The organism is Streptomyces sp. JL2001 (assembly GCF_050917515.1).
GTDB lineage: Bacteria > Actinomycetota > Actinomycetes > Streptomycetales > Streptomycetaceae > Streptomyces.
The window spans coordinates 503,941-558,651 of record NZ_CP169421.1; the positions used below are offsets into that span (position 1 = coordinate 503,941).

The following is a 54,711-nucleotide window of genomic DNA, read 5'->3' on the forward strand; positions in this document are numbered from 1 at the left end:
CCGACCGACGACCCGGCGGCGGCCGGCCTTCCCCGGGGCATCGGCGCGCCCGCCACGCGAGCGCTGACCGCCGCCGGCTACACCCGCCTCGACCAGTTCGCGGGCGTACCGACCGCCGAGCTGCTGCGGCTGCACGGCGTGGGCCCCAAGGCCGTGCGGGTGCTGCGGGAGGCACTCGGAGAGCAGGGGCTCTCCTTCCAGGACTGAGGCCGGCCGCCTTCCGCCGTGGCGGGTTGCCGCGGGCACCTCGATCCTGGAAGGGAACAGGCCCTCGCGCACGACCGGCCCGCACGAGACGTACGGGACGCCACGCCGGTGCTCGCGGGCACACGACGCGGGGTGTCCGCCGGACGGTGCGTGTGGTGGCCGGGACCGGCACGGGTGAACGGTGGACGTGATGGCGCGAGTCGTGGTGGACGGAGCGGATCTCGTCGTCCGGCTGTCCCTGCGCGAGAAGCTGGCGGCACGAAGGCGCCGGGTCCGGGTGCCGCTGACGGCGCTGCGCGCGGTCTACGTGGAACCGGACTGGTGGCGGGCGCTGCGCGGCCGGCGCGGACCGGGGCTCTGGATCCCCGGACGGGTCTGTCTGGGCACACGGATCTTGCCGGACGGCCGCGACTTCGCGGCGGTCCGCGCGGGCACACCGGTGCTGTGCGTCGATCTGCGCCGCGACGCGCCCTACGGTCGTCTGGCCGTCTCCGACCCCGATCCGGAACAGGCGCTGGACGACCTGCGGCCGTACGTTCCCACGGACCGGCTCGGATGAGCCCCCCGTCCGCACGGCGGACGGGGCCGCACGAGCGGGGGCGTCGGGTCGCGGGGGCGGGCGGGGCGAACAGGCCGTGACCGTCCCGCGCACGACGGGCGCGGTCGGCGCCCGCGTGCTCCTGACGTTCGGGCGGACGGGTAGACGAGGCTGCGCGACGGGCGGACGGACGGGCCACGAAGCCCTCGTCCGCCGGGTCGGGTCAGACCGGGCTGACGTTCTCCGCCTGGGGTCCCTTGGGGCCCTGGACGACGTCGAACTCGACCTGCTGGCCTTCGTTGAGCTCGCGGTACCCGGTGCTGGCGATGGCCGAGTAGTGGACGAACACGTCCGGGCCTCCGCCGTCCTGGGCGATGAAACCGAAGCCCTTCTCCGCGTTGAACCACTTCACTGTGCCGGTTGCCATGATGATCTCCTTCATGCGGCGGGAGCGACTCCCGCTGCGCGGGCGTCCGGCCTGACGGTCGCGGTCCGCGGCCTCCGGCGGCACCCGCACCCTTCCATGGTCCCTCGCCGCGGCGGGGAAGTCCCGGCGGCGGGCACGGCGGCCTCGCCCACGGGGTGCCGGGTGCCAGGTGTACGGCGCGGGTCCGGCGGAACTAGCGTGGCCCCATGGAACTCATCGGAAAGATCACGGCCGACCGGCCCCTGCTCGTCCTCGCCGTCAAGGAGGAGGCGCAGTTCCTCGACACGGACCTGCCGGTCCTGCTGACCGGCATGGGCAAGGTGAACGCGGCGATCGCGCTCACGTCCGTGCTCGCCGGTGTGTCGCGACCGTCCGGCGTGGTCAACCTGGGCACGGCCGGGGCGCTGCGGACGGGCTGGGCGGGGACGCACGTCGTCGGCACCGTGCTGCAGCACGACCTCGACGGCGAGCTGCTGGCCACGCTGACCGGTGAGACGGTGGGGCAGCCGCTGACGCTTCCCGACGGTGGCGACGTCATCCTGGCCACCGGTGACGCCTTCATCGCGGACGAGGCCTCCCGCGCCCGGCTGGCCACCCACGCCGCGCTGGTCGACATGGAGGGCTACGCGCTGGCGACCGCGGCCGCCTCGGCGGGGGTGCCGCTGCGGATCGTGAAGCACGTCAGCGACGAGGCGGGGGACGGCGCGGCCAAGACGTGGCGCGACGCGGTGGCCGAGTGCGCGCGGTCCCTGGCCGACTGGGCCGCGCAGAACACGCCGTACCGCTCCTGAGGCGACCGGCCCCACGTCGGCCACGCGCGGCGTGCCGCCCTGAGCCGACCGGCACCACGTCGGGCACGCGCGGCGTGCCGCCCTTCCGCCGTGTCGGGTGCGTCCACGCGGCGTCGCGGCGCGGCAGCGGGCTCGCCGGCGGTCCCGTCCCCCGGTGCCGCCGAAGGCCCGGGCGGCTGCGGCCCTGCCCGGGGCTCGCTCGGCGGCGTCAGCCGGCGGACGGCCCGAAGCGACGGCGGTAGTCGGACGGGGCGAGCCCGGTCTCCCGGCGCATCAGCGCGCGAAGATGGGCGGCCGTCCCCAGGCCGCTGGCGCGGGCCACGACGTCGAAGCGGGACTCCCCGCGCTCGATGAGCCGGCAGGCCAGGGCCACCCGCTCACCGGTGAGCCAGGCCAGCGGGGTGGTGCCGAGCTGGGCCCGGAAGCGGCGGTGGAGGGTCGCGGGACTCACGGCCGCCTGAGCGGCGAGGTCCGCGACGGCGAGCGGCGCGTCGAGCCGCTCCTGGGCCCAGGCGAGCAGCGGGGCCAACGACTCGTCGGGCTGGTCGGGGACGGGCCGTTCGACGAACTGCCGTTGTCCGCCGTCCCGGTGGGCCGCGAAGACCAGTCGCCGGCTGACCGCGTTGGCCACTTCGGCGCCGTGGTCGCGGCGGACGACGTGGAGCCCGAGGTCGAGCGCGGCGGCGCTGCCCGCGGCGGTGAGGATGTCGCCGTCGTCCACGAACAGGACGTCCGGTTCGAGCCGTACGGAGGGAAAACGGGCCCGGAAGTCGTCGGCCCACTGCCAGTGCGCGGTGGCGCGCCGGCCGTCGAGCACGCCGGCCTCGGCCAGGGTGAAGGCACCGCTGCAGAAGCCGATCAGTCGTGCGCCGCGGGCGTGGGCGCGGCGGATCGCGTCGAGGACGGCGGGGCGGCGCGGCACCTCCACATCAGGGCGATTGGGGACGATCAAGGTGTCCGCGGCGTCGGCCGCGCCGAGCGCGGCGACGCCCGTCAGCGTGAAGAACCCGTCCCGCATGAGGGTGCGGGGCTCGGGCGAGCAGAGCCGGAAGTCGTACAGATCGCCGCCGAGTTCGGGCCTGCGGAGGCCGAAGACCTCGGTGGCGCAGCCGAGTTCGAAGGGGTTGGAGTTCCGGTCGACGATCACGACGACCCGGTGCGGGGCGGGACCGTTCCCGTCCGGGAGCTTCCCCGTCTGGCTCTGCGTCTGCGTCTGCGTCTGCGTCTGCGAGGATCGTTGCGCCATGTGCTCTTTCTAGCACTCACGGCGGACCCTCGTCCGGCCCCACCATGGGCTCATGAGCAGCCTGAACGCACCGAACGGCGGCCCCGTCGACCTGGCCGCGGCCCTCTCCACCTTCGACGCCCTGTGGAGCCCGCGCATCGTGACGCGGGTGAACGACTACGACGTGCGGATCGCCAAGGTGGCCGGCGATCACGTGTGGCACGTGCACGACGACACGGACGAGTTCTTCCTCGTCCTCGACGGCGAACTGCACATCGCCCTGCGGGAACTCCCGGCGGCCGGGGCGGACGCGGCCGCCGGCGAGGTGCGGACGGAACGCACCGTGACGCTGCCCCGCGGTTCGGTCTTCACCGTCCCCAAGGGCGTACGGCACCGGCCCTCCGCCCCGTCCGGCGCCACCCTCCTCATGTTCGAGCCGACCGGGACGCCGACGGTCGGCGACGACCACGAGGAGATCCCGGACCACGTCGACGCCACGACCGGCCACGTCCTGGACCTCTGAGGCGGTACCCGGGGGCGTCACCGACTGCGGACGGCGGGCCCCCGGGGCGGGCGTCCGGGCGGTCAGGGGGTGTGGAAGGCCATCTCCGGATGCGCGGCGCTCGGGCCGTCCAGGAGGGGCTGCGGCAGCCCGCGCAGGTGCCGGTCGAAGAAGGCGGTCACGTAGGTTCGGGTGAGGGCGACCGCCCGCTCGGAGGGCAGCGCGGGACCCGGCAGGCCGAAGTGGCCGAGGATCACCGGGCTGTCCGAGAAGGTGAAGTGGTTCGCGCCCGCCACGGTCAGCCAGCGCTTCCAGCCTCCGAGCCTCGGCCAGGTGGCGTCCCAGGTCGTGTCGGTGCCCCCGGGCCGGTGCACCTCGTCGTCCGTGCCCAGCATCATGAAGGGACGTCCGCCCAGTCCGTCCGGCGGCAGCGGACCCCAGAAGGCACCGTCCATGTCGATCCCGGCGTCGATGCGCCGGTCGGCGGCCATCGCCGTGGCCGCGCTCGCGCCGCCGATCGAGTGCCCGGCCATCCCGACCCGGGCGGTGTCGATCATCCGGGCGTGACGCCAGGCCGCCCGGGGGCCGGTGAGCCGGTCCAGGACGAAGGCCGCGTCCGCGGCCCGCGCCGACGTCACCCGGGCCGGATCCGCGCCCGCGTCGACCACCTCGCAGGCCACGCACGTGAGCATCCGCCCGCCGGGGACCGCGGTGCCGAAGGACTCGTAGGCGTGGTCGACGGAGGCCACCACGTAGCCGCGGGAGGCGAGATCCTCGGCGAGGTGGGTCAGGGTGTAGCGGGACGCCCCGAAGCCCGGCGAGAGGAGGACCAGCGGGTGGCGACCGTCCGCCGCGGGGCGGGCGTCGACCCTGCTGTGGGTGCGCATGGCCGCCAACTCCCGTGCGGGGACGGAGGATTCGATCCCCAGCCCACGCACGAGCAGCCGGGCCTCCTCCGTGGTGGCGTACCGTGCCGGCCGGCCGGCGCCGTGCCGCGCCGCCGGGTAGTGGACGGTGACCATCAGTTCCCGTCCGTCCGCCGTCGGGACCCAGGGGTCGGGACGGGAGCGGTCCACAAGGTGCAGGACCGAGCTCCCCACGGCGTACGGGCCCGTGGGCTCGGGCAGTCGGGCCCGGGAGGCGACGGGCCCGGCCGCCGCATGACCGGGCGAGGAGGGCGCGATGACGGTGGCGGACGCGGCCGGCGCTGCCGCGCCGAGCGGGACGGAAAGGGCCAGCGCGCAGGCGAGTAAGACGGCCGAAGCCGTCCGGGTGAGTTCAACCATGCCCCGGACGCTACGTCCGGACGTCGTCGGGCGCGTCAGCCCACGGGCGCACTTCCCCGGCACCCCGTCAGACCGCAGTCGCAGTCGCAGTCGCAGTCGCAGTCGCAGTCGCAGTCGAGTCTGGGTCGGACGCGGAATCGGACGACGTGCGCACGGTCGCCCCGCTGCCGCACCCGGGCGTCACGACCGCCGGTTCGATGCCCGGCGAACCTCGTTCGTGAACAGGGGATTTCGTCGGCGCGGCACGTCTCCCGGCGGGTGTTCCAGGGGCCGGGACGACCTTGACAGCGCGAAAGGCCACCTGCCTAAGCTGAGACGTTCCCCTCGGACCAGTGGAGGCCCTCGTGCGTGCACCGATCGCGTCGCCGCGTGCCGGCGTCCGCGTGGGGGGCACGAGGCTCATCTGCCGTCGGCATGTCGACTTCTGCCGCACCGCCTCCGCCATCTGTCCTTCCGCACACAGCTGAATCCTCTCCCCACCCGCCGGTGCGCCGCGTCGCGCCAGCGCGGTCCCCGTGTGCCCGTGGAAGGACCCCACCCCCATGCCTCAGCCACCCCTGTACCTCGCCGTCGAGATCGACGGCGACGGTGACCATCCCGCCGCCTGGCGCCGGGCCGCGCACGCGCCCGGCGAGCTGCTGACCCCGCGGCGCGTCGCGCGGGTCGCCGCCGCCGCCGAGAACGCCGGCTTCACGCTCGTCACCCTGGACGACAGCCTGCTGCCGCCCGCCGGCGACGCAACGGCGAACATCGTGGGCCGGATCGGCGCCGTCGAGCGCGCCGCCTTCGTGGCCGCGTCCACGAGCGTGCTCGGCATCGCCCCGATCGCGTCCACGACCTATGCCGAACCGTTCCATCTCTCCTCCCAACTGGCCACGCTCGACCACATCTCGGCGGGCCGCGCCGCCTGGGTGGCGACGGCCGACGAGTCGGGGCAGGCGAGCACCGACGCGGCCCGGGCCTGGGGCCGCCCCCCGGTCGAGGGCGCCGAGGCAGTCGGCCGCGAAGCCCGTGACGCCATACGGGTCGTCCGGGACCTCTGGGACTCCTGGGAGGACGATGCGGTCATCCGGTCCGTCGCCACCAGCCGCTACCTCGACCGGGACCGTCTGCACTACATCGACTTCACGGGTGACACCTACACGGTCAAGGGCCCGGGGATCGTCCCGCGCCCGCCGCAGGGCAGGCCGGTCGTCCTCGCGCGGGAGGGTCTCGTACCTCCCGAGCTGATCGACGTCGCCCTGGTCGACGGCGCCTCCCCCGCACGACTCGGCGAGGCGGCGGCCCGCTCCGGCGCGCCGCTGGCGTTCGCCGAGGTCGAGGTCGCCCTCGACACACCCGGCGAGTCCGCCGAAGAACGTGTCGCCGACCTGGAACGGCACGCCCCATGGCACAACGCCCCGCACCGTCTGCGGCATGTCGGATCGGCCGCCGGACTCGTCGCACTGCTCACCGAGTTGAGCCATCACGTCGACGGCGTACGGCTGCGCCCCCTCGTCCTCGACGAGGACCTCTCCGTCCTGTCCCGCCTGGTGCTGCCCGAGCTCTTCGCCCGCCGCGTCGCCGGCCGCCCGCTCCCCGGCGCCACGCTGCGGACCACCCTGGGCCTGCCCCGGCCCGCGAGCCGCTTCGCCGCACCGCGCGCGGACGTCGGCGCTGACGTCGCCGACGCCACCGCCGTCACCGCAGCCGCCACCACCGTCCGGGAGGAGACCCGATGACCCGCACCGATCTCACGGACGTGCCCCGCCCCGACGCCGAGCTGCACTTCGGCGTCTTCTTCCAGGGCGTCAACCACTGGACGATCTGGTCCGACCCCGCGAGCGGCTCACAGATCGACCCCGCCTCCTTCCGGCGGGTCGCGCAGACCGCCGAACGCGGCCTCTTCGACGCCTTCTTCCTCGGCGACGGCCTGCGGCTGCGCGAAGTGGACGGGAAGATCCACGAGCTGGACGTCGCCGGACGCCCCGACTCGATCGCCCAGCTCGCCGCGCTCGCCGCCGTCACCGACCGGATCGGCCTGGTCAGCACCTCCAACACGACGTTCAACGAGCCCGCCGACCTCGCGCGCCGCTTCGCCGGCCTCGACCTGCTCTCGGAGGGACGCGCCGGCTGGAACGTCGTCACCACCGACAACGCCTGGACCGGCGCCAACTTCCGGCGCGGCGGCTTCCTCGACCACGCCGACCGCTACCGGCGCGCCGAGGAGTTCCTGGCCGTCGCCCGCGACATCTGGGACGGCTGGGCGAGCGGAGCCGTCACCGACACCGCCGACGCACGGTCCTGGTCGGTACCCGGTGGAGTGCGCCCCGTACGGGCCCGGAGCAGCCAGTTCGACATCGACCTGACACCCACCCTGCCCCGCAGCGCCCAGGGGCATCCGGTGATCTTCCAAGCCGGCGACTCCCCGGCCGGCCGGGACTTCGGCGCCCGCAACGCGGACGTCATCTTCTCGGCCCACGGCACGGAGTTCGACGACGCGCTCGCCTTCGCCGAGGACATCCGCCGCCGGCTGCGCGCAGCGGGACGCCCCGAGGACGACGTGCGGATCCTGCCGGGTACGGAGATCATCATCGGCGCCACCGAGAAGGAGGCGGAGGAGAAGGCCCGCTGGGTCCGGCTCCAGCAGGTCACCCCCGCCACGGCGTTGGGCATCGCGGGACTGCTGTGGGGCATCGACCTGTCCGGCCGGGACGCCGACGGCCCGCTGCCGGCGGAGGATCCGGTGGTCGAGGAGGACACGGGTACGTTCGGCGCCGGCCGGGTCTCCGATCCGCGCCCGGTCGTGGCGGAGTGGCGGGCGAAGGCCGAGGCCAACGGCTGGTCCCTGCGGGAGACGGTGATCGAGCTCGGCCCGCAGCGCGGCCATGTGGGGACGCCCGCCGGGCTCGCCGAGAAGTTCGTCCACTTCGCGCGGCACGGCGCGATCGACGGCTTCAACATCTCGCCGTACCTCGTCCCGGACGGCCTCGACGACATCGTGGACCTCCTCGTGCCGGAGCTCCAGGAGCGCGGCGCCTACCGCACGGCCTACACGGGCACGACGCTCCGTGACCACCTCGGCCTCCGCCCTGCCGGCCTGGCGACGGTGTAGGGGGGCGGGGGGCGGGGGCGGCCCGAGGGGCGGGCGCTTGCGGGTGCGGGTCTGGGGTCTTGGGGTGGGCCGGTCTCCGTTTGTTTCTGGTGGTTGGCCGCCCTCTCTCCGAGTGTGGCGGGTTACGGCGCCGCCTCAAGGGCGCTCCTTCGTCGCGTCGCTGCGCGATGGGCTGCGCCCACCCTTGACCCGTCACCTCCACCCGCCTTTTCACACTCGGAGGGCGGCCCGGGGAGGGGGCATCCGCCCCGGGGCCCGGTGGGCCTCGGGCGCCGTCGGCGGCCATCGGCCTTGGGGTGGCTTCCCGCACCCATTGAATGGGGCGGTCGGGCATGGCTTAGCGGATGCCGCTCGATTCCCGGCTGGGATTCATGCCCCGCTGGTCACTCTCCGGTGGGGGTGAAGCCGGATCCGAGAGTCCTTGGAAGGGGTGACGTCTCAAGCCGGCCGCCATCGAGGCCGGTGTCGATCCTTCGCCGGCAGTGGGACTCCCGAATGACGCTAGCGCGTACATTACTTGCGGTAACCGGGACGGGATAGGGACTTCACGGGCATATCGGACTCCCGGGAGGCTTAATGTACGCCGTAGCGTCATTGAGCAGTCCATCCCGGGTCGGCGATGGGATGTGTGGGACGGATGGGATCCGCGCGACCGCCGCCCCACGCGCCCCGCGCCCCCCTGACCCGAGCCGGCGATGACGGCTGCGGATTCGGCTTCACCCCCACCGGGAATGACCAGCGGGGCATGAATCTCCGCCAAGACACGACGGATCGACGCTAAGCGCCGCCGCGTCACCCCATTCAATGGGTGCGGGAAGCCACCCCGAAAGCCGATGGCCGCCTACGGCGCCCGAGGCACCCCGAACCCCCCGCCTGGCCCCTCCCCGGGCCGCCCTCCGAGTGTGAAAAGGCAGCCGGGACCGGGCGGTCAAGGGTGGAGCGAAGCGAAATCGGCGAAGCCGACGCGACGAAGGAGCGCCCTTGAGGGCACGGACCCGGCTGCCACACTCGGAGAGAGGGCGGCCAACCACCAGAAGCAACCGAACAGGGCTGCCCCCAAGGGCCATAGGCCGGTGCCCTCGCCAAGCGCCTCGGAACGTGTCCCACCCCACCCCACCGCCACCCCCCACCCCACCACCTCAAGGCCGAGGCGCCGGGGCCGCCGCCGGGCGGGGCAGGCGTTCCACCAGGAGGGCGGCGACGTCGTCGTCGAGGTGGCCCGTGCCGTAGGCGGCGAGGTCGGTGTGCAGGAGGTCCGGAATGCGGCTGCCGGGCTCCGTCAGCCAGCCGCGCATCCGCTCCTCCAGTGGGTAGAAGGTGCCGGACGCGTCGCGGGTCTCACTCACCCCGTCGGTGAACATCAGCAGGCGGTCCCCCGGCTCGAAGGGCACCTCCTCGATGTGGTGCCGCGCCGGGAGCAGCCCCGACAGGTTGACCGGCAGGGACGGGTCCGCGAAGGCGACGGGCGCGACCTCTCTGCCGTGCTGGAGCAGCGGGGCGGGGTGGCCGCAGCTCAGCAGCCGTACGACGTCACCGTGGTCCGGGATCTCCACCAGGACGACCGTGGCGAACCGTTCGGCGGCGTCCGAGTCGGGGGCCCAGGCTCCGTACCGGCCGAGTCCCTCCTCCAGGCGGTCGGCCAGCGCGGCGAGGTCCGGCGCCTGGTCGACGGCTGCGCGGAAGGAGCCGAGCAGCACGGAGGCGGTCTCCACCGCGCCGAGCCCCTTGCCCTGGACGTCGCCGAGCATGAGCCGTACGGCTCCGGGGACGCGGACCGCCTCGTAGAAGTCGCCGCCGATCCTGGCCTTGGCGGCGGCCGCGACGTACAGCAGGTCGAGGCCCACCGGTCCGAGGCGGGCCGGGAGGGGGCGGAGCACCACGCGCTGGACGACGTCGGCGATGGCGGTCACCTCGCGCAGGTCCCGTTCGTAGCGCTCCCGGAGTCGGCTTGCCCAGGCGGCGACGGCGGTCACCGCGGCCAGCACGGCCTCGTTGAGGAGGAGGTCCGGGACGAGGGGTTCGCCCCGGCTCACCGACAGCACGGCGCGCATGGCCATGGCGATCAGGCCGATGACGACCGTCCCGCGGGCGCTCCAGCTGACGGCGGCGAGTGCGGGAACGGCGGCCAGGAACCGGTCGAAGCGCTCTCGTTGGGGAGTGAGCAGGTCGACGGTGACGGTGAGCGCCATGACCAGGAAGGGCAGCATGCGGCCGAGGGAGCGGTGCCGGCGCGTCCTGGACCCGGGGGGCGGGCGGTCACCATCTGAGGACATTTCATGATCGTACGCAGCGGGGGCGCTCGCCCTGGGGCGGTGGCGCGGTCCTGGCGTGTCCGCCCGGGCCTTCACGGGACGGACGCCACTGCCGCGGGTTCCGTGTCCCGTGCCGTGCGGCCCGGCAGGCCCAGCGCGGCGATCGCGCCCAGGGCGCCCAGGGCTGCGAGGGCCAGGAGCGCTCGGCGCATGGCCGGCACGAAGGCATCGCCGGGTTCGAGCGTGAGCAGCAGGGTGGCCATGGCGACGCCGAGAGCGGGGCCGATGTTGAGGGCCGTCTGCTGGAGGCCGCCGGCGACTCCGGCGGTGGCCTCGGCGGCCCGGTGCACGACGACCGCGGTCGCGGTGACCATGACCGTGCTGAATCCGGCGCCGAGCAGGACGAAGCAGACGCCGGCCGCCGGTGCGGTCGCGCCCGCGTCGAGCCGGGAGAACGACAGGACGCCGAGGGTGAGCAGGACGGCGCCCGACACGGCGGTCCGGCGGGGGCCGAACCTGCGTTGGAGTACGGCGGCCGTCGGCGCTCCGAGCACCATCAGGACGGCGAGCGGCAGCGACCACAGGGCGCTGTGGAGCGCGTCGAGGCCGAGGACGTCCTGCAGGAAGTACGTCCCCGCGAACAGCGTGCCGAAGAGGGCGGCGGAGACGGCCAGCAGCGCCCCGAGTCCGGCCATGACGGGGCGGGAGCGCACGATCTCGGCCGGCAGGAGGGGGTGGTCGGTGCGGCGCTCGTGCCGGGCGAAGGCCGCCCCGGCCAGGACGGCGGCACCCAGGACGAGCAGGGTCGGGGCCGTCGCGCCGTCCCGTGGCAGCGCGACGAGCACGTGCACGAGCCCGGCCAGCGTCACCGCGAGCAGGGCGGCGCCGGGCAGGTCCAGGGAGGTCGGGGCGGCGGCCGGGGGCGTGGCGGGGCGCGGTGTGCGCTCGACGAGGGCGAGCAGCCCGATGGCGAGGGCGGGTATCACCGTGAGGACGAAGACGGTGCGCCAGCCGTACGCGGTGACCAGTGAGCCGCCGACGACGGGGCCGGCGGCGGCCGCGAGGCCGATGGCGCTGGTGCGCAGGGCGATGGGCATGGCGAGGTGCTCGGGCGGGTAGGCGGCGCGCAGCATGCCGAGGGTGGCCGGCTGGAGCAGCGCTCCGAAGACGCCTTGGACGACCCGCAGGCCGATCACCCAGCCGATGTGCGGCGCGAGCGCGATACCGGCCGAGGCCGCGGCGAATCCGAGGGTGCCGACGGCGAAGACGCGGCGATGGCCGTAGCGGTCCCCGAGTCGCCCGGCGAAGACGAGGAGGCTCGCCACGGCGACGAGGTATCCGGTGCTCGCCCACTGCACCTGGGCGAGTCCGGCGTCGAGGTCGCGCCGCAGGGCGGGCTGGGCGACGGTGAGGACGGTGCCGTCGAGGGCGACGACCGCGGCTCCGACGACGCTGCAGGCCAGGGTGAGGTGCCGGGCGCGTATCACCGTTCACCCCCGGTGGGGCCGAGATGGGCGTCGAGGGCAGCCCGGAGCAGGGTGTCGAGGTCCTCGGGGTTCTCGGTGCGCGTGGCGAGTGCGAGGCTTCCCCAGCTCCACAGCTGGGCGATGCCGTGCAGGTTGGCCCAGAGCGCGCCGGCGACGACGGCGGAGTCCGGCCGGGACGTGGTGCCGCTCCCGGCGAGCGCGTGGTCGACGAGTCCGGTGAGCAGCGCGAAGAGGGGCAGGCTGGTGTCGCGCAGGCCGAGCCGTCCGCTCTCCAGCAGGTCGTGACGGAACATCAGTTCGTACATGCCCCGGCGGGTCAGCGCGAAGTCGAGGTAGGCGCGGGCGAGGGCGTCGAGTCGGGCACGGGCGGCCTGCGGTCCGTCCGATGCGGGTGCGTCGAACGCCACGTCCTCGCCGCCTGTCGTCGCGTCGAACGCCACGTCCTCGCCGCCTGTCGTCGCGGCGAGCGCCACGTCGTCGTCGCCCGCCGTCGCGGCGACGCGGGCGCCCAGTTGGGTGAAGCCCTCCCGGGCGATGGCGGACAGCAGGTCCAGGTGGGTCGGGAAGTAGCGGCGGGGCGCGCCGTGGGAGACGCCGGCGCGGCGGGCGATCTCGCGCAGGGTGAGGGCCTGGGCTCCTTCCGCGTGCACCAGCTCGACGCCGGCGGCGATCAGCCGGCCGCGCAGGCCGGGGTCGGCGTCTCGTCCTCCGTCGGATGCGGACGGCGTGGTGCCCAGGTCGGGGCCGGGTACGGGCGGGGGCTCTGAGGTCATGGACAGTGTCTACCAGCCATGCGTAGACACTGTCTACCAAGATCGAGACCCGGGGTGCCGGCGGGGCCTTCCATCCACTCGGTTACACTGGGCGACAGCGAAGGGGAGTAGCCCTGCGAACCGGTCGTCGACACACTGGAGCCCTCGGGTTCCCGGTGACCGGGTCCGTGCGAAGCGCGGACGGGCGAGACCTTCGGCCAGGCATTCGCCGTGCCCGCCTCCCGCGGGTGTGGTCCGTCATGCCGGGCCGAGTGGTTCTTCCCGTCGCCCACCGTGGTGCCGTGCGGATCCCGGGCCCGGACCGAGCAGAGAGCCCCGGTATGCACCTCGACCCCTTGGCGATCCTCACCGCCTTCGGGCTGATCTTCCTCGCCGAACTCCCCGACAAGACGATGTTCGCGTCGCTCGCCATGGGCACGCGCATGCGCCCGCTGTACGTCTGGTTCGGCACCTCGACCGCGTTCCTCGTGCACGTCGCGATCGCCGTCGGCGCGGGCAGCCTCATCGGGCTGCTCCCCGACTGGATCGTCAAACTGATCTCGGCCCTGCTCTTCGCCTTCGGCGCCTTCATGCTGCTGCGGGGCGGGGGCGGCGACGAGGAGGACGAGGCCGGCAGCCGCACGGTGACCGGCTTCTGGCCGGTGTACTCGACGGCGTTCATGGCCGTCTTCATCAGCGAGTGGGGCGACCTGACACAGATCACCACGGCGAACCTGGCCGCCACCAACGGGACCTGGTCCACAGCGATCGGTTCGGCCGCCGCCCTGATGAGCGTCTCGGCCCTCGCTCTGCTCGCGGGCCGTTTCATCGCCAAGCGCGTCCCGTTGAAGACCGTCCAGCGGATCGGCGGGCTGTGCATGGCCGGGCTGGCGATCTGGTCGCTGACCGAGATCTTCGTCTGACGGAGCCGTACGACTGAGGTGTGCCCGGGCCCGGCGGCCCGGGCACACTCGCGTCAGGCGTTCCGCAGGACTCCCTCGGGGTCCTCGGCCGCCCACCCGGCGTACTCCTCGAATCCCATGTCGCCCAGGGCCAGGCTGACGTGCACGCCGTGGACACCCGCCGGCACGATGCGGAACCGGTCTCCGAACTCGGTGAGCCGGGCGTAGTCCTCGTCGTCCTCGCAGTCCGCGCGGTCGAGGAGGGTCACGGCGAGCAGTGCCCGGTGAGCTGCCGTCATCGTCGTGGCGTCGGCGAGGAACACGACGCCCAGGTCCTCGTCGCCGGCCGCCGCCGTCCGTACCTCGTCCGGGCCGGCGCCCGACCAGGCCGGGTCGTCGACGACGTGCACGGTGAGTTCAGGGTCTTCGGCGAGCGCTGCCCTCACCTGGCGCCAGCCCTCGTCGTCCGCGTAGTCCGTGCGGACGACGAGCGCGTCGAACGCGCCGCGCCCGGTGAGGGCCGGCCGCCGCCTCGGCGCGAGACGGAAGGGGGCGGCGAAGTCCGTGTTGTCGACGACCGCGTCCATCCTGGGGAGCGGGTCGACCTCGTCGAGGTAGATGCGTTCCGCCACGAGGTAGCGGTCGCGGTGGATCGACTCCGCGTCGGAGCCCGCCCAGTTCCGGTCGCGTGCGGCGCCCCGGCGGACCGAGAGTTCGGCGTCGACGTCGAGCCAGATGCGGTAGTCCCAGTACCGGTCCGTCTCGGGACGGAAGGCGAACACCCCGTCGACGACGAGCACGGCGTCCGGGGCGAGCGGTGTCCGTTCGGCCGAGTGGTCCCGTTGGGTCAGCGGGTCGATGCCGCACAGCGCGCAGGAGTCGGCCGCGGGCGAGCGGGCCGGGTCGAGCAGGAGGCGTCGGGCGCTCTCGTAGTCGTAGGCGTTGCGGTAGTAGCCCTCTCCCGACTCCCGGTCGTAGAGGTGGCGGTCCTTCCAGGGCTTCTTGAAGTCGTCGAGCGTCGCCCGCAGGACGGGGCGCCCGGCGGCGCTCAGCCGCTCCGCCAGTTCGTGCCCGAAGCTCGTCTTGCCGGCCGCGGTGAACCCGTCGATCCCCACCAGGAGCCGGCCGGTGCCGCGCGCCAGGATCTCCTGCGCGATCTCGCCGACCAGCGCGTCGCGCCGGGAGGAGGCGGTCGGGGGCAGCGGCTGCCGCCAGGTCGAGACGGAGTGGTGGACGTCGGCCCGTTGTGCGGTCATACGACGAACCTATCGGCGGGCCTCTCTCCGGGGGCGGTCGGGTGCGAGCACGGCGGCCCGGGGACATCCGCCGATCCGGCGGCCGAGCCTCGCGGCGTTCGGCAACCGGTTCGCCGACGTGGACATCCGCCTCCGGGAGGAGCGCGGCCGGCTCCGCGAGGAGGCGGCGCACCAGGTGACGGCCGACGGTGAGCGGCCGCCCGAACCACGCACGCGCCGCCACGCGTTCCGCCCGGCCTCACCCGGCACCACACGGCCGAGGACAAGGGGGTCTCCCCCGGGCCAGGCCGGGGCGCTCACCACTCCCGTACGGCGATCAGCTCCTCCGTGTCGGCGTGCGGGAATCCGTAAGCCGACGCCACGAAGGAGAAGTCCTCGGCGATCTCCTCGCGGGCCACGGTCTCGATCTCGCTCCCGGCCGCCTCGAACTCCGCCTCCAGCGCGTTGAACTCCTGGGTCGCCGCGTCCGTGAGCGCGTAGAGCGCCGGCAGGTCCGCCGGGCGCTCCGCCTCGACCCGCTCGCAGAGTCGCAGCAGGATCGCCCTCCCCCGGTCGACGACATGGTCCGGGTAGTACCCGTCCTCGTACAGCGCACGCAGGAAGGCGTGTCCCGCCACCTGCTGGTTCGTGATCGACATGCGCCTCTCTCCCCTCGTCGGCACGGTCGGGACCATCCTCCACCCCGCCACTGACAACGCCCCTCGGGTTTGCTTTCCGCACGCACCGGTCTAGGGTGAATCCAGATTTCAAACTTACTTCTGTTCGCCGCGCGGGCTCCCCCGCGCCCGCATCCCTCCGGAGCACCCGTGGACCTCACCGGCAGCACCGCGCTCGTCACCGGCGCCAATCGCGGCCTCGGCCGCGCCTTCACCGCCGCCCTGCTCGCGCGGGGCGCCCGCACCGTCTACGCGGCGGCCCGCGCCCCGGAGACCGTCGAGGTGACGGACCCCCGCCTGATCCCCGTACGCCTCGACATCACCGACCCCGAACAGGTCGCCGCCGCGGCCGGCCTCTGCTCGGACACCACGCTCCTGGTCAACAACGCCGGCATCCTGCGCGGGGGTTCGCTGCTGACCGCGCCCGGCCTGGAGGATGCCCGGGCGGAGATGGAGACCAACCACTTCGGCACCCTGGCGATGTGCCGCGCCTTCGCCCCGGTCCTGCGGAAGAACGGCGGCGGCGCGCTGGTCAACATGCTCTCCGTGCTCGCCTGGCACAGCCTCCCGCAGGCCGGCTCCTACGGCGTGTCCAAGGCGGCGGCCTGGTCGATGACCCGGGCGATCCGCGAGGAACTGCGCGAGCAGGGCACCCTGGTCGTCGCCACCCACGCGGCCTTCATCGACACGGAGATGGCGGCGGGTGTCGCCCAGCCCAAGACCGGCCCGGCCGACGTGGCCGCCCAGACGCTGGACGCGGTCGAGGCGGGACGCGAGGAGGTGCTCGCCGACGAGATCACCCGCCGGGTGAAGGCGGGTCTCGCCGGCTGACCCGGCCGAACGCGGGCCACGGGCGGACGGCGCGATGCGGGGCGGCAGCACGCGGGCGGCGCGCCACCCCTGCACGGGCGGGCCCCTCCCCGGCGTGTCGGAGAGGGACCCGTGCGGTGCCGCGCGGTCGGTCAGCGCTTCCAGCGGCCGCCCCTCGCCGCCGCCACCAGCTCCGCGACGGTGCCGAGTTTGACACGCGGGCGCCCGGCGTCGCGCCCCAGGGACCGTTCGGCCCGCTCGATGGCGGCGAGCCCGCGGGCGTCGACGAGGTGGCGGCTGCGGCTGCGGGCCAGCCGCTGGAACGCCTTCGCCGTGTGCGCGGCCGAGGGCGCGGCCAGGGCGCCGTCGACGGCGTCGGCGAGCAGACTGCCGATGGTCTCGGCGGCGCAGGTGCGGTTGGCTCCGATACCGCCGGACGGGCCGCGCTTGATCCAGCCGACGACGTAGGTTCCCGGCCGCCCCGTCACCCGGCCGACCTCGTGCGGGACGGTGCCGGTCGCCTCGTCGAAGGGCAGCCCGGGGACGGGGGCGCCGCGGTAGCCGATCGCCCGCAGGAGCAGGCCGGCCGGCAGGTCCTGCGGACCCCGACCGCCGGTGACGCGGACGGCCCGCAGGGGGAGGCGGCCACGGCCCGGGGCGTCGGCGTGGCCGTTCGGCTCCCCGCTCGCCCCGGCGGGCGGCTCCCCGACGAGCTCGACGGGTGCGGAGTGGAAGCGCAGGACGATGCGCCGCCGGGCCGGATCCGGGTCCGCCGACCAGTCGACCGTCTCGCGGGGTAGGCCCGCGAGGAGCGCGGCCCGGTCCCCGGGGGCCGCGGCGTCGATCGCCTCGCCGACCCGGGGATCGTGGTCGTCGAGGACCAGGTCCACTCCGGGCAGGTGGCGCAGCGCGAGCAGTTCGGACGTGGTGTACGCGGCGTCCTCCGGGCCGCGCCGGCCGAGCAGCACCACCTCGCGCACCCGAGCGGCGCTCAGTGCGGCGAGGGCGTGCCCGGCGATGTCGCTGGCGGTGAGGGCGGCCGGGTCGGAGACCAGGATGCGGGCGACGTCGAGCGCGACGTTGCCGTTGCCGACCACGACCACGCGCGGGCCGGTCAGCGTGACGGCGTCGGGCGCGACCTCCGGGTGGGCGTTGTACCAGGCGACGAACGTGGTCGCCGGGACGCTGCCCGGCAGGTCCTCGCCGGGGACGCCGAGCCGGCGGTCCGTGGAGGCGCCGACGGCGTAGACGACCGCGTCGTGGTGGGCGGCGAGCTCCTCGGCGGTGACGTCCCTGCCGACCTCGACGCCCAGGTGCATGCGCACCCGGGGGTGGTCGTGGAAGCGGGCGAAGGTCTCGCCGACCTTCTTGGTCGCGGGGTGGTCCGGCGCCACTCCGTAGCGGACCAGTCCGCCGGCCACGGGCAGCCGGTCGACGAGGGTCACCTCGGCGTTGGTGTGGAGCAGCAGGTCCTCGGCCGCGTACATGCCGGCCGGGCCGGTCCCGACGACGGCGACCCGGATCGGCGCGAAGTCGGAGGGGATGCTCCGGGCGAAGTCGGGTCGGCCCCAGGGGTGGAAGTTGGGGCCCGGGGGCGCCGGTTCGGAGGGCTGGTCCGCGAAATAGGCGGCGTTGAGGGCGAGGTGGTGTCGCTGCGCCTTCGGCAGGCTGTCCGCGGGGAGGATCGCGTCGACGGGGCAGGCGTCGGCGCAGGCGCCGCAGTCGATGCAGGCCTTCGGGTCGACGTGCAGCATCTCGGTGCTGCCGAAGGCCCGTTCCTCGGGGGTCGGGTGGATGCAGTTGACGGGGCAGACGGCGACGCAGGTGGCGTCGCTGCAGCAGGTCTGGGTGATGACGTAGGTCATGTCGTCGGCTCGGGTCGCTCGCTCGGGGACGGGGACGGGGACGGCTCAGATCAGGTGGGCGCGCTTGTAGAAGGCCAGCGCGGGTTTGGTGAGGAGGCCGGCCGAGGCCAGGAACTCCATGAGACCGGAGCAGCTGGAGCGCATCAGGGAGTGGTGGTGTTCGTTGGCCCGGGCCTCGACGAGGGCGCGCCGCGTGTCCAGCCCGGCGTTCGCGTAGACGTCGCGGTTCACCATGCTGGTGACGATGAAGTAGGAGGCGACGGCGATGACGAAGGCGTGGATCCGGCGGCGGAGGGGCCCGGCTCGACGCAGTCGCTTGCGGGTCTCGTCGCGCGCGAACTTCATGTGCCGCGATTCCTCGACGACATGGATGTTGTTGATGGTGCGGACGAACGGTACGACGCGCTCGTCCCGCATCCAGTCCCGCTGCATGACGTCGAGGACCTCCTCGGCGACCAGGATCGCCGCGTAGGCGGCCTCGCCGAAGGCGAGCGTCTTGAAGGCCCGGCCGAGTTCGACGACGGGGCGGCGGGGCCGGTAGGCCGGGGCGCCCAGCTTGGCCGCGCCGCGGGCGAACATGATCGAGTGGCGGCACTCGTCGGCGATCTCGGTGAGCGCCCACTGGAACTCCGGCCCTGTCGGGTCCTTGGCGTAGATGTCGCGCAGCACCATCTGCTGCAGGATCATCTCGAACCAGATGCCGGTGCTGGCGACGGAGGCGGCCTCCTGCCGGGTCAGCTCCTTGCGCTGGGACTCCGTGAGTTCGTTCCAGTAGGCGGTGCCGTACAGGGTGCTCCACTCGGGGCTGGCGCCGTGGAACTCCTTGTCGAGCGGGGTGTCCCAGTCCACCTCGGTGGCGGGGTCGTACGACAGCTTCGCGGCGGAGTCGAGCAGTCGCCGCGCGACCTCCTGCTCGTCGAGGCGGTCACGGTCGTCGCCCCGGGCGGGGCCCTGTTCCTGATCCCGGCCCTCCGGCCGAACGGTGCTGCTTGCCATCCTGCGGCTCCTTGAATCGAGTGATCGACCCGTCGGCTTATTAGACGTCACGTCTAGCAAGCTGTTAGACGGAACGTATAACAAGAGCACCGGGTGGGCCTACCCCCCGGTAAGAAATCCGTACCGTCTCTTCACGGCACGGCCGCCCGGAGGCCGGTCGACTCCACGGGCACGGCCGCGGCCGGCATCGGCACCGTCGGCGGTGAACTCCCGTCGAGGCGGGGCGGGAGGAGACGTGCACCCCTGGGCGAAGGGCGGCGCCCGGCCCGCCGCGGCGCACGCGGGCCGGGGTCTCGACTTGCGTCCCGCCCGACTCGCGCAAGGCTGGGACGGACAGCCCGCGCAGCCCGCAGGGAGAAACGATGCAGGATCTCGCAGCCCTCGCCGACGAACACATGGCCAAGGCGCGCACCGACGCGCACGGCCGGAGCGCCCACGTGGTCATCCACGACGGGGTGCTCCGGCAGAGCGTCATCGCGCTGGTGTCCGGTACGGCCCTGGACGAGCACAACGCGCCGCCCGCCGCGAGCCTCCAGGTCCTGCGGGGCCGGGTGGCCCTCACGGCGGGAGGGCGGTCGCAGGAGCTGTCGGCGGGCGAGCTGCAGATGATCCCGAAGGAACGGCACGGACTCTCCGCGCTGGAGGACGCGGTCGTGCTGCTCACCGCCGTCAACGACTGAGCGCACCCCGCCGAGGGAGTCCGGCGGTAACGGCCGCGCCGGGCCGGGGCGGGCGGGGTCCACGGCGGGAGGGCGGACGGACGTCACACGGTCTCGTGCAGGTCCTCGGCGTAGTACTCGACGGCCTCCCGGTAACGGCGCACCGACGGGTCCTCGCTGGTGGCGGCGAGCAGGCGCAGCAGGAGCCGCGTCGACTCGTGGTGCTCGCCGGTGTTGAACAGGGCCATGGCGAGGAAGGTGCGCAGCGCCCCGTCGTCGGGGAACTCCTCGGCGCCGCGGCGCAGGGTGGTCACGGCCTCCTCGTAGCGGCCGAGCACCCGGTAGGTGCTGCCGAGTCCGAGGAACGCGCCACGCCGGTCCTCCTCGGCGAGCGCTGCGGCGGCACCGAGCGCCGTCTCGTAGAAGGGGACGGCTTCGGCCTCCAGGCCGAGGACGTCGTGCGCCCAGGCGGTCTGGTAGGCCACTTCGGCGTCTTCCGGATGGCGTGCGGCGAGGGCGAGGAGACGTTCCCGTGCCTCCTCGCGGGCGCCCTTCTCCCGCAGTGCGACCGCCTCGGCCAGCAACTCGTCCCGCGCGCCGTTCGCATGTTCGCTCATGGCGCCATCCTCGCAGGTCGCCGCGGGAAGCGGGTGGGAGCGATCCAGATGACGGACCGCCATACCGCGCCCCCGGTTTTGTGGAGCCCCGGCCCATAGGAGCCGCGGCCCGGCCGCCTCTAGCCTCCCGGCCATCACCCATGACCGAGCCGCCCGGGAGTACTCATGCGACCACCCCACACCGCCCGTCCGCGCAGGCTGGCAGCGCTGCTGCTGTCCGTGGCCGCGGTCCTCTTCCCCCTCGCGGCGCCCGGCGGCGCGACACCCGCGGCCGCGGCGGCCCCGGCGCCGGTTCCCGGGACGCTCCAGCCGTACGACGTCGGCGCGGTCTACAGCTCGGGGGTCTCCTCGGGCGGCTACATGGCCACCCAACTGCACGTGGCGTACTCCGGCACCTTCGGCGGATCGGCGGCCTTCGCCTCCGGCCCGTACGACTGCGCCCAGAACCTGCTCGCCACCGCGCTCAACGCCTGTATGAACACGACCCAGGACCTGCAGCTCGCGCAGCTGGAGCAGACCACCCGGAACTGGTCGGCGCAGGGACTCGTCGATCCGGTGTCCCAGCTGGCCGGCGACCCCGTCTACGTGTTCAGCGGTTCGGGCGACACGACCGTGAAGCGGCCGGTGGCCGACGCGCTGGCCGACTACTACGGGCGGTTCGGCGCCCGGGTCCAGTACAACCGGAGCACCGCGGCCGGGCACGCGTGGATCAGTCCGCTGGGCCCCAACTCCTGTACGGTCACGCAGACTCCGTGGATCAGCAACTGCGGTTTCGACGCCGAACGCGACCTGCTCGGCCACCTGCTGGGCACGGTCGCGGCCCCGAGCGCCTCGCCGACGGGGTCGCTGATCCGGTTCGACCAGAACCTCTACGCCCCCGGCGGCGCGGCGGCGCCCCTGTCGCTGGACGAGAACGGCTTCGTGTACGTCCCCGCCTCCTGCTCGGGCGGGGCGACGTGCACGCTGATGGTGGCGCTGCACGGCTGCAAGCAGGGCCACGGGTATCAGGGCTTCGGAACCCAGTTCATCGACAAGGCGTATCTGAACGAGTACGCCGACACCAACCGGATGATCGTGCTGTACCCGCAGGCGGCCGCGACGGCCACGCTGGAGAACCCCAACGGCTGCTGGAACTGGTGGGGTTACCTCGGCGACTCGGCCTACGCCCGGCACGGCGGCAAGCAGATCGAGGCGATCATGGGCATGGTCCGGGCGCTGCGCGGCGGCGGCACTCCCCCGCCGGCCGGTGACCGGATGACGATCGCCGGCACGGACGCGCAGGACGGGTACGTCAAGGCGGCGGCCGACGGTTCGGGGGCGACTGTCGGCACGCTGGAGGACACGTACGGGCTCGCGCTGGGACGGGGCACCGACGGCAAGGTGAACCGGACCCTGCTGTCCTTCGACACGTCGACGATCCCCGCGGGGAAGGAGATCACCCGGGCGTACCTGACGGTGAACCGCAGCAGCGGTTCGGGCGACCCGTGGTCCTCGCCCGCGGGGAACCGGCTGCTGGTGGACGTCCGGACGGGCTGCTTCGGCGGCTGCGCGGTCGAGGCCGCCGACTGGGGCGCGACCGCCACGGTGGCGGGCGGGGCTTCGGTCGCCGCGTTCTCCTCGGGCGGCGCGGTCTCGACGGACCTCTCGGCAGCGGCCCTCGCGGCGTTCGACCGCAGGGGGACCACCCAGTTCCGGCTCCGGTTCGAGGCGGCTCCCACGTCGACCGCGTATCTCTTCGTCAACAAGGACACGCCGGTGACGCTGACGGTCGAGTACCGGTAGCCGCGCTCCCGGCGGTGCCCGGCCGGCCGCGGGCCGGGCACCGCGGGGTGGCGTCCCGCTCCCCGCCCGGGGGGAATCCCCGCTTCCGGGGTGAGGCCGGGGCCACCCGGAGGCCGGGGGGCCGTCGGATGTCCCGGGGAGCGCCGGCTCCGTAGCGTCGTCGCCATGACCGAGACCATCACTTCCGACTCGCCCCGGGACGGGGCCCGTTGCCGGCGCGTCCGCCGTCTCGCGGCGGCCTCGGCCGCCGTCGCCCTCGCCGTCCTCGTCGCGGTTCCGGCCGTCGCGGCACCGGCCGGGACGGGCGTCGCCGCCACCGCCGCTCAGCACCGACAGGCGGCGGGGCGCGGCGCCCTCCTCGCCGTCACTCCGGTGTCCGACCTCGGCCGGGCCGAGGTCGCCACGTTCCTGGGCGCCGCCGGCATCGACACCGGGACCGTGCGCCACGGGGTGCGCGGCTACCGGCTGACCTACCGGACCGTCACCCCGCAGGGGGCTCCGACCGTCGCCACCGGCCTGCTGGTGCTCCCCCGGGGCGGGGAACGGCGGCTCGACCTGGTGTCCGACACGCACGGCACCATGGTCCACCGGGACTACGCTCCGTCCGTCACCGAGGACTTCGGGCTGTACGCCCCCTACCTCCACGCCTCCGCCGGGCGGGCGGTCGCCGCCCCCGACTACCTCGGGCTGGGCCGGGGCCCCGGGCTCCACCCGTACATGGACACCTCGTCCTCCGTCTCCGCCTCCCTCGACATGCTGCGGGCCGCGCGCACCGCCGCCGGCCGCCTGGGCCGGCCGCTCACCGGCGACGTGTACGGCACCGGGTTCTCCCAGGGCGGGCAGGTGGCCATGGCGCTCGGCCGCGAGCTGGCGCGGGGCGCGGACCGGCGCTTCCGGCTGCGCGGTCTCGCGCCGGTCGCGGGGCCGTACGACCTCCGGGGCGCGGAGGTCCCCGGCCTGCTCGACGGGCGCGTCAACGACATCAGCGGTGTCTTCTACATGGCGTACTTCCTCACCGCGCAGAACAGGCTGCACCCGCTGTACCAGGACCCCGCGGAGGTGTTCCGCCGACCGTACGCCGACCAGGTGGAGGGGCTGTTCGACACCCGCCACACCGAGGAGGAGGTGGTCGGCAGGCTGCCCGGCTCGGTGCGGGAGCTGCTGACCGACGCGTTCCTCGAACGGCTGCGGCATCCGGACGGCGCGCTGGCGGCGGCACTCGGGGCCCAGGACGGCACCTGCGACTGGAAGCCGGCGGTCCCCGTCCGGCTGCACACCGCGGCCGGGGACACGGACGTGCCGATCGCCAACTCCGCGCACTGCGCGGCCGATCTGGCCCGCCACGGGGTGACGGCGCCGGTGGTCGACCACGGGAAGGCCGACCACAACGGCTCCTTCAAGCTGGCCGGACCGCACATCGTGCGCTGGTTCGACACGCTCGCGCGCGGCTGACGGCGCTACGGCGGCCCCGCCCGGATCCCGGGCGGGGCCTCTCGGCGCCGCCGCCGCTCAGGGCCGGCGGCTCGTGAGGACGACGAGTCGCTGCGTCGCCCGGGTCATCGCGACGTAGCGGTCGACGGCTCCCGCCACGCCCGTGCCGAAGTCCTCCGGGTCGACGAGGACGACCAGGTCGAACTCGAGCCCCTTCGAGAGCTCCGGCGTCAGCGAGCGGACGCGGGGCGTGTCCCGGAACGTCGGGTCGCCGATGACGCAGGCGACCCCCTCGGCGTGTTCGGCGAGCCACGACTCGATGATCCCGTCCCGCTCCGTGACGGATCCGCGGACGACGGGGATGCCGCTGCTGCGCACCGAGGTGGGCACGTTGGCGTCCGGGAGCGCGGCCCGGATCACCGGTTCCGCCTCGGCCATGACCTCCTCCGGGGTCCGGTAGTTGATGCTCAGGGACGTCACGTCGATCCGGTCGAGCCCGATCCGCTCCAGCCGTTCGCGCCACGACTCCGTGAAGCCGTGCCTGGCCTGGGCGCGGTCCCCGACGATGGTGAAGCTCCGGGACGGGCAGCGCAGCAGCAGCATCTGCCACTCCGCGTCGGTCAGTTCCTGCGCCTCGTCCACGACGATGTGCGCGAAGGGACCGGCGAGGGGGTCGGCCCCGGAGCCGGGCAGCGCGCTCTCGTCGACCAGGCTGTCCTGGAGGTCCCGTCCGCGCAGCATCGTCACCGCCCCCTCGCCGTCGGCGTCGGCCGCGATGATGTTGTCGATGACACCGGCCATGCGTTCGCGTTCGGCGGCGGCGGACGCCTCCTGCCGGCGCCGTCGACGGGACGCCTCCGGGTCGCCGAGCCGCAGCCTGGCCGCGTCCAGGAGCGGCAGGTCGGACGCCGTCCACGCCTGGGCGTCGGCGCGCTTCAGCCGCCGGACCTCGTCGGGACCGAGCCAGGGGGCGCACATCCTCAGGTAGGCGGGCACCGACCACAGGTCCCCGACGAGGTCGGTCGCCTCGAGAAGGGGCCATGCCCGGTGGAAGGTGTCGACGAGTTCGCGGTCGCCGAGCAGGGCCCGGCGGAAGCGGTCGACGGGTACGTCGCCGTCGTGCTTGTCCAGCAGGATCGTGACCAGCTCGTCCCAGACCTGGTCCCGTGCCTCGTTGTGCGCCGTGCCCGGTCCGGGCGCGGCGAACGCCTCGGCCCAGTCGTCGGCGGTGAGCCGGACCTCGGCCCACGGGGTGCTGACCGTCATCGCCTCGGACGGCGGTTCCTCGTAGAAGGCGACGGCCTTCTCGATGGCCTTCACCATGGCCGCCGACGACTTCAGCCGGGCCACGGCCGGGTCGGTCTCGTCCGGGGCTGCGGCGCCCTCGGGGACGAGGTCGCGCAGGGTGCAGGTCCGCACGCCGTCCTCGCCGAGGCTGGGCAGGACGTCGGCGACGTAGGCCAGGTAGGGCTGGTGCGGACCGACGAAGAGGACGCCGCCCCGCCGCTGCCCGAGCCGGGGGTCGGAGTAGAGGAGGTAGGCGGAGCGGTGCAGGGCGACGACCGTCTTGCCCGTGCCCGGGCCGCCGTCGACGACGAGGGCGCCGCGGGAGCCGGCCCGGACGATGGCGTCCTGGTCGGCCTGGAGGGTGGCGAGCACGTCGCGCATCCGCTCCGTCCGGTTGGCTCCCAGGCCGGCGATGAAGGCGGACTGGTCGTCGAGGGCCGCGTGCCGTTCGAGCCCGTCGGCGGTGAACACCTCGTCCCAGTAGTCGCCGATCCGGCCGCGGGTCCAGCGGTACCTGCGACGGCTCGTCAGGCCCATCGGCCGGGCGTGGGTGGCCGCGAAGAACGGCTCGGCCGCCGGGGAACGCCAGTCGACCAGCAGGCGGCGGCCCGTGCTGTCGGTGAGCCCGAGCCGTCCGATGTACAGGGGTTCGGCGTCGTCCGCGCCGACGACGTGTCCGAGACAGAGGTCCAGGCCGAAGCGGCGCAGGGCGCGCAGCCGGCCGGTCAGCCGGTGGATCTCGGCGTCGCGGTCCATGGCCTCCCGGCCGACGCCGCCGGGGGCCCGGCGGGCGGCGTCGAGGCGTTCGGACAGTTCGGCGATCGTCTGTTCCAGGCTCTCCGCGATGGCCGCGAAGTGCCGCTCGTCGCCGGCGATCAGCGCCGGGTCGGCCTTGGCGGAGAGGCGCTCGGGCAGCTCGAACGGACTGGTGGTCAGAGAGTTCATGTCATCGGCTCCGTTCCGTGTCCACGCCCGCGCGGGCCGGTCGCGGGCAGGCCCGCCTCCCGGCACCGTGTGCCCGCGACCGCTGAGCGGTTCGCAGCGCCCGCTCGCCGTCACCGCACGCCCCCTGGACCGACAACAACACATGCACGGAGTGAGTCTCCTCTTTCGGTGGATTCCGGCTTCGGCCGATGATTCTGCGGCACCACCGGGGCCTTGCCGCAAGCCCCCCCGTGCGCTATAAGTTGAGAGTGGAAAGGAGTGGGTACTCCTCCTTGTCCCCCTCACCCCTCTCTTCGCGTCGCTGCCGTCGTCCGCCTGGGATGCGGGACAGCCCTCGGGATGCGCTCCCCCGCGACGTCGGTACAGCCCCGCTGCCGCGTGCGGGGCGACCCGTTCGGAGCACGCGGACCCGGAGCGTTCTCCGCGTACGGCGACACCGCGACGTCCCTGCGCGGAGCCGACCCGACCGCATCGCCCGCCCTCCGGGCGCGCGCCCGGACGGGCGGGACACGTCGGAGGCTGGTCCAGTGGAGGCAGTACTGCCCGGACTGCGACGCACCCTGGACGGCCTCACATGACCATGTCTCCCTTCGGTTCCCTGGGCGGATCGGATCCGTTCGACGACCTCCTCAACCGCTTCTTCGGCATGTCCCCCGCCGCCTCACCGCCGGCCGTCCAGCGCGTGCCGATCGGCAACCTGCTCACGGACTCGGCGCGCGAGCTGATCGGCCGGGCCACCGCCAGGGCGTCCGAGGACGGAAGCCCCGACCTGGACACGGAGCATCTGCTGTGGGCGTGCACGCAGATCGAGCCCGCCCGCTCGCTGATCGCCCGGACCGGGGCCGACCCCGACGAACTGGGGCGGGACATCGCGGAGGTGCTCCCGGGGGCGAGCGGGACGCCGTCCGCGGAGCCTGGTCTCACGCCCGCCGCCAAGCGCGTCCTGTTGCGGGCGTACCAGCGTTCGCAACAGTCGGGGGTCTCCTACATCGGTCCCGAGCACATCCTCGGCGCGCTCCTCGACGACCCGGGCGCGGCGGCGGCGAAGACGCTGGGCGCCTTCGGGACGGACGTCGGGGGTCTGCGGTCGACGGCGGACCGGGCCGCGCGGGCCGAGAGCGGGCCGACGGGGTCGGCGCCGGAGAGCACCACACCCACCCTGGACGAGTACGGCCGCGACCTGACGGAGGAGGCGCGGGCGGGGAAGCTCGACCCGGTGGTGGGACGGGCCGACGAGATCGAGCAGACCGTCGAGATCCTGTCGCGCCGCTCGAAGAACAACCCCGTGCTGATCGGCGAGCCGGGCGTGGGCAAGACCGCGATCGTGGAGGGTCTGGCCCAGCGGATCGTCGCGGGCCAGGTCCCCGAGACCCTGGAGGGCAAGCGGGTCATCGCGCTCGACCTCTCCGGTCTCGTGGCGGGGGCCCAGTACCGCGGCCAGTTCGAGGAGCGGCTGAAGAACGTCATCGACGAGGTGAAGAACGCCTCCGAGTCGACGGTCCTGTTCATCGACGAGCTGCACACCGTGGTGGGGGCGGGCGCGGCCGGCGAGGGCGCCATGGACGCCGGGAACATGCTCAAGCCCGCCTTGGCCCGCGGCGAGTTGCACGTCGTGGGCGCGACGACGATCGACGAGTACCGGCGCTACGTGGAGAAGGACGCGGCGCTGGAACGGCGCTTCCAGCCGGTGATGATCCCCGAGCCGACGGTGGAGCAGACGGTGCTCATCCTGGAGGGCCTGCGCGACTCCTACGAGGCCCACCATCAGGTCCGGTACAGCGATGCCGCCCTGGTGGCGGCGGCCGAGCTCTCCGACCGCTACGTCTCCGACCGGTTCCTGCCCGACAAGGCCATCGACCTGATCGACCAGACGGGCGCCCGTGTCCGGCTGCGCTCCCTCGGCAAGTCGACCGAGGTCGTCGACCGCGAGGACCGGCTGGCCAGACTGAGGCGCGAGAAGGACGAGGCCGTCGCGGCCGAGGACTTCGAGCGGGCCAACGCGATCAAGCAGGACATCGCCCGGCTGGAGGCGGAGCAGGCGGAGGTCGCCGAACGGCGCGAGGGTGTGCGGGAGGTGACGGTCGACGACATCGCGGAGGTGCTGTCCCGGCGTACCGGGATCCCGGTGGCGCAGATGACGCAGAGCGAGAAGGAGAAGCTGCTCAAGCTGGAGGACGCGCTGCACAGTCGCGTGGTCGGCCAGGGCGAGGCGGTCACCGCGATCGCACAGGCCGTACGGCGCAACCGGGCGGGCATGGGCGATCCGGGGCGTCCGGTGGGCTCGTTCCTCTTCCTCGGGCCCACGGGTGTCGGGAAGACGGAACTGGCCAAGGCACTGGCCGAGTTGCTCTTCGGGGACGAGACCCGCATGGTCCGGTTCGACATGAGCGAGTTCCAGGAGAAGCACACGGTGTCCCGGCTCGTCGGCGCCCCGCCCGGATACGTCGGGCACGAGGAGGCGGGACAGCTCACCGAGAAGGTCCGCCGGCAGCCCTACAGCGTGCTCCTCTTCGACGAGGTGGAGAAGGCGCACCCGGACGTCTTCCACACCCTGCTGCAGGTGCTGGACGACGGGCGGCTCACCGACGCGCAGGGCCGCACGGTCGGCTTCCGCAACTGCGTCGTGATCATGACCTCGAACATCGGCGCGCAGCGGATCCTCGCCCACCACGGCGACGTCTCGGAGATCCGGGACGACCTGATGCGGGACCTGCGGGGCCACTTCGCGCCCGAGTTCCTCAACCGCATCGACGAGACGATCATCTTCCACGGGCTGCAGAAGGAGGATCTCGGGCAGATCCTCGACCTGCTGCTGGAGCAGAGCAGGCGCCGGGTGCACGCGCAGGGCATGGAGCTGGAGGTGACCGAGGCGGCGAAGGAGCTTCTCGTCGCGCACGGCCACCAGCCCGAGTTCGGTGCCCGCCCGCTGCGCCGCACGATCCAGGCGGAGCTCGACAACCGCATCGCCTCGCTGCTGCTGGGCGGCGAGGCCGATCCGGGCGACACGATCGTGGCGGACGTCGAGAACGACGCCCTGGTGTGCCGGGTGAAGGTCCCACAGGCCGCCTGACCGGGCACGTGCGTCACGGGGCCGGCCACACGGGAGCGCCCGCGCGGCCGGCCCCGGCCTGCGGCGTTCCGGGCTCAGACGGTCTCGGTCCGCGGTCGGACGCCCTGACGCGTGGGCTCCGGTCCCGGGTCGCGGAGGATGCCGGCCGCCCCGGCGGCGACGACGCAGAACGCGACGGGCAGCAGGAAGGTCAGGTTGAGCGGCACGAGGTGGGTCAGGGGCCCGATGACGGCGGGTCCGGCGAGCATGCCGAGGTAGCCGAGTCCCGCGACCCGCGAGACGTTGACCCCGGCGGCGTCGCTGTCGGCGTGGCCGGCGGCGCTGAAGAGCTGGGGGATGCAGCCGGAGAGGCCGGCGCCGAACACGGCCCAGCCGGCGAGCGCGAGCGGGATCCAGGGGGAGAGCGCGGCCGCGGTCAGGCCGAGCGCGGCGATCGCGGAGCCGTGGCGCAGGATCGCCACCGGACCGAACCGGCCGGTGAGGCGGTCGGCGAGCAGGCGTCCGGCGGTCATGGCCGTGGAGAAGGCCCCGTAGGCGAGCGCGGCGGTGGCGGCCGGCGCGTCCAGGACGTCGCGCAGGTGGAGCACGCTCCAGTCGTTGGCCACGCCTTCGCAGAGCATCAGCATGAGGGCGACGGCCGCCAGGATCCAGATCCGTCGGGGGGTACGACGTCCGGCGGGTGTCCCGGTGCCGGCGTCTTCCGCGGTGGCGGCGCGGGCGGCGGCGGGCAGCAGCGCGCGGGCGGTGACACCGGCGACGACGAGGCCCAGGACGGCAGCCGCGGCGAGGGTCACCGCGGGGGCCATGCCCCGGTCGAGCGTGCGGGCGCCGATCAGGGCCGCGAGGACGCCGCCGAGGGAGAAGGTGGCGTGGAAGGCCGACATGACGGGGCGTCCGTAGCCGCTCTCCACCTGGACGGCGTGGGCGTTCATGCTCACGTCGAGGCAGCCGTTGCCGAAGCCGAGGAGGAGCAGGGCGGCGCCGAGCGTCCAGGTGTCGACGGCGAGTCCGGGCAGCACGACGGCGGCGCTGCACAGGGCCGCGCCGAGGGGGACGACGGTGCGGGCGCCGAGGCGGTCGGTGAGCGGTCCGGCGAGCTGCATGCCGGCGAAGGCTCCGAGGCCGAGGAGCAGCAGAAGCCAGCCGAGGACGGCGTGGCCGATCCCCACCGCGTGCGCGACGGCCGGGATGTGTACGACCCACATGCCCAGGAGGAAGCCGTTCAGGGCGAAGTAGACGAAGGTGGCGACGCGGGCGTTCCGCAGGGTTCTCTCCATGCCGGCGAACCTATCGAACAATCTCCATGTTCGAAACCTTGCGTTTCGAACAAGCATGATGTTCTATCGTGGAGTGGCGAGTGCAACGAACACCGAACGGCTGCGGCGGATCACGGACGCCGTGCGCGCGGCGGGCCGGATCGGCGTGGCCGAGCTGGCGGCGCTGACCGGCGCGTCCGAGATGACCATCCGGCGAGATCTGGAGCTGCTGGCCGACCAGGGAGTCCTGGAGCGGTACCGCGGCGGGGCGCGCAGTCTGCTGCTGCGCGGCGAGGAGCCGCCCTTCGCGCTGCGGTCGGGCGAGGGACGGGACGTCAAGCGGCGGATCGCGGCCGAGGTGGCCGGACTGATCGCGGACGGCGAGTCCGTCGTCCTGGACAGCGGCACGACCTGCGTCGAGGTGGCCCACGCTCTGGAGCAGCGACGGGTGACCGTGATGCCGCTGTCCCTGCACGCGGTCAACGCCCTGAGCGGGGGGCCGCGGCTGACGCTTCTGGTGCCCGGCGGCCGGCCCCGGCCCGGCGAGCTGGCGCTCACCGGGCCGCTGACGCTGGCGTCGCTGTCCGCCCTGCGGTTCGACACGGCCGTCGTCGGCTGCTGCGGGCTGAACGCCGAGCACGGGCTGACGGCGTACGACCTGGACGACGCGGCGGTCAAGCGGGCGGCGATCGCCTCGGCCCGCCGGGTCGTCGCCGTGACGGAGGGGGCCAAACTCACGCGGACCGCACTGGCCTTCGTGGCGCCCGCCTCGGCGCTGCACGCCGTGGTCACGGACGACTCCGCCCCGCACGAGGAGACCGAGGCGCTGGCCGCGGCCGGCGTGACGGTACGCCGGGCCTGACCGCGCCGGGCCGGCAGCGGCCCGTCAGAGCGCGGATCGGTCCCATTCGAGGGTGACCCGCAGGTTGGCCGTCGCGCTGCCCTTGACGATGAGCGCGGTCAACTTGCCCGACTCGAGGCCCAGCTGGCAGCCGAACTCGACGGTCGCCCGGTCCGGCGCCGCGCGGTGCAGGGCCTCGCCGATCTGCCCGGCGAAGGACGACAGCGCGTGGGTGACCTCGGAGAGGTCCGGGGTGAGCGCCCGAGGTCCTTCCAGGCCTTCCTCGGCGAGGTCGGGCCCGAGGCGCTCCGTTTCCACGAAGAGGACGGCCTCACCGAGGTCGACCTTGGTGACGTCCGGCATGGCGGTCCTTCCCGAGGAGCGGGTGGCGAACAGAGCGTCAGTATCGCCGCGGGGTGCGGCGCGAGCACGGGGAGCGGTCATTCGGCCCAGCCTCCGGCTCAGAGGGCGGGGTTCAGCGAGCCGGCGGGACGGGGGTGCGTCACCGGGCGCGGGCCGAGCACGCTGCCGTGCCGCCAGTCGGTCCAGCTCAGGTTCCAGTCGCCGAAGCCGTTGTCGAAGGGGCTCATCGGCTCGCCGTATCCGTTGACCACCTGGACGAGATCGCCCTCGCGGACGGTGCGGAAGAGCCAGGCGGCGTCCTCGGTGCTCATGCCGGTGCAGCCGTGGCTGACGTTCTCGGTGCCCTGGGCGTCCGTCGACCAGGGAGCGGCGTGCAGGTACTCGCCGCTCCAGGTGACCCGGGTCGCCCAGCGGACCTTGAGGTCGTAGAAGTCCTCGCTGCCGCGGGCGATTCCGATGGAGTCCCCGCGCATCCGGACCATCGGTTCCTTGCCGAGCACGACCTTGATGCCGCCGCGGGTCCGGTAGCCGGCCTTGCCCGTGGTCACGGGGATGGTGCGCAGGATCTCGCCGTTGCGGCGGACGGTCATCCGCAGGGCGGCGACGTCGGTGACGGCCTCGACGCGATCCCCGGTGGTGAGGGTGAGCGGGTTCGACGGGCCTCCGTACAGGCCGTCGGTGACGCGGAGGCCGTCGAGGCCGCTGCGGACGCGGACCGTGGCGTGCGCGGGCCAGTAGCCGCGGGGCCGGTAGTGGAGGGTGGTGGGGCCCACCCAGTACCAGGAGCCTTCGACCTGCGGCTCGGAGCGCACCTCCAGGGCGCGTTCGACGACGCGGCGGGCCTCGGGACGGTCGGCGGGCACCGGCAGGTTCAGTTCGGCGGTCAGGGGCTGCCCCACACCGTACGTACGGCCGGGGTCCGGCCCGAACGTCGCCACCAGCCGCTCCCCCGCCGGGGCCCGGTGGGTGCGGAACTCGAGGCGCGCCGCCTGCCGTCGCCGCCGGTCCGGTCCGAGGCCCTCGACGGCGAGGCGGACGGTGAACCGGCCGCCGGCGGGGAGCGCGTTCGCGCTCGTCCAGCGGGTGCGGTCCTCGGCCGCGTGTCCGGCGACCTGCCGCCCCCGTTCGTCGACGACCGTGACGTCGGTCATCCGGCCGGGGGTCCCGAGCGCGATCTCGACCGGTCCGGTGACGGTCTCCTCGAAGGTGAGGGGGCTGACCGTCGTGACGGCGCCGGCGGGCAGCAGCACGGTGTAGCGGGGTGCTCCGCACAGCCCGCCGGCGGGCCCGCAGGGGTCCACCCGGAGGATCGCCGGGCGGTCGGGCGCCGCGGCCGGCCGGGGCGCGCGGACCTCCGCCGGGAACTGTGCCGCGGTGGCGACGAGGACGACCCCGACCGTGACGGAGAGCGCACCCCGCCTCGTGGTGTTCCTTCGTGACGGCACGTCGGACGCCCTTCCTTCCCCGCGGCACCGGTCGACCGCAGTATCAAAACGGATGACAGGACGAAAAGATGATCAACCGACCGGGCGTGGCGCGAGGGAGGACTCGGAGACGACTCGAAAGCACCAATCCGGCGCCTCAGCCGGGCGTGCCGGGGGTGGGCGCGAAGGCGGCGCCGTGGCCGGGGACGACGAGGGCCGGGGCGAGGTCGAGGATGGCGCGGCGGGAGGCGTGGAGGGCGTCGGGGTCGGTGGCGTACGGGTCCTCGGCCGGACCGTCGGCGGACCACCACAGGTGGGTGAGGACGACCAGCCCGTCCGCGGTGTCGGCGAGGGTGCTGATGTCCTCCGCCGTGTGGCCCGGGGTGGCCGCGAGCCTGATCGACGGCGAGAGCCGGAAGCCGTCGGCCGGGCGGTCGGTCCACAGGTCGTCCTGGTAGACGGCCCAGTGGTCGTGGTACCGGGCCGCCGGGAAGAGGGCGGCGTTGAGCGTGTGGTCGGGATGATGATGGCTGAAGACCACGTCCGTGACCTGCTCGGGAGCGATACCGGCGTCCGCGAGCGGCCCCAGGATGAGGGCGCGGTCGGCGACCATGCCGGGATCGACGACGACCACGACGTCGCCCTCGCGCAGGAGGCTGACGGTGGACGCGGTGCGGGGGCCGACGTAACCGGCGGTCAGGACGGTCAAGGTGGCGGTCATGGGCGCACGCTAGCGCGGCCCGGTCGGGCAGTTGAGCGATTTCCAGCCACCCGCCCTCGCGAATTCTCGCCAATGATCACGCGGGCGCCAACGCGCGGAGGGCTTGTCAGCGCGGCGGCTCGGGCAGCTCCTCCCCCGTCTCCAGGAGGGACTTGAGACTGGAGAGCAGCGAGGGCCAGCCCTCGCCGATCATGTCGCGCATCATCCCGTCGGGTTCCAGGTCGTCGTGGGTGACGACGAGCTTGACGATGTCCCCCGCCGGCTCGATCGCGAACGTCACCTTGGAACGGCGTTCCTTCGACAGCCGCGCGTAGGTCTCGTCGTCCACTCCGACCGCCTCGGCCCACTCGGGCGTGAAGGAGTGCCAGGTGTACGAGAGCAGGCGGCCCGGCCGGGCCGCGAGGACCACCTGGTCCGGGTCGGCGGTCTGGCGGCCGTCCTGGTCCCAGACCATCCGCGAGCCGGCCGTCCACGTGGTCTCGAAGGCGACGCCCCAGTAGCGGCGCGTGAAGGCGGCGTCGGTCAGGGCCTGCCACAGCTCGTCCGGGGTGGTGCGGATGTACGTGGTGTAGACGAACGCGTTGCTGTCCATCGGGGCCGCTCCCATGCTGACTCTCGCGCATCCCCCGCCTCACCGCGCAGTCTTCCGACTACCTCCACGGTAGGCAGCCGGGTGCCCGACCGCCACGCAGACGCCCGCGTCCCGGCCCGCCATCCGCCGGTACGGCCGGACCGGGGCGGCGGACGGCGCGGCAACGTCCTGCCGGGGGCGCGTACGATCTCCGCAGCCGATCGGGCGGGTTCGCCCCTTCCGCCCCACATGCCCCGCACAGGGCCATCCGTTGAATAGGTGCGGAAGAAACTATTCAACGAACTGCTAGCGTGTCGGGATGTCGCTCAAGCACGCCGTCCTCGCCGCTCTTCTGGAGGGCGAGGCATCCGGATACGACCTGGCCAAGATCTTCGACGTGTCCGTGGCCAACTTCTGGGCGGCCACGCCGCAGCAGCTCTACCGGGAGCTGGACCGGCTCTCCGAGGCCGGCCTGATCGCCGCCCGGGTCGTCCAGCAGGAACGGCGTCCGAACAAGCGGATGTTCACGCTCACCGAGGCGGGCCGTGAGGACCTGGTCGCCTACACGACCCAGGCGCCGCGCCCCACCGCCATCCGGGACGAGCTGATGGTGCAGGTGCAGGCCTGCGACGAGGGCGACACCGAGGCGGTCCGCGGCTTCGTCCACGAGCGGATGGAATGGTCGCGGGGGAAGCTGGCGCGCTACGACCGGCTGCGCGACTGGCTGCTCGACGGCCGGGACGAGGTGACGTACCTGCGGGAGGCCGAGCGGATCGGCCCCTATCTCACGCTCATGCGCGGCCGGTCCCTGGAGGAGGAGAACCTGCGCTGGGGCGAGCGGGTGCTGACGATCCTCGAACAGCGGCTGAGCGCCGCGAAGCAGACGAACTGAGCCACCGCGCCCGCCCGGGAGGATGACGGGGCGGGAGCCCGCTCCCCCTCGTCCGCCTATGCTTCTCACCGTGACCGATAGGAAGGCCGATGGCGCGGACGAGGGTGCCGGGGCGGCCGGTTCCTTCGAGGACGACCGCGCCGGGCGGTCGGCGGCCGCGCCGCGGGGGCCGCTCGACCTGTCCCTGCTGCGCACCTTCCTCGCCGTGCACCGCACCGGGTCCTTCACCGCCGCAGCCCGGCTGCTGACGCTGTCCCAGCCGACCGTCACCACCCAGATCCGCGCCCTGGAGCGCCGGCTCGACCGCGAGCTGTTCGAACGGCAGCCGCGCGGGGTGGCCCCGACGCCCTACGCCGACGAACTGGCCGCCCGCGTGGCGGCCCCGCTCGACGCGCTGGCGGCGGTCGCCGACCACGGCCCGCAGGCGCACCCCGCGCCGCAGCCGGTCCATCTGGCGGGTCCGGCCGAATTCCTGTGCGAGGCCGCGCTGCCCGCTCTGGCGCCCCTGGTCGAGGAGGGTGTCCGGCTCCGGGTGACCACCGGGCTCACGGAGGAACTCCTCGACGGACTGCGCGCGGGCCACCACGACCTGGTGGTCTCGACCGTCCGGCCCCGCGGGCGCACGCTGACCGCCGTGCCGCTGGTGGACGAGGAGTTCGTCCTCGTCGCCGCTCCGGAACGGGCGCTGCGGATCGACCGGGAGGCGCTCGCGACCGACGGGCCCGCCGCCCTGCACGGCGTGCCGATGGTGATGTACGCGGAGGACCTGCCGATCGCCCGCCGGTACTGGCGGCACGTCTTCGGGCGGCGGCTGACCGGCGAGGCGGCCGTCACCATGCCGGACCTGCGGGGGGTCCTGGCCACGATCACGGCCGGGGCCGGCTTCGGCGTCCTGCCGCGCTACCTGTGCCGGGCGGAGTTCGAGGCGGGCCGGCTGGTGGCCCTGCTCGACCCCGAGGACCCGCCGATCAACACGGCCTACCTGGTCCGGCGGCCGGGCGCCCCCGACAACCCGCACGTGGCACTGGTCCGCGACCGGTTGCTCGCCGCCGCCCACCGTTGGTGACGCACCTACCCTGCGGTAACGTCGCCTGGTCGGCGACCGGTGGGGCCGCCGGCACTGTGGCGGATTCGCGCAGACGCAGCCGAGCGGACAAGGGGCGGGCCGGATGAAGATCGGTGACATCGTCGAGGACTTCACTCTTCCGGATGAAACGGGGACCTCCCGGTCGCTGACCGGGCTGCTCGAGGAGGGGCCGGTCGTGCTGTTCTTCTACCCGGCCGCCATGACCCCCGGCTGCACGGCCGAGGCCTGCCACTTCCGCGACCTCGCGGGCGAGTTCCGGGCCGCCGGGGCACGACCGGTCGGCATCAGCTCCGACGAGGTCGAGCGGCAGCAGGAATTCGCCGACCGGCACTCGCTCGGCTATCCCCTGCTGTCCGACCCGAAGGGCGAGATAAGGGACCGGTTCGGGGTGACGCGCGGCTTCTCGCTCGCGCCGACGAAGCGCGTGACCTTCGTGATCGACCAGGACCGCCGGGTGCTGGAGGTCGTCCGCAGCGAGCTGCGGATGAGCGCCCACGCCGACCGCGCGCTGGCCGCGCTGCGCACCCGCACCGCCTGACCCGTCCGTTCCGCGCGAACAGCCGATCGCTCTCGACATGCGGGCGATCGGCTGTTCGGTGACACTCACTCCTATAGCGGCGCCGTAAGCGCCCCGCTGTGGGAACGGAGTACAGGAATGGACGACTATCCCCTGCTCAACGTCTTCTGGACGATGCTCTGGTTCTTCATCTGGATCATGTGGCTCTTCCTGCTGTTCAAGGTGATCACCGACATCTTCCGGGACCACGAACTGAACGGCTGGGCCAAGGCCGGCTGGCTGGTCCTGTGCATCCTGGTCCCCTACCTCGGCGTGCTGATCTACGTGATCGCCCGGGGCAAGAGCATGACCCAACGCGATCTGAAGCAGGCCAAGGAGAGCGAGGCCGCGTTCCAGTCGTACATCCGCAAGACGGCCGGTTCGGGTGACGGGAAGAGTCACGCCGACGAACTGGCCAGACTCGCCGAACTGAAGAGCTCCGGCGCCATCACGGAGGAGGAGTTCCAGAAGGCGAAGGCCAAGGTCCTGTCCTGACCGGGACCGGAGGATCAGCCTCCGACGCCGCCTCCCGTTCGCTCCTCGCGAGAGCGCTCGCGGAACCCGGCCGGCTGCCCGAGCTGCTGGCCGGGTTCGCGTTGCGCCTGCACGGCGCCCGTGCCGGCCGGAGCGTGGCACGGCTGCGCGACGCCCACCCCGACGCGGGGCCCGAGGAACTCCAGGCGCTCGTGACGACACGGGGACGCCGCCGGGTCGTCGCCGAAGGAGCCTTCGTGGGCGGCCCGTTCATGGTCCTCGTGCCGTTCGCCTTCTGTGCGGCGCTGCTGGCGCAGGCACGCACGATCCTCGAACTGGCCGGTCTCGACGGCCGGGACACCACCGACCCGGCCCGCGCGGCCGAACTGCTGGTGCTGCAGGGGGTGTACGCCGACGTCGGCGCGGCGGCGAAGGGCCTGGAGGCCGGCCCGGAGCCGCCGCCCGAACGCCGGGGCCGGCTGTCGTCCTTGTGGGTGCTGGTCCTGCGGATGGCCCGGCTGCTCGGCCTGGTGACGCCCGACGAGGCGCCCCGGCGGCTCGTCCGGATCGGGCAGTGGACGCTGCTGGCGGTCGTGTTCCTGACCGGCCTGGTCGCGCCGCTGGTCTGGCTCCCGTACATGGCGTTCAACTACCAGCGGGCGACGCGTCGGCTGAACCACCGGGCGGCCGTCTTCTACTTCGGCGGGCCGGGACCCGCGGCCCGGCGGCCGGGGCGCCTCGACCCGGGCACGGCCCTCGCCGCGCTGCGCGGCGCGGGGTCGCTGCTCGTGGTGGTCGTGGCGGTGGCGCTGGTCCTGCTCACCGACGTCGGCATCGCGGGCAGGCGGTGGCCGGTGCTGACCGCCGTGCTCGTCACAGGCTCGTTCCTCATGGGCGGGCTGTGGCTGTGGCGGCGTCGGCGCCGCCGCCGCGAGGACTCCGCCGGCGAAGCGGACCGCGAAGACCCCCCTTAATCAGTACGCGAGATACCTATTTGATAGCGTCAGCATGTGCGGTTGACGAAATTCACCGACCTGGCGCTGCGTGCCGTGATGCGCCTGGCGGTCTCCGGGCAGGACGACTCGGCCACCACGCGCGAGGTGGCCGAGGAGATGGCCGTGCCCTACGCCCACATGGCGAAGGTGGTCACCCGGCTGCAGCACCTCGGCGTCGTCGAGGCGCGGCGGGGCCGGGGCGGCGGCCTGACCCTCACCGGGACCGGGCGGCAGGCCTCCGTCGGATGGCTGGTCCGGACCCTGGAGGGCGAGGAGGAGGTCGTCGCCTGCGAGGGCGACCCGCCGTGCCCCCTGCGAACGGCCTGCCGGCTGCGCGGCGCGCTGCGTGAGGCGCAGGAGGCGTTCTACCGCACCCTCGACCCGCTGACGGTGGCGGATCTCGTGGAATCCCCGACCGGCCCCGTCCTCGTCTCGCTTTCCGGGCGACGCCCGGACTGACCCGCACCCCGGCGCACGCCGCGCCGACCACCCTCCCTTCCTTCTGCCGCCTTTAAATACGCAGATCATCTACCACATTGGAGTCTCGATGCTGTCCCAGCAGGCCACCCCGGTCGTGCGCGCCACCCTCCCCGTCGTGGGGGCCGCGCTCGACGAGATCACCGAGCGGTTCTACGCGGGCCTGTTCGACGCCCACCCCGAGCTGCTCAGGGACCTCTTCAACCGCGGCAACCAGGCGAGCGGCGACCAGCGGCGGGCGCTGGCCGGCTCGATAGCCGCCTTCGCCGGCGCCCTCCTCGCGCACCCCGACGCCCGGCCGGACGCCATGCTCGCCCGGATCGCGCACAAGCACGCCTCGCTCGGCGTCACGTCGGCGCAGTACAAGGTCGTCCACGAGCACCTGTTCGCCGCGATCGTCGACGTCCTCGGCGAGGCCGTCACGCCCGAGGTCGCCCAGGCGTGGGACGAGGTCTACTGGCTGATGGCCAACGCCCTCATCGCCCTGGAGGCGCGGCTCTACGCCGACAAGGGGGTCGCCGAGGGCGGGGTGTGGCAGACGATGGAGATCGCCGAGCGCCGCGAGGAGACGGCCGACACGGTCTCCTTCGTGCTGCGGCACGCGGACGGGCGGCCGACGGAGGCGTTCCGGCCGGGCCAGTACGTGAGCGTGCGGGTCGGGCTCCCCGACGGTGCCCGGCAGATCCGGCAGTACAGCCTCTCGTCCGCGCCCGGCCGGCCCCAGTGGCGGATCACCGTGAAGCGGGTCGACGGCGACCCTGCGGGCGAGGTGTCGACCTGGCTGCACGCCCACGGCCGGGCCGGCGACACGGTCGAGGTCTCCGCCCCCTTCGGCGACCTCGTCCTGCCCGAGGGCGACGGGCCCCTTCTGCTGGCCTCCGCGGGGATCGGGAGCACCCCGATGCTGGCCATGCTCGACCACCTCGCCGCCACCGGGTCGACCCGCGCGGTCACGGTCGTCCACGCCGACCGCTCCCCCGCCGGCCACGCGCACCGCGAGGAGCTGCGCCGCCTGGTCGACGCCCTCCCGCAGGGCGCCCTGCACCTCTGGTACGAGGACGGCGACGCCGCGGACGAGGCGGCGGGGGCGCGCACCGGCCGCGCGGACGTCTCGGTCCTGGACCTGCCCGCCGACGTGTCGGTGTACCTCTGCGGCCCGCTGCCCTTCATGCGCGCGGTGCGGGGCGACCTGCTGGCCCGCGGGGTCGCCGCTTCGGCGGTCCACTACGAGGTCTTCGGCCCCGACCTGTGGCTCGGCGCCGACGCCTGAGACCCGAACGGCGCGCACGCCGGACCAGGGGCGCACGGAGGCCCGCGGTCCGGATACGACAGAGCCCCGGTCGGACGGGGGATTCCAACCGGGGCCGATTGCCGTGACGAGCGAAGGGGGGTCACCTCAAGGGGGGGACCTGGGGACCGGACCCCTTCGCGGTCACATAGGGAGGAACGATGAACGTCCGGCGGTTGTTCCAGGGCATTCGCGGTGACCGATGTGAGTCACCTCACCCCTTTTGACCTCGTCCGAACCCCTGGTTCTACGGGCGGTAGACGGTGCCCGGCTCGGCCGCGCCGGGTGCCAGCAACTGGGGCACGGTCACGAATGTGAAGCCTCGCCGCTTCAGCTCGTCGATGATCCCGGGCACGGCCGGGACCGTCCCGTCGTAGATGTCGTGCAGCAGGATGATCCCGTCGCCCCGGGCGGCGTCGACGACCCGCTGACGTATGAGTGCGGAGTCGGTCGTGGAGTAGTCCTTGGCCGTGACGCTCCACAGGATCTGGGCGAGGCCGAGCTCCCGGCTCACGTCGGAGACCGTGCCGTCGGTGCGGCCCTGCGGCGGGCGCATGAGCGTGGGCGCGCGTCCGGTGATCTTCCGTATCGCCTCCTGGGTGCGGGAGAGCTCGTCCCGCACCTCGTCGGCGTCCAGGTCGGTGAGGATGCGGTGCGTCCAGGTGTGGTTGGCGACCTCGTGTCCCTCGTCCGCGATCCGCTTGACGACCTCGGGATACCGGTCGACGTGTTTCCTGCCGAGCAGGAAGAAGGTGGCCGGGACCTGCTTCTCCTTGAGGATGTCGAGGAGGTGGGGCGTGTCCCTGCCCGGGCCCGCGTCGAAGGTCAGGGCGATGCACTTGGCCCGGGCGCAGTCGACGGCCCCCTCGCCCCCGCCCCCCTTGGAGTCCGAGGCGGCCTTCCCGCGGGCGTCGCCGGGCGTGACCGGGTCCACGCCGCAGCCCGAGAGCGTGAGGATCAGAGAGGCCGCCGCCACAAGGGCGACGGCCGGAGCCCGGAACGCACCCGGCCTGGATCGGAACATGCTGGCAACCCGCTTTCCCCGTAGGTGATTTCGATCGACCCTTCGCGCCTGGTCAGAGCAGCGTCGAACGGCACGTCGAACACTCTACGTACGGTGTATACACGGCATGCATAGGGGGTGCCGCGCCGGAGTCCGGTGCGTGGCGGCGTGCGGGGTCGCCCGGCGTGCGCCCGAACGGGGCGCGGGCGGATGAGGGCGGTGCGCCGGGGCCGGGGAAGTGTGCGGGGTGGGCGGAGGTGGACGACGCGGAGGAGCGGTCGGCCCCCGCTCAGACAGATTGAGGGCTGCCCGGACACAGGTGAACCCCGGGCGGCGCCCGTCCGCTCCGCCCGGGGAGCAGGGGTGCCGGGCCACGCCGCCGCCTCAGGGGGTGCGGCGTGCCACGCGCAGGCCCGGCGCGTCAGCGGGAGGCGAGCAGAAGGCGTGCCTCGGTCTCCTGGTCACCGGAGACCGACTCCTGCGAGCGGATGTCGAAGCTCGCGGCGAGGGTCTTCTCGACCTCCTCGACCGCGTGGTACCCGCCGGTCAGCACCGCTCCGACCATGGCCTCGAGCGGAACCGGGCGGCTCTCCTCGTGCCGGCCCGCGGCCGTGTCGAACGTGGCCATCCAGACGGTGGCCGCCGGTGCCGTGGCCGCCTGGGGGCCCGGCGCGGACATGTCCTCGAGTTCGTAGACGCGGTCGAGGGCGTCGAAGACGGCTTGGGCGTCCTCCCGGCGGCAGTCACTCAGCTGCACGGTGACGTCCGTGTCGATGTGCGTCTCGTACACGTCGCTCATCTCCTCGATGCACGGAAGGTCGCTCGTCGTGCCACGCTTCCAGCATCCCTCGTGGCGGGCCGTCCCGCGAGACCCGGCCGGGATGCGTGCGCCGTGCGGAGACGACGTGACGGTGACAGCCTGGAGCGGGTACCCGAGACCCCGTGGGCGGACGACGCGTCGGGCGCCGCGGGCGACACGCTGGAGGACGCATGGCCGAGCGGACGGGACGGCAGGCGCCGGCCGGCGACGGTCGGGGCCATGGCGACGGCGGCCACGGCGACGGGGACGGGGACGGGCTGATCCGCGGACGGCACGAGACGCCGAACGAGCGGGCGGACCGGCGGTGGAGCGAGTTGATCCAGGAGATCAGGGTCGCCCAGACCGGGGTGCAGATTCTCTTCGGCTTCCTCCTGACCGTCGTCTTCACCACCCGCTTCTCGGAGTTGCAGCCCACCGACCGGACGATCTACATCGTCACCGTGTCGCTCGGGGCTGCGGCGACCGGAGCCCTGATCGGGCCTGTCTCCTTCCACCGGATCGTCGCGGGACGACGGATCAAACCGCAGGCGGTGGCATGGGCATCCCGGCTGACCTTCGTGGGTCTGCTCCTCCTGCTCGCCACGCTGGGCTCGGCGCTGCTGCTGGTCCTACGGGTCGCCACGGAGGCGGACTACGTGCCGTGGCTGGTGGCGGGGCTCGTCGCCTGGTGCGTGCTGTGCTGGTTCGCGCTGCCCCTGTGGGTACGCGGCCGCTACACGAGCGGCACCTCCGACACCGCGTCGGAGCGGACGGCCCCCGCGGAGAACGCCTCGCACGGCGACCGGGAGGAGTCGTGAGCCCCGACCGCCCCGGCCGGATTCAGGAGTCGCCCAGCACCTGACCGACGGTGTCGGCCTCCGTTGCCGCCTTGTCGGGACGGTGGCGGACGACGCGCGCGAACCGCAGGGTGACCCCCGCGGGGTACCGGGTGGAACGCTGGAGGCCGTCGTAGGCGACCTCCACGACGAGCTCGGGGCGCACCCTCACGGTGAACCCGTCGTCCTCCACGGCCAGTTCGCCCAGTCGCGCGGTCTGCCAGCGCAGCATCTCGTCGGTGAGGCCCTTGAAGGTCTTGCCGAGCATCACGAAGCCGCCGTCGGCGGCGCGGGCGCCGAGATGGAGGTTGGACAGCAGACCGGTGCGGCGGCCGTGCCCCCATTCCGCGGCGAGGACGACGAGGTCGAGCGTGTGCACGGGCTTCACCTTGAGCCACGTGCGGCCACGGCGACCGGCGACGTACGGCGCGTCCAGTGCCTTCACCAGGACGCCTTCGTGCCCGCGGGCGAGGGTGTCGCCGAAGAACCGCTCGGCGGCCTCGGTCTGGGCGGAGGACCCCGGATCGTCGACGACCGTGCGGCGGACCCGCAGGGCGCCGGGAAGGATCCGCGCGAGGACCTCGTGGCGCTCGTGACCCGGCCGGTCGATCAGAACGTCGCCGTCGGCGGCGAGGACGTCGAAGAACACGGGCGACAACGGCAGCGCCGCCCGAGCGGTGGCCACGTCGACGCGGGAGCCGACCCGGGAGGCGATGTCCTGGAACGGCATCGGCCGGCCGCTGCCGGGGTCCAGCGCGATCACCTCCCCGTCGAGGATGAACGGGTCGGCCGTCATCCCGCGCGCGACATCGACGACTTCGGGGAGCCGGTCGGTGATGTCGTCCAGTGAGCGGGTGAACACCCTGACGTCGTCACCGCTGCGGTGCACCTGGATACGGATGCCGTCCAGCTTCTCCTCCACGACGCAGGGACCGAGGCCGGCGACCGCCTCGGTGACGGAGGCGGCGGTGTGGGCGAGCATCGGGAACACGGGGCTGCCGACCCGCAGGGAGAACGCCTCCAGTGCGGCTTGGCCCTCGGCGAGAACGGCCCGGGCCACCCGGGGAAGCGACCCTTCGAGCATCACGGCCCGCCGCAGGTCGTCGGAGGGGACGCCGGCGGCCCGCGCCACCCCTTCGAGCGCGATGGCGTCGAGCGCCCCCTGCCGCACCTCTCCCGAGAGCAGCCGGAGCAGGAACTCCTGCTCGGCCGACGTGGCCGCGGCCATGAGGTCCCTGACGCGCCGGACGCGCTCCGCCTGGGACCCGGCGCCGGAGACGGCGGCCAACTCGGTCATGGCCGCGTCGGTTCGGGCCAAGGTGAGAGTCGCCTGCTCGGCGGGCGGAACAGCGGGCGGGACGGCGTTCTTGAGGACGCTCCAGCCCACCCCGATGCGCCCCTGGGGAAGGCGCCCGGAGAGGTAGGCGATCACCAACGGGCTCTCCTCGGGCGCGGCCTCGGAGAACAGCTCGGCAAGCACGGCGATCTTCCGTGAACGCGCCGAGGTGGTGGCGACCTGGTGGGAGGCGTCCGCGAGTCGGGCCAGCAGCATGCGCCCATCGTCCCCCCGCCGACGGCGGCACCGCACCTCGGACGCGCCCAGCGGGCCGGAGGTCAGCCTCTCTCCGGCACCCCCCTCCGGGTGGCCGTGCGGCCCGCCGGTCCTCTGCTCGCGGCCCCGCGGGGTGACCGCGTGACACCAGCCGGGGACGGCCGCCGCGCCGGTGCCGGCCGGGATGGTGCCGGCCGGGATGGTGGTGGCTGGGCCGGTGGTGGCTGTGCCGGCGTCCGGGGCGGCTCCGCGCGGTGTCCGGTCCGGGGTGCCGCGCGTACCCCACGTGCCTCGTCCAGGGCGAGGGACAGACTCATGCCGTACCAGAGGATCTCGTCCGGCTCGGCCGCGAGGACGAGCCGGTCCACGATCTCGCGCCCGGCCACCGACTCCGGTCGTCCCGGTGGCGGTTCGGGTCGCAGCGTGTGGAGATGCGCGCGCTCCTGGGGATCGCTGACGGCATCGGCGAGCAGGAGGGGGTCGAGGAGGGACGCGATCGCCGCCGCCCGCTCCCAGGGGTCCGCCGTCGCGCGCAGCAGCAGGCCGAGCCGCCGTGACCGCCAGTTCCGGGGGCGCAGGTCCTCGCCCGCGTCGAGCCGCTCGCGCAACCCGTGGGGCAGCCGGCCGCGGAGCAGGGCTCCGTGAGCGAGCGCGAACTCGGCCAGCTCACCCGCCGGATAGAGCCACACCACCGCCCGGTAGCGGTTGAGTCGGAACCGCACCGGGCTGAAGTGACCCGTCCGGGCCAGTCTGCCGAAGCGGTCGGGCGTCACCGAGAGGATCGCCGCGCCCTCCGCCGTACCCACCGTACGGACCCTCTCGCGCAGGCCGGCCGGGAAGTCCGGGGCGGCTCTCAGCCGGTCGACCTCGCCCCGGTCCACCCGTCGTGGGGCGCCCCGCGGGCCGGGCGGCCGACCCGGCTCACCGGCGACGGCGCCCGGCACCGTACGGACGAGGCCCAGCTGGACGGCGAGCCGGAACTCATCGCGCCTCAGTTCCAGTTCCCGCGCGGCACGCCCCAGCGCAAGCGTGCGCACGCTCTCTTCCACCGTCATGCGGTCCTCCCCCGTGAGTGACGGATACTCTCGGTGACGACCGTAGCTCTCGGTGACCTTTCTCCGCTCGGCCTGTGGACAACTCACGCCCGGCGCTCCGGCCGGCTGTGGACGACACGGCCGGCGGCCTGCGCGGCGCGCCGGGTCAGAGGGCGTCGAGACCCGCCCGGCCCGGCTGCCGGGCGGCCACCCCGAGGTGCTCGCCGACCCGGTTCACCAGCAGCGTCATCTCGTAGGCGACCTGGCCGACGTCGGCTTCCGCGGCGCTCAGCACGCACAGGCAGCTGCCCTCGCCCGCCGCCGTCACGAAGAGCAGGGCGTCGTCGAACTCCACCATCGTCTGCCGGGCCCGGCCGGCCTTGAAGTGCCGGCCCGATCCACGGGCCAGACTGTGCAGACCGGAGGAGACCGCGGCCAGGTGCTCGGCGTCCTCCCGCTCCAGGTCGCTGCTGGCGCCCGTCACCAGCCCGTCGTTCGACAGCACCAGCGCGTGCCGTATGTACTCGACCCGTTGGGTCAGGTCGTCAAGGAGCCAATCCAGTCCCTTGTCCAACGCCATGTGTCGGTCCTCCCCCTGTGTGGTGCGTCCCCGTCGACCCGTAGTCCCCGCGGTCCGCGTGTCCCGGCAAGCCTTACGCACTGTCGTGGACAGAGCAAGCACCACCGGCCCGCCGTGCGTGCCGCAGGATGGACCCATGGCAAAGATGACCGAGGAACAGTGGCGGGCGTTCGTGTCCGCCGGCACCCGCACCGGCAAACTGGCCACCGTGCGGAGCGACGGGAGTCCGCACGTCGTGCCGATCTGGTTCGTGCTCGACGGCGACGACGTGGTCTTCAACACCGGCAAGGGCACCGTGAAGGGCCGCAACCTCGCCCGGGACGGACGGGTCGCGCTGTGCGTGGACGACGACCGTCCGCCGTTCGCCTTCGTCACGCTCCTGGGCCGCGCCGAGATCAGCGAGGACCCGGCCGAACTGCGCCGCTGGGCGACCCGGATCGGCGGCCGCTACATGGGCGAGGACCGCGCCGAGGAGTTCGGCGCCCGCAACGCCGTCCCGGGCGAACTGCTGGTGCGCGTACGGATCGAGAAGGTGACCGCGGAGGGCGACGTCTCCGACTGACCGCCGGGACACCGGCCGTGGCGCCCGGCCGGACCCGCGGGTCGGGCCGCGGACCTCGCGTCCGCGCCACGGCCGCCCGCCCGCGTACCCCCGCCCGCACGCCCCACGTCGCGGTGCCCCGCGGAGGCACCCGCCCGGGGACGGCGCTCAGCCGACCGAGTCGAGCAGCCGGGCGGTGTGCATCCTCCCCGCGTACTCCACCAGCCGGATGAGGACCTCCTTGCCCGAGTCCCGGTCGCGCGCGTCGCACAGCACGACCGGCGTGCCGCGGTCCAGGTCGAGCGCCCGGGACACCTCGTGCGCACCGTAGTTGCGGGCGCCGGGAAAGCAGTTGACCGCGACGACGAAGGGGATCTTGCGGTGCTCGAAGTAGTCCACCGCGGGGAAGCAGTCCTCCAGGCGGCGGGTGTCCGCGAGCACGACGGCGCCGAGGGCTCCCTGGGACAGCTCGTCCCAGAGGAACCAGAAGCGGTCCTGCCCCGGCGTGCCGAAGAGGTACAGGGAGAGTCCGGAGCGGATCGTGATGCGGCCGAAGTCCATGGCCACCGTGGTCGTGCTCTTCTGGTCGACCCCTCCGGTGTCGTCGACCGACTCCCCCGCCCGGCTGAGCCGTTCCTCCGTCCGTAGCGGACGTATCTCACTGACCGCCCCCACCAGGGTGGTCTTCCCGACGCCGAATCCGCCGGCGACCAGGATCTTCAGTGCGAGGGACGTGGTGTCCACGCCGCCGCCGGTGCTCTCAGAGCGCTCGTAGGCCATCGATTACTTCCCTCAGGATCCGTTCGTCGGGCAGCTGTGCGGGCGGTACGGGCCTGCTCACCCTGACGAGGCCCGCTTCGAGGAGGTCTCCGAGGAGCACCCGGACGACTCCGACGGGCAGGTCGGCGTCGGCGGCGAGTTCCGCGACCGACTGGGTCTCGGCGCGGCACAGCGTGAGCAGGGCCCGGTGTTCCGGGCCGAGGAACCCTTCCTCGGCCCGGTCGGGCGGGTTGTCGTCGACGACGACGAGCGCGATGAGGTCGAACCGGACGTTGCTCGGTCCCGGCTTGGTGCGGCCGCCGGTCATCGCGTACGGGCGGACGAGCGGTCCGGCCTCCGCGTCGTACCACTGACCGCCCGGGGTCCCGGGGGCGCCCGGGCCCTGACCGGTCCTGTCGTCGTTCATCGGAGTCCCCGGTCAGCCGGCGGCCGGCGGGGTCGTGGTGAGCCTCGGCGGCGTGTGGAGGTGCTCGCCGACCCGCTTCACCAGGCGGGCCATCTCGTAGGCGATGAGGCCGATGTCGGCGTGCACCGAGCTGAGGACCGCCAGGCAGGAGCCGTCCCCGGCGGCCGCGACGAAGAGGAAGCCGTCGTCCATCTCCACCATGGTCTGGCGCACTCCGCCGGTGTGGAACTGCCGCCCCGCGCCCTTGGCGAGGCTGTGGAACCCGGAGGCGATGGCCGCGAGGTGCTCGGCGTCCTCACGGCTGAGGCCGCTGGAGGAACCGACGGCGAGCCCGTCGTTCGACAGCACGACGGTGTGGCGGACTTCGCGGACGCGGACGACGAGGTCGTCGAGGAGCCAGTCCAGCTCACCGGAGCGGTGATGGGAGATCCTCTCGTGGTCGATCATGCGTGCTCTCCTTCATTGCCGAAGCCTGTTCCGAGGGGGCGTCTGGCGCCGGGGGCCGCGCCGCCGCCGCGGGTCCAGCCGTCGCGGTACGCGGTCATGCGGTCCCTGACCTGTTCGGGGGTGCGCTCGTCGGCGCCCGGCGGCGCCGCGGTGGGGGCGGGGTCGGCCGGGGGCGCCTCGCGCAGCTGCGGGACGAGGTGGGCCTGGCGCACCCGGCGGGGCAGGTCGCTCCCGTCCTCGGCGGACTCGACCGGCGAGAGGGGCGGGGCCTGGGGCGGGACGGCCGGTGGCGGGACGGCTGTCCGGGTGGGCCGGGACAGCTGCGCGGGTACGGGGGCCGGCGGGGACGCCGCTCCTCGTCCGGTCCGGTCCTCGGCCGCCCCGGGGTCGGTACCGGAGCCCGTCCCGGCATCGGTACCGGGACCCTTCCCGGATCCGGGGGTCCGGGCGGGCCCGGGGGTCGGCGGCGGTGGTCCCGAACGGCCGCGCAGCCGCAGGGAGGTGACGCCGGCGGGCGTCCCGTCGGCGGGTCCCGGCCGCTGTTCCTCGGGGGGCGCCGCGAGTGCCGGGATGCGGGGCGGCCGGGGCAGCGGCTGAGCCGGGGCGGGGGTCGGCGTCGGGGCGGTCCCGACCCCGGCGGCGCCCGACTGCCGCGGCGGCGCGCCCTCGGCGGGGTCCCGGTCGTCCACCGTCACCGTCGTCGCGTGGTGCCGGCCCCTGCCCGGCGGCAGCGCGCCCTGCAGCAGCTCGGTGGGGAGCAGGACGACCGCGGTCGTCCCGCCGTAGGGCGAGGTCCGGAGGTGGACCTTGATGTCGTGCCGCGAGGAGAGGCGGCTGACCACGAACAGGCCCAGCCGGTCGCTGTCGAAGAGGTCGAGGGCCTCGGACTGCCGGATCCTCGTGTTGGCCTCGGCGAGCGTCTCCTTGCCCATGCCGAGTCCCCGGTCCTCGATCTCCAGGGCGTAGCCGTTGCCGACGGGTTCACCGCTGATCCGGACCTTGGTGTGCGGCGGGGAGAACTGGGCAGCGTTCTCGACGAGTTCGGCGAGGAGGTGGGTGAGGTCGGCGACGGCGCCGCCGACGACGGCCGCCTCGGGGAGCCGGCGTACCTCGACGCGCGCGTAGTCCTCGATCTCGGAGACGGCGGCACGCACGACGTTGGTCAGCGGGACGGGCATGCGCCAGGCCCGGCCGGGCGCGGCGCCCGAGAGGATGATCAGGCTCTCGGCGTGGCGGCGCATCCGGGTGGTGAGGTGGTCGAGCCGGAAGAGGTCGCCGAGTTCGTTCGGGTCGTCGGCGCGCCGCTCCATGCTGTCCAGCAGGTTGAGCTGGCGGTGGACGAGGACCTGGTTGCGGCGGGCGAGGTTGACGAAGACGCCGGAGATGCCGTTGGCGAGTTCGGCGCGTTCGACGGCGGCGGACAGGGCCGCCCGGTGGACGGTGACGAGGGCTTCGCCGACCTGGCCGATCTCGTCCTGCGGGGCGGGGCCGGGCGGGGTCTCGGCCCGGACGTCGATCTCCTCCCCGGCCCGCAGTCGCCGCATGGCGGCGGGGAGTTTGCGGCGCGCGATCCCCAGGGCGGTGTTGCGCAGGCTGATGAGTTCGACGACCAGCCCGCGGCCGATGCGTACGGAGATCACCAGCGAGGCGGCGACGGCGGCGAGGCCGAGGATGACGGCCGCTCCTCCGGGTGACAGGGCGCCGCCGCCGAAGGGGTCGGCGCGGTCGGCGGCGGCGCGGCGGGCGTCGTCCTCGATCGCGAGGAGCTCCTCGCGGACGGCGTCGTGGGCGTCGTCCCAGGCGGCGGAGGGCGATGCCTGGGCGGCCTTGCGTCCGGGCGCGGCGGCCCGGACGCGGTCCTCGGCGGCGGTGAGCTGCCCGTACGCGTGGCTGTCGGCGAGTTTCCGCCAGGCGGCGCGGTCGGGGGCGGGGAGGTCGGCGGTGGCCGAGGCGGCGAGGGTGCGGCGGGTCTCGACGACGCCGATGAAGTGCTGAAGCCTTTCTGCGTCGAGCTGACCGCCGAGTTGGGCGGCGCCGAGGAGGGCGTCCTCGCGGGAGAGCATCTCGCCGGCACGGGCGAATTCGAGCAGCACCCGGGCGTCGGTGCCGGGCTGTGCCTCCTGGACGCCGGTGAGGGCGCCCTCGATCGCGAAGGCGGAGGTGACGGCGGCGGTGTACTCCTCGTACACCTGCTTCCCGTCGGCGCCGCCTCCTCCGGCGGCGGCGGCCCTGAGCCGGCTGAGCCGGCCGACGGTGGTGACGAAGGAGCCGATGCGGTCGGCGACCTCGCGGGGCAGGTCGCCGGTGTCGCCGATGGTGTGCCGGTCGTCGAGGCGGAGCCGGTCGACGGCGGCGTCGGTGTCCCGCATCCGCTCCTTGAGCTCGGCGGCGCGCGCGGCGCCGGGGGCGACGGCCTGGCGGACGGCGGCGCCGCGCTCGTCCTGCAGGGCGGTGACGGCGGCGGCGACCGGCCGGCGGACGTCGGTGTCGACCCGCTGGAGCTGGCGCAGCCGGGCGATGTCCTGGGCGGTGGTGACGGTGGCGAACCCCCACAGGGCGAGGAGCGACACGACGGGGACCATCAGCAGGGAGACGATCTTCGCGCGGACGGTACGGGGGCGCAGTCCGCGGCGCCGGGGCAGGGTGCCCGGTCCGGCCGGGCCGGTCTCCTCGGGCCGTTCGGGCTCTTCGGCCCGTCGGGCCCGGGGTTCGGGGGTGGGCACCGGTGGTTCGTCGGCGGGTGGCCCGGCGTGGGCGCGCCGCCCGCGTGCCGCCGTCGTGCGCGGCTGCGCCGTCGCGTCGGGGCGCTGGTTCCTGCGGGGAGTTCGCATGGCCTCCTCGTTTCCGGCTGCGTCTGTCCTGGTGCGTGTGCGGTGGGGCGGTGCCCGGGTGGGTCCGGCGCCCGGTCTGGGAGGGTGACCGGGCGCCGGACGGGGGCCGACCGTGCGGTCAGCCGTGCGGCGGGGGGGTGCCGCCGTCCGAGTACCGGCAGGAGGCCCGGGGAACAGTCCTCGGCGCGGTCCGCGGGAGCGGTGCGTGCCGGGCGGAGCAGGTCCGGCCGGTGGTGGGGAGGTCGCGCCGGTTCGGCCGCGGGGCGCGGGGGAGGGCGCGCCAGGCGCATCGGGCGGTCATCCGCGGGCCTCCCGCCGGCGATCGGGGGCCTCGTCGAGCGGGCCCGCCGGGTAGGCGTAGGACGGTGGGGCCTCGGCGCCGCGTCCGGTCCCCGCTCCGTGTGCCCTTCCGGCGTCCGGGGCTCCGGGGCGGAATCCGGGCGGGGCGACGTCCACCGCGCGCTCGTCCGGTTCGGTGAGGCGTTCCGCCGAGGCGTAGGCCGCGCGTTCCCGTGCGGTCGGCGAGAGCGCCACGAAGGCCGAGGTGATGAAGAGGTAGGAGCCGAGCCCCACGGCCAGCGGGAAGACGAACTGCATCACCGTGGCGCCGGAGAGTTCCGCCGACGAGGGGACGACGTCGACGCGCACGGCGAACATCCCGGTGTAGTGCATGCTGCTGACCGCCGCGCCCATGACGAGCGAGGCGATCGCGACCGCGACCGGGGCGTGGATGTGGAGCGCCGCCCAGAGTGCCGCCGTCGCGGCGACGACCGCGATGACGACGGAGAGGGCGACGAGCATCGGGTCGTAGCGCACCTGTCCGTGCAGGCGCAGTGCGGCCATCCCCATGTAGTGCATGCTCGCGACGCCGATGCCGGTGGTGAGCCCGCCGATGAGGAGCGATCCGACGCGGTCGCCGCCGTACCCGACGGCGAAGACGCCGACTCCGACGACGGCCATGGCGATCAGCAGGCTGAGGACGGTCAGCGGAACGTTGTAGCGGATGTCCGTCCCCGTCACCCCGAAGCCGAGCATGGCGACGAAGTGCATCGTCCAGATGCCGGTGCCGAGCGCGGACGCCGCGGTGAGCAGCCAGTTGCGCCGTGATCGGCCGGTCGTCTCCAGGGCGCGGACGGTGCAGCGCAGCCCGAGCGCGGCGCCGACGCAGGCCATCACGTACGACAGCGCGGGTGTCAGCCACCCGAAGGTGGCGTGGTCCAGGTGTCCCATGGCTCAGGGACGCTAGTCCTGTGAAGGGGGCGCACTGAGGGCGCATTTCGAAACCTGATGGAATATGACGCAGTGATGTACCTGAACGATCGTGCAGCGCTCGAACGTGCGCGCAGAGCGTTCACCCTGGGGGTTGAGGAATCATGGACGCATGAACGACGACCCGACGCGTGTGCAGGAGTTCTTCGGCGTCCGCGCCGCCGGCTGGGACGCGCGGTTCCCCGACGACGGGCCCGCGTACGCCGCCGCCGTGCACGACCTCGGTCTGCGCCCCGGCGACGCCGTGCTCGACGCGGGCTGCGGCACCGGCCGCGCCCTGCCGCCCCTGCGCGAGGCCGTGGGGCCCGGCGGAACGGTCCTGGGAGCCGACCTCACCCCCGAGATGCTCGACGCGGCGACCGCGGCCGGGCGGGACGGGGCCGGCACGCTGCTGCTCGCCGACGTCTCCCGGCTGCCGCTGCGCGACGGCGCGCTCGACGCGGTGTTCGGCGCCGGCCTCGTCTCCCATCTGGCCGACCCCGCCGCGGACCTGGGCGAACTGGCCCGCGTGGTGCGCCCCGGCGGGCGGCTCGCGCTCTTCCACCCCATCGGCCGGGCGGCGCTCGCGGCCCGTCACGGCCGCCGGATCACCGAGGACGACCTGCGGGCCGAGCCCAACCTCCGTCCGGTGCTGGCCGGTTCCGGCTGGCGGATGGTCAGTTACGTGGACCGCGACGACCGTTATCTCGTGATCGCCGTCCGCGAGGGCTGAACGCCGCGGCGGACGGACCGCGGCGGCCACCCCGCCGCAAACCGGTCGCGGAACCGCGGGCGGGCCGGTCACGGCCGTCCGGCACGCGCCCTTCTGCCACGCCCGTTCCGTGTCTACCGTGGAGGTGCCGGGCAGCCGTGCCCGGGGAAGGCGGCAGGCCGTGACGCGCGTACGTGATCGATTCCGCAGGCTTCTCCCCTCCACCCGCCCGGCCTCGCCCTCGGGACCGGGCACGCGCCGGCCGCGCCGGACCCACAACCTCTTCGAAGCGGCGGCGGTGTACGTGGCGGCCGGCGCCGAGGACGACGAGGAACGGGCGGACGAGGCGGCGGGCTGGGTCTCCCCCGACGCGCTCAGCTTCGGCATCAACGAGCTCGCCTGCCGGGCCGTGATCGCGCTCGCCCGTGAGCGCGACCAGTCGCCGGAGTCCGTGGCCCGCTCCCTGCTCGGACTGCCCGAGACCCCGGCGGCCTGAGTCCGCGGCATCGCACCTCCGGGCGGGATGCCGGAAAAGATCGGATCCGTGGGTTCACCGGATCCGCCGCGTACGGTTCCGGCAGGCCCGGCCTGCCGGAATCGGGCGCGTCACTTTCGCCGCCTTCCCGCACGGGAACTCTCGACGCACGGGTTACCCACTGGTTAAGGTGCGCCGACGACCAGAAGGGGAGGCTGCCGTGGGTGGGACGGAACCTACCGCCGACGACGACGCGCTGTACGTGTTGACGGCGGTGCTGCTGACGCCTGCGCGGTTCCCGAGCGTGCTCGGCGACGACTACCCGGCGGCGTGCGCGGCGCTGGAGCTGGAGCCGTACGCCGAGGGGTACGGACTCGTGCTCGGCCAGGACGGCGAGGGCGCCCGGTGGACGGTGATCGTCGACGACGTCTCGCTGGTCGCGGTGGCGATCGCCTCCTGGGACTGCGGCATGGCGTACGACCTCTCCCCGGACGAGCGCTCCGTCGTGGCCGCCCTGCCGGGCTGGCCGCTCGCGGTCGCCTCGGCGGCACCCGACCTCCCGGCGCCGCACGATCCGGAGCCGGAGCAGGGCGCGCGGACGGCGCTCGCCCCGCCGTCCGAGGATGCCTGGGGCCCGGCCCAGCGCCGGCTCGGCGCCGACGAGGTGGCGCTCCAGTGGGCCGCGTGGCGGGCCCGGATGGACGACCCCGACGACGCTTCCGACGAAGCCGGCGGCGCCGAGGGCGGTGCCGTCCCGGCGACGGCGGACCGCGAGGACGCCGGCCCGGCCCCGGCCGCCGGGGCGGACACCGGGAACCCGGACCCCGAGGGGGCCGGCGCGGCTCCCGCCGACCCCTACGACGGCGTCCGCCGGGCCCTCGCCGAGCTGCGCGGGTATCTGGAGGAGGCGCCGCCGGTCGGCCGGGTGCGGTCGAGCTTCGCCACCGGTGACGCGCGGATGCTGCGGGCCGACGGCCCCGGCTGGTCGCTGGTCGCCCGGACCGACGACATGGCCTTCGTCCTGCTGGACGACGAACCGCGCGAGGTCCTCCCGGTGGCGCGCGGGCCGAAGCTGCCCGCCCTGCTGGAAGCGCTGGAGGCGATGGCCGTCCGGCCCTCGTGACCGGAAGGCACCACATGGGCCGTCGGCCCGAGGTGTGGTCCCGGACCATGGCCGCGCGGGAGGGGCGCCCCGCACGATGTGGCGGCGCGCCCCACGGGGTGACGCATCCCCGTCCCGCCGTCCCACCGGAGGCCGTCCATGCGCCCCATCCGAGGCGTTCCCCTGCTCGCCGCGCTCCTGACGGGTCTGACCGTCCTCGGCCCCGCCGCCCCGGCCGGGGCCGAGGACGGCGGCCCGTCCTGTGCCCGTCAGGAGCGGCTGCGCGTCCCCGGCGCGGAGCGCCAGCGGACCGCCTGCCTCGGCGACCTGACCACCGCCGGGCTGGCCGGTACCGCCTACACCGACATGGCCGACCAGGCCGGTCTCTCGGCGAAGGGCACCAGGAACCCGTCCGGGGTCCCCGGCATCCAGATCGACGGCTACTTCCCCGACGACTCCCGTCTCAACGCCACCCACGGCTGGGCCCACGACTCCCAGTTCGTCATCCGGCTCCCCGAGCACTGGAACGGCGGCCTGGTCGTCACGGGGGCACCGGGCACCCGGCGCCAGTACTCCACCGACA

General features: G+C 73.9%; 53 protein-coding genes (2 of these 53 cut by a window edge). 26 read left to right on the forward strand and 27 right to left on the reverse strand.

The window, feature by feature from the left end; genetic code table 11:
- A protein-coding gene (locus ACE1OA_RS02315) for a DNA-binding protein (protein WP_432752132.1) crosses the window boundary here: on the forward strand, positions 1 to 207 show its 3' portion. It extends 21 nt beyond the left edge of the window; only the last 207 of its 228 coding nucleotides appear in the window; the start codon falls outside the window, past its left edge; its stop codon occupies positions 205 to 207.
- A 190-nt stretch (positions 208 to 397) separates the two neighbouring features.
- On the forward strand, positions 398 to 766 hold the full coding sequence (locus tag ACE1OA_RS02320) for a hypothetical protein (RefSeq protein ID WP_384869065.1): 369 nt from the start codon (positions 398 to 400) through the stop codon (positions 764 to 766).
- Positions 767 to 968: 202 nt separating this feature from the next.
- Here ACE1OA_RS02320 and ACE1OA_RS02325 read toward each other — a convergent pair whose 3' ends face one another.
- The gene (locus ACE1OA_RS02325) at positions 969 to 1,172 is read right to left on the reverse strand and encodes a cold-shock protein (RefSeq protein ID WP_356604853.1); all 204 of its coding nucleotides are present in this window, start codon (positions 1,170 to 1,172) and stop codon (positions 969 to 971) included.
- A 206-nt stretch (positions 1,173 to 1,378) separates the two neighbouring features.
- On the opposite strand from ACE1OA_RS02325, the gene ACE1OA_RS02330 reads away from it, so the two are divergent.
- Positions 1,379 to 1,963, forward strand: coding sequence for a nucleosidase (locus tag ACE1OA_RS02330; protein WP_356604855.1), 585 nt, complete (start codon positions 1,379 to 1,381; stop codon positions 1,961 to 1,963).
- A 208-nt stretch (positions 1,964 to 2,171) separates the two neighbouring features.
- Here the strand turns inward: ACE1OA_RS02330 and ACE1OA_RS02335 are convergent, their stop codons facing one another.
- Positions 2,172 to 3,110: a GlxA family transcriptional regulator gene (locus ACE1OA_RS02335; RefSeq protein WP_386545803.1), complete on the reverse strand. Its 939-nt coding sequence runs from the start codon at positions 3,108 to 3,110 to the stop codon at positions 2,172 to 2,174.
- A gap of 151 nt (positions 3,111 to 3,261) precedes the next feature.
- On the opposite strand from ACE1OA_RS02335, the gene ACE1OA_RS02340 reads away from it, so the two are divergent.
- A complete protein-coding gene (locus ACE1OA_RS02340; protein WP_432752133.1) occupies positions 3,262 to 3,711 on the forward strand; it encodes a cupin domain-containing protein in 450 nt (149 codons plus the stop codon).
- Between the two features lie 62 nt (positions 3,712 to 3,773).
- Here ACE1OA_RS02340 and ACE1OA_RS02345 read toward each other — a convergent pair whose 3' ends face one another.
- Positions 3,774 to 4,976, reverse strand: coding sequence for an alpha/beta hydrolase family protein (locus ACE1OA_RS02345; protein ID WP_432752134.1), 1,203 nt, complete (start codon positions 4,974 to 4,976; stop codon positions 3,774 to 3,776).
- 542 nt (positions 4,977 to 5,518) lie between these two features.
- Between ACE1OA_RS02345 and ACE1OA_RS02350 the strand changes: the two genes are divergently transcribed.
- Both ACE1OA_RS02350 and ACE1OA_RS02355 read left to right on the forward strand, forming a co-directional pair.
- Positions 5,519 to 6,697, forward strand: a complete 1,179-nt coding sequence (locus tag ACE1OA_RS02350; RefSeq protein WP_432752135.1) for an LLM class flavin-dependent oxidoreductase — start codon at positions 5,519 to 5,521, stop codon at positions 6,695 to 6,697.
- A complete protein-coding gene (locus tag ACE1OA_RS02355; RefSeq protein WP_432752136.1) occupies positions 6,694 to 8,070 on the forward strand; it encodes an NtaA/DmoA family FMN-dependent monooxygenase in 1,377 nt (458 codons plus the stop codon). The genes ACE1OA_RS02350 and ACE1OA_RS02355 overlap by 4 nt, the downstream gene beginning before the upstream one ends.
- Positions 8,071 to 9,209: 1,139 nt before the next feature.
- On the opposite strand, the gene ACE1OA_RS02360 is transcribed toward ACE1OA_RS02355, so the two are convergent.
- From ACE1OA_RS02360 to ACE1OA_RS02370, 3 genes are all read right to left on the reverse strand, one after another.
- The gene (locus tag ACE1OA_RS02360) at positions 9,210 to 10,343 is read right to left on the reverse strand and encodes a PP2C family protein-serine/threonine phosphatase (RefSeq protein WP_432752137.1); all 1,134 of its coding nucleotides are present in this window, start codon (positions 10,341 to 10,343) and stop codon (positions 9,210 to 9,212) included.
- A 71-nt stretch (positions 10,344 to 10,414) separates the two neighbouring features.
- Positions 10,415 to 11,809: an MFS transporter gene (locus tag ACE1OA_RS02365; protein ID WP_432752138.1), complete on the reverse strand. Its 1,395-nt coding sequence runs from the start codon at positions 11,807 to 11,809 to the stop codon at positions 10,415 to 10,417.
- Positions 11,806 to 12,582 (reverse strand): TetR/AcrR family transcriptional regulator, encoded by a 777-nt coding sequence (locus tag ACE1OA_RS02370; RefSeq protein ID WP_432752139.1) that lies wholly within the window; start codon positions 12,580 to 12,582, stop codon positions 11,806 to 11,808. The genes ACE1OA_RS02365 and ACE1OA_RS02370 overlap by 4 nt, the downstream gene beginning before the upstream one ends.
- 320 nt (positions 12,583 to 12,902) lie before the next feature.
- Between ACE1OA_RS02370 and ACE1OA_RS02375 the strand changes: the two genes are divergently transcribed.
- Positions 12,903 to 13,484: a TMEM165/GDT1 family protein gene (locus ACE1OA_RS02375; RefSeq protein ID WP_356605089.1), complete on the forward strand. Its 582-nt coding sequence runs from the start codon at positions 12,903 to 12,905 to the stop codon at positions 13,482 to 13,484.
- A 53-nt stretch (positions 13,485 to 13,537) separates the two neighbouring features.
- Here ACE1OA_RS02375 and ACE1OA_RS02380 read toward each other — a convergent pair whose 3' ends face one another.
- Positions 13,538 to 14,719, reverse strand: coding sequence for a DUF6924 domain-containing protein (locus tag ACE1OA_RS02380; RefSeq protein ID WP_432752140.1), 1,182 nt, complete (start codon positions 14,717 to 14,719; stop codon positions 13,538 to 13,540).
- A 296-nt stretch (positions 14,720 to 15,015) separates the two neighbouring features.
- Positions 15,016 to 15,357, reverse strand: coding sequence for a DUF5713 family protein (locus tag ACE1OA_RS02385; protein WP_386545200.1), 342 nt, complete (start codon positions 15,355 to 15,357; stop codon positions 15,016 to 15,018).
- Between the two features lie 168 nt (positions 15,358 to 15,525).
- Between ACE1OA_RS02385 and ACE1OA_RS02390 the strand changes: the two genes are divergently transcribed.
- Complete coding sequence (locus ACE1OA_RS02390; protein WP_386545202.1) at positions 15,526 to 16,206, forward strand: SDR family oxidoreductase; 681 nt, start codon at positions 15,526 to 15,528, stop codon at positions 16,204 to 16,206.
- 131 nt (positions 16,207 to 16,337) lie between these two features.
- Here the strand turns inward: ACE1OA_RS02390 and ACE1OA_RS02395 are convergent, their stop codons facing one another.
- On the reverse strand, positions 16,338 to 18,050 hold the full coding sequence (locus tag ACE1OA_RS02395) for an FAD-dependent oxidoreductase (RefSeq protein WP_432752141.1): 1,713 nt from the start codon (positions 18,048 to 18,050) through the stop codon (positions 16,338 to 16,340).
- 45 nt (positions 18,051 to 18,095) lie between these two features.
- A complete protein-coding gene (locus ACE1OA_RS02400; RefSeq protein ID WP_432752142.1) occupies positions 18,096 to 19,046 on the reverse strand; it encodes an AurF N-oxygenase family protein in 951 nt (316 codons plus the stop codon).
- Between the two features lie 362 nt (positions 19,047 to 19,408).
- Here ACE1OA_RS02400 and ACE1OA_RS02405 point away from each other — a divergent pair, with 362 nt between their 5' ends.
- A complete protein-coding gene (locus tag ACE1OA_RS02405) occupies positions 19,409 to 19,726 on the forward strand; it encodes a cupin (RefSeq protein ID WP_356605101.1) in 318 nt (105 codons plus the stop codon).
- Between the two features lie 83 nt (positions 19,727 to 19,809).
- On the opposite strand, the gene ACE1OA_RS02410 is transcribed toward ACE1OA_RS02405, so the two are convergent.
- Positions 19,810 to 20,322 (reverse strand): tetratricopeptide repeat protein, encoded by a 513-nt coding sequence (locus ACE1OA_RS02410; protein WP_386545209.1) that lies wholly within the window; start codon positions 20,320 to 20,322, stop codon positions 19,810 to 19,812.
- 165 nt (positions 20,323 to 20,487) lie between these two features.
- Here ACE1OA_RS02410 and ACE1OA_RS02415 point away from each other — a divergent pair, with 165 nt between their 5' ends.
- Positions 20,488 to 22,104 (forward strand): extracellular catalytic domain type 2 short-chain-length polyhydroxyalkanoate depolymerase, encoded by a 1,617-nt coding sequence (locus ACE1OA_RS02415; RefSeq protein WP_386545213.1) that lies wholly within the window; start codon positions 20,488 to 20,490, stop codon positions 22,102 to 22,104.
- Positions 22,105 to 22,269: 165 nt separating this feature from the next.
- Positions 22,270 to 23,556 carry an alpha/beta hydrolase gene (locus tag ACE1OA_RS02420; RefSeq protein ID WP_432752143.1) on the forward strand — a complete coding sequence of 429 codons (1,287 nt, stop codon included), beginning with the start codon at positions 22,270 to 22,272 and terminating at the stop codon, positions 23,554 to 23,556.
- A gap of 57 nt (positions 23,557 to 23,613) precedes the next feature.
- Here the strand turns inward: ACE1OA_RS02420 and helR are convergent, their stop codons facing one another.
- Positions 23,614 to 25,767, reverse strand: coding sequence for an RNA polymerase recycling motor ATPase HelR (gene helR, locus ACE1OA_RS02425; protein ID WP_386545220.1), 2,154 nt, complete (start codon positions 25,765 to 25,767; stop codon positions 23,614 to 23,616).
- 574 nt (positions 25,768 to 26,341) lie between these two features.
- Between helR and ACE1OA_RS02430 the strand changes: the two genes are divergently transcribed.
- On the forward strand, positions 26,342 to 28,837 hold the full coding sequence (locus tag ACE1OA_RS02430) for an ATP-dependent Clp protease ATP-binding subunit (RefSeq protein WP_432752144.1): 2,496 nt from the start codon (positions 26,342 to 26,344) through the stop codon (positions 28,835 to 28,837).
- A 74-nt stretch (positions 28,838 to 28,911) separates the two neighbouring features.
- Here ACE1OA_RS02430 and ACE1OA_RS02435 read toward each other — a convergent pair whose 3' ends face one another.
- Complete coding sequence (locus ACE1OA_RS02435) at positions 28,912 to 30,114, reverse strand: MFS transporter (protein ID WP_432752145.1); 1,203 nt, start codon at positions 30,112 to 30,114, stop codon at positions 28,912 to 28,914.
- Positions 30,115 to 30,169: 55 nt separating this feature from the next.
- On the opposite strand from ACE1OA_RS02435, the gene ACE1OA_RS02440 reads away from it, so the two are divergent.
- Positions 30,170 to 30,955, forward strand: coding sequence for a DeoR/GlpR family DNA-binding transcription regulator (locus ACE1OA_RS02440; protein ID WP_356605115.1), 786 nt, complete (start codon positions 30,170 to 30,172; stop codon positions 30,953 to 30,955).
- A gap of 24 nt (positions 30,956 to 30,979) precedes the next feature.
- On the opposite strand, the gene ACE1OA_RS02445 is transcribed toward ACE1OA_RS02440, so the two are convergent.
- The 4 genes from ACE1OA_RS02445 to ACE1OA_RS02460 all read right to left on the reverse strand — a co-directional run bounded on the left by ACE1OA_RS02445 (position 30,980) and on the right by ACE1OA_RS02460 (position 34,034).
- Complete coding sequence (locus ACE1OA_RS02445; protein ID WP_386540386.1) at positions 30,980 to 31,378, reverse strand: CU044_2847 family protein; 399 nt, start codon at positions 31,376 to 31,378, stop codon at positions 30,980 to 30,982.
- A gap of 17 nt (positions 31,379 to 31,395) precedes the next feature.
- On the reverse strand, positions 31,396 to 32,742 hold the full coding sequence (locus tag ACE1OA_RS02450; RefSeq protein ID WP_432752146.1) for an Ig-like domain-containing protein: 1,347 nt from the start codon (positions 32,740 to 32,742) through the stop codon (positions 31,396 to 31,398).
- Between the two features lie 136 nt (positions 32,743 to 32,878).
- Positions 32,879 to 33,442, reverse strand: a complete 564-nt coding sequence (locus ACE1OA_RS02455; protein WP_361309984.1) for an MBL fold metallo-hydrolase — start codon at positions 33,440 to 33,442, stop codon at positions 32,879 to 32,881.
- 106 nt (positions 33,443 to 33,548) lie between these two features.
- Positions 33,549 to 34,034: an SRPBCC domain-containing protein gene (locus tag ACE1OA_RS02460; RefSeq protein ID WP_356605123.1), complete on the reverse strand. Its 486-nt coding sequence runs from the start codon at positions 34,032 to 34,034 to the stop codon at positions 33,549 to 33,551.
- Positions 34,035 to 34,332: 298 nt separating this feature from the next.
- Between ACE1OA_RS02460 and ACE1OA_RS02465 the strand changes: the two genes are divergently transcribed.
- From ACE1OA_RS02465 to ACE1OA_RS02495, 7 genes are all read left to right on the forward strand, one after another.
- Positions 34,333 to 34,905: a PadR family transcriptional regulator gene (locus ACE1OA_RS02465; protein ID WP_356605125.1), complete on the forward strand. Its 573-nt coding sequence runs from the start codon at positions 34,333 to 34,335 to the stop codon at positions 34,903 to 34,905.
- A gap of 70 nt (positions 34,906 to 34,975) precedes the next feature.
- The gene (locus ACE1OA_RS02470) at positions 34,976 to 35,971 is read left to right on the forward strand and encodes a LysR family transcriptional regulator (RefSeq protein WP_356605127.1); all 996 of its coding nucleotides are present in this window, start codon (positions 34,976 to 34,978) and stop codon (positions 35,969 to 35,971) included.
- A 103-nt stretch (positions 35,972 to 36,074) separates the two neighbouring features.
- Positions 36,075 to 36,530 carry a peroxiredoxin gene (locus tag ACE1OA_RS02475; protein WP_356605129.1) on the forward strand — a complete coding sequence of 152 codons (456 nt, stop codon included), beginning with the start codon at positions 36,075 to 36,077 and terminating at the stop codon, positions 36,528 to 36,530.
- Positions 36,531 to 36,647: 117 nt separating this feature from the next.
- A complete protein-coding gene (locus ACE1OA_RS02480) occupies positions 36,648 to 37,043 on the forward strand; it encodes an SHOCT domain-containing protein (protein ID WP_356605131.1) in 396 nt (131 codons plus the stop codon).
- A 134-nt stretch (positions 37,044 to 37,177) separates the two neighbouring features.
- On the forward strand, positions 37,178 to 37,996 hold the full coding sequence (locus ACE1OA_RS02485) for a hypothetical protein (RefSeq protein ID WP_432752147.1): 819 nt from the start codon (positions 37,178 to 37,180) through the stop codon (positions 37,994 to 37,996).
- Between the two features lie 36 nt (positions 37,997 to 38,032).
- Positions 38,033 to 38,476: an RrF2 family transcriptional regulator gene (locus ACE1OA_RS02490; RefSeq protein ID WP_356605135.1), complete on the forward strand. Its 444-nt coding sequence runs from the start codon at positions 38,033 to 38,035 to the stop codon at positions 38,474 to 38,476.
- Positions 38,477 to 38,564: 88 nt separating this feature from the next.
- The gene (locus ACE1OA_RS02495) at positions 38,565 to 39,764 is read left to right on the forward strand and encodes a globin domain-containing protein (protein WP_432752148.1); all 1,200 of its coding nucleotides are present in this window, start codon (positions 38,565 to 38,567) and stop codon (positions 39,762 to 39,764) included.
- Positions 39,765 to 40,029: 265 nt separating this feature from the next.
- Here ACE1OA_RS02495 and ACE1OA_RS02500 read toward each other — a convergent pair whose 3' ends face one another.
- A complete protein-coding gene (locus ACE1OA_RS02500) occupies positions 40,030 to 40,806 on the reverse strand; it encodes a polysaccharide deacetylase family protein (protein ID WP_356605139.1) in 777 nt (258 codons plus the stop codon).
- Between the two features lie 400 nt (positions 40,807 to 41,206).
- The gene (locus ACE1OA_RS02505; RefSeq protein ID WP_147976463.1) at positions 41,207 to 41,584 is read right to left on the reverse strand and encodes a hypothetical protein; all 378 of its coding nucleotides are present in this window, start codon (positions 41,582 to 41,584) and stop codon (positions 41,207 to 41,209) included.
- A gap of 191 nt (positions 41,585 to 41,775) precedes the next feature.
- Here ACE1OA_RS02505 and ACE1OA_RS02510 point away from each other — a divergent pair, with 191 nt between their 5' ends.
- Positions 41,776 to 42,402 (forward strand): DUF6328 family protein, encoded by a 627-nt coding sequence (locus ACE1OA_RS02510; protein WP_432752149.1) that lies wholly within the window; start codon positions 41,776 to 41,778, stop codon positions 42,400 to 42,402.
- A gap of 22 nt (positions 42,403 to 42,424) precedes the next feature.
- Here ACE1OA_RS02510 and ACE1OA_RS02515 read toward each other — a convergent pair whose 3' ends face one another.
- The 3 genes from ACE1OA_RS02515 to ACE1OA_RS02525 form a co-directional block, all read right to left on the reverse strand.
- Positions 42,425 to 43,972: an ATP-dependent DNA ligase gene (locus ACE1OA_RS02515; RefSeq protein WP_384868986.1), complete on the reverse strand. Its 1,548-nt coding sequence runs from the start codon at positions 43,970 to 43,972 to the stop codon at positions 42,425 to 42,427.
- A gap of 62 nt (positions 43,973 to 44,034) precedes the next feature.
- Positions 44,035 to 45,027 carry a DUF6397 family protein gene (locus ACE1OA_RS02520; RefSeq protein ID WP_432752150.1) on the reverse strand — a complete coding sequence of 331 codons (993 nt, stop codon included), beginning with the start codon at positions 45,025 to 45,027 and terminating at the stop codon, positions 44,035 to 44,037.
- Positions 45,028 to 45,172: 145 nt separating this feature from the next.
- The gene (locus tag ACE1OA_RS02525) at positions 45,173 to 45,586 is read right to left on the reverse strand and encodes a roadblock/LC7 domain-containing protein (protein ID WP_356605147.1); all 414 of its coding nucleotides are present in this window, start codon (positions 45,584 to 45,586) and stop codon (positions 45,173 to 45,175) included.
- A gap of 136 nt (positions 45,587 to 45,722) precedes the next feature.
- Between ACE1OA_RS02525 and ACE1OA_RS02530 the strand changes: the two genes are divergently transcribed.
- Positions 45,723 to 46,148, forward strand: a complete 426-nt coding sequence (locus ACE1OA_RS02530) for a PPOX class F420-dependent oxidoreductase (protein WP_384868979.1) — start codon at positions 45,723 to 45,725, stop codon at positions 46,146 to 46,148.
- Positions 46,149 to 46,295: 147 nt separating this feature from the next.
- On the opposite strand, the gene ACE1OA_RS02535 is transcribed toward ACE1OA_RS02530, so the two are convergent.
- The 5 genes from ACE1OA_RS02535 to ACE1OA_RS02555 form a co-directional block, all read right to left on the reverse strand.
- On the reverse strand, positions 46,296 to 46,907 hold the full coding sequence (locus tag ACE1OA_RS02535) for a GTP-binding protein (RefSeq protein WP_147976458.1): 612 nt from the start codon (positions 46,905 to 46,907) through the stop codon (positions 46,296 to 46,298).
- A complete protein-coding gene (locus tag ACE1OA_RS02540) occupies positions 46,888 to 47,313 on the reverse strand; it encodes a DUF742 domain-containing protein (RefSeq protein ID WP_147976457.1) in 426 nt (141 codons plus the stop codon). The genes ACE1OA_RS02535 and ACE1OA_RS02540 overlap by 20 nt, the downstream gene beginning before the upstream one ends.
- A 12-nt stretch (positions 47,314 to 47,325) precedes the next feature.
- Entirely contained in the window at positions 47,326 to 47,760 is a 435-nt protein-coding gene (locus ACE1OA_RS02545; RefSeq protein WP_356605152.1) for a roadblock/LC7 domain-containing protein, read from the reverse strand.
- Positions 47,757 to 50,591, reverse strand: a complete 2,835-nt coding sequence (locus ACE1OA_RS02550) for a sensor histidine kinase (protein ID WP_432752151.1) — start codon at positions 50,589 to 50,591, stop codon at positions 47,757 to 47,759. The genes ACE1OA_RS02545 and ACE1OA_RS02550 overlap by 4 nt, the downstream gene beginning before the upstream one ends.
- Before the next feature lie 297 nt (positions 50,592 to 50,888).
- Complete coding sequence (locus ACE1OA_RS02555) at positions 50,889 to 51,821, reverse strand: MHYT domain-containing protein (RefSeq protein ID WP_356774546.1); 933 nt, start codon at positions 51,819 to 51,821, stop codon at positions 50,889 to 50,891.
- A gap of 151 nt (positions 51,822 to 51,972) precedes the next feature.
- Between ACE1OA_RS02555 and ACE1OA_RS02560 the strand changes: the two genes are divergently transcribed.
- The 4 genes from ACE1OA_RS02560 to ACE1OA_RS02575 form a co-directional block, all read left to right on the forward strand.
- Entirely contained in the window at positions 51,973 to 52,572 is a 600-nt protein-coding gene (locus ACE1OA_RS02560; protein WP_356605158.1) for a class I SAM-dependent methyltransferase, read from the forward strand.
- A 160-nt stretch (positions 52,573 to 52,732) separates the two neighbouring features.
- On the forward strand, positions 52,733 to 53,047 hold the full coding sequence (locus tag ACE1OA_RS02565; protein WP_356605160.1) for a hypothetical protein: 315 nt from the start codon (positions 52,733 to 52,735) through the stop codon (positions 53,045 to 53,047).
- 199 nt (positions 53,048 to 53,246) lie between these two features.
- On the forward strand, positions 53,247 to 54,149 hold the full coding sequence (locus tag ACE1OA_RS02570; RefSeq protein WP_384868965.1) for a hypothetical protein: 903 nt from the start codon (positions 53,247 to 53,249) through the stop codon (positions 54,147 to 54,149).
- A gap of 138 nt (positions 54,150 to 54,287) precedes the next feature.
- Positions 54,288 to 54,711, forward strand: the start of a protein-coding gene (locus ACE1OA_RS02575) for a tannase/feruloyl esterase family alpha/beta hydrolase (protein WP_432752152.1). Its footprint extends 950 nt past the window's final position; only the first 424 of its 1,374 coding nucleotides appear in the window; the start codon lies at positions 54,288 to 54,290; its stop codon lies beyond the right edge, outside the window.

Bases quoted from the DNA above. Each gene is read 5' to 3' on its own strand.
- ACE1OA_RS02320 (WP_384869065.1), top strand. From the start codon at position 398: ATGGCGCGAGTCGTGGTGGACGGAGCGGATCTCGTCGTCCGGCTGTCC.
- ACE1OA_RS02325 (WP_356604853.1), bottom strand. From the start codon at position 1,172: ATGGCAACCGGCACAGTGAAGTGGTTCAACGCGGAGAAGGGCTTCGGT.
- ACE1OA_RS02330 (WP_356604855.1), top strand. From the start codon at position 1,379: ATGGAACTCATCGGAAAGATCACGGCCGACCGGCCCCTGCTCGTCCTC.
- ACE1OA_RS02340 (WP_432752133.1), top strand. From the start codon at position 3,262: ATGAGCAGCCTGAACGCACCGAACGGCGGCCCCGTCGACCTGGCCGCG.
- ACE1OA_RS02345 (WP_432752134.1), bottom strand. From the start codon at position 4,976: ATGGTTGAACTCACCCGGACGGCTTCGGCCGTCTTACTCGCCTGCGCG.
- ACE1OA_RS02350 (WP_432752135.1), top strand. From the start codon at position 5,519: ATGCCTCAGCCACCCCTGTACCTCGCCGTCGAGATCGACGGCGACGGT.
- ACE1OA_RS02355 (WP_432752136.1), top strand. From the start codon at position 6,694: ATGACCCGCACCGATCTCACGGACGTGCCCCGCCCCGACGCCGAGCTG.
- ACE1OA_RS02360 (WP_432752137.1), bottom strand. From the start codon at position 10,343: ATGTCCTCAGATGGTGACCGCCCGCCCCCCGGGTCCAGGACGCGCCGG.
- ACE1OA_RS02370 (WP_432752139.1), bottom strand. From the start codon at position 12,582: ATGACCTCAGAGCCCCCGCCCGTACCCGGCCCCGACCTGGGCACCACG.
- ACE1OA_RS02375 (WP_356605089.1), top strand. From the start codon at position 12,903: ATGCACCTCGACCCCTTGGCGATCCTCACCGCCTTCGGGCTGATCTTC.
- ACE1OA_RS02380 (WP_432752140.1), bottom strand. From the start codon at position 14,719: ATGACCGCACAACGGGCCGACGTCCACCACTCCGTCTCGACCTGGCGG.
- ACE1OA_RS02385 (WP_386545200.1), bottom strand. From the start codon at position 15,357: ATGTCGATCACGAACCAGCAGGTGGCGGGACACGCCTTCCTGCGTGCG.
- ACE1OA_RS02395 (WP_432752141.1), bottom strand. From the start codon at position 18,050: ATGACCTACGTCATCACCCAGACCTGCTGCAGCGACGCCACCTGCGTC.
- ACE1OA_RS02400 (WP_432752142.1), bottom strand. From the start codon at position 19,046: ATGGCAAGCAGCACCGTTCGGCCGGAGGGCCGGGATCAGGAACAGGGC.
- ACE1OA_RS02405 (WP_356605101.1), top strand. From the start codon at position 19,409: ATGCAGGATCTCGCAGCCCTCGCCGACGAACACATGGCCAAGGCGCGC.
- ACE1OA_RS02410 (WP_386545209.1), bottom strand. From the start codon at position 20,322: ATGAGCGAACATGCGAACGGCGCGCGGGACGAGTTGCTGGCCGAGGCG.
- ACE1OA_RS02415 (WP_386545213.1), top strand. From the start codon at position 20,488: ATGCGACCACCCCACACCGCCCGTCCGCGCAGGCTGGCAGCGCTGCTG.
- ACE1OA_RS02420 (WP_432752143.1), top strand. From the start codon at position 22,270: ATGACCGAGACCATCACTTCCGACTCGCCCCGGGACGGGGCCCGTTGC.
- helR (WP_386545220.1), bottom strand. From the start codon at position 25,767: ATGAACTCTCTGACCACCAGTCCGTTCGAGCTGCCCGAGCGCCTCTCC.
- ACE1OA_RS02430 (WP_432752144.1), top strand. From the start codon at position 26,342: ATGACCATGTCTCCCTTCGGTTCCCTGGGCGGATCGGATCCGTTCGAC.
- ACE1OA_RS02435 (WP_432752145.1), bottom strand. From the start codon at position 30,114: ATGGAGAGAACCCTGCGGAACGCCCGCGTCGCCACCTTCGTCTACTTC.
- ACE1OA_RS02440 (WP_356605115.1), top strand. From the start codon at position 30,170: ATGATGTTCTATCGTGGAGTGGCGAGTGCAACGAACACCGAACGGCTG.
- ACE1OA_RS02445 (WP_386540386.1), bottom strand. From the start codon at position 31,378: ATGACCGCTCCCCGTGCTCGCGCCGCACCCCGCGGCGATACTGACGCT.
- ACE1OA_RS02455 (WP_361309984.1), bottom strand. From the start codon at position 33,442: ATGACCGCCACCTTGACCGTCCTGACCGCCGGTTACGTCGGCCCCCGC.
- ACE1OA_RS02460 (WP_356605123.1), bottom strand. From the start codon at position 34,034: ATGGACAGCAACGCGTTCGTCTACACCACGTACATCCGCACCACCCCG.
- ACE1OA_RS02465 (WP_356605125.1), top strand. From the start codon at position 34,333: ATGTCGCTCAAGCACGCCGTCCTCGCCGCTCTTCTGGAGGGCGAGGCA.
- ACE1OA_RS02475 (WP_356605129.1), top strand. From the start codon at position 36,075: ATGAAGATCGGTGACATCGTCGAGGACTTCACTCTTCCGGATGAAACG.
- ACE1OA_RS02480 (WP_356605131.1), top strand. From the start codon at position 36,648: ATGGACGACTATCCCCTGCTCAACGTCTTCTGGACGATGCTCTGGTTC.
- ACE1OA_RS02495 (WP_432752148.1), top strand. From the start codon at position 38,565: ATGCTGTCCCAGCAGGCCACCCCGGTCGTGCGCGCCACCCTCCCCGTC.
- ACE1OA_RS02500 (WP_356605139.1), bottom strand. From the start codon at position 40,806: ATGTTCCGATCCAGGCCGGGTGCGTTCCGGGCTCCGGCCGTCGCCCTT.
- ACE1OA_RS02505 (WP_147976463.1), bottom strand. From the start codon at position 41,584: ATGAGCGACGTGTACGAGACGCACATCGACACGGACGTCACCGTGCAG.
- ACE1OA_RS02510 (WP_432752149.1), top strand. From the start codon at position 41,776: ATGGCCGAGCGGACGGGACGGCAGGCGCCGGCCGGCGACGGTCGGGGC.
- ACE1OA_RS02515 (WP_384868986.1), bottom strand. From the start codon at position 43,972: ATGCTGCTGGCCCGACTCGCGGACGCCTCCCACCAGGTCGCCACCACC.
- ACE1OA_RS02520 (WP_432752150.1), bottom strand. From the start codon at position 45,027: ATGACGGTGGAAGAGAGCGTGCGCACGCTTGCGCTGGGGCGTGCCGCG.
- ACE1OA_RS02525 (WP_356605147.1), bottom strand. From the start codon at position 45,586: ATGGCGTTGGACAAGGGACTGGATTGGCTCCTTGACGACCTGACCCAA.
- ACE1OA_RS02530 (WP_384868979.1), top strand. From the start codon at position 45,723: ATGGCAAAGATGACCGAGGAACAGTGGCGGGCGTTCGTGTCCGCCGGC.
- ACE1OA_RS02535 (WP_147976458.1), bottom strand. From the start codon at position 46,907: ATGGCCTACGAGCGCTCTGAGAGCACCGGCGGCGGCGTGGACACCACG.
- ACE1OA_RS02540 (WP_147976457.1), bottom strand. From the start codon at position 47,313: ATGAACGACGACAGGACCGGTCAGGGCCCGGGCGCCCCCGGGACCCCG.
- ACE1OA_RS02545 (WP_356605152.1), bottom strand. From the start codon at position 47,760: ATGATCGACCACGAGAGGATCTCCCATCACCGCTCCGGTGAGCTGGAC.
- ACE1OA_RS02550 (WP_432752151.1), bottom strand. From the start codon at position 50,591: ATGCGAACTCCCCGCAGGAACCAGCGCCCCGACGCGACGGCGCAGCCG.
- ACE1OA_RS02555 (WP_356774546.1), bottom strand. From the start codon at position 51,821: ATGGGACACCTGGACCACGCCACCTTCGGGTGGCTGACACCCGCGCTG.
- ACE1OA_RS02560 (WP_356605158.1), top strand. From the start codon at position 51,973: ATGAACGACGACCCGACGCGTGTGCAGGAGTTCTTCGGCGTCCGCGCC.